At 60.0% G+C, this 54,954-nt stretch carries 54 protein-coding genes and 1 tRNA gene (1 of these 55 only partly in view); 26 read left to right on the forward strand and 29 right to left on the reverse strand.

What is annotated here, in order from left to right; all coding sequences use genetic code 11:
* The 4 genes from EV130_RS28485 to argH all read right to left on the reverse strand — a co-directional run.
* Positions 1 to 909, reverse strand: partial view of a TIGR02302 family protein gene (locus tag EV130_RS28485; RefSeq protein ID WP_132662390.1) — the start only. It extends 1,755 nt beyond the left edge of the window; only the first 909 of its 2,664 coding nucleotides appear in the window; its start codon is at positions 907 to 909; its stop codon lies off the left edge, out of view.
* 148 nt (positions 910 to 1,057) lie between these two features.
* Positions 1,058 to 2,326 (reverse strand): diaminopimelate decarboxylase, encoded by a 1,269-nt coding sequence (gene lysA / locus EV130_RS28490; protein WP_132662370.1) that lies wholly within the window; start codon positions 2,324 to 2,326, stop codon positions 1,058 to 1,060.
* Positions 2,327 to 2,338: 12 nt separating this feature from the next.
* Positions 2,339 to 2,533 (reverse strand): LPS translocon maturation chaperone LptM, encoded by a 195-nt coding sequence (gene lptM / locus EV130_RS28495; RefSeq protein WP_074063355.1) that lies wholly within the window; start codon positions 2,531 to 2,533, stop codon positions 2,339 to 2,341.
* 76 nt (positions 2,534 to 2,609) lie between these two features.
* Positions 2,610 to 4,013, reverse strand: a complete 1,404-nt coding sequence (gene argH, locus EV130_RS28500; protein WP_074062686.1) for an argininosuccinate lyase — start codon at positions 4,011 to 4,013, stop codon at positions 2,610 to 2,612.
* 43 nt (positions 4,014 to 4,056) lie between these two features.
* On the opposite strand from argH, the gene tlpA reads away from it, so the two are divergent.
* Positions 4,057 to 4,719 carry a thiol:disulfide interchange protein TlpA gene (tlpA, locus tag EV130_RS28505; RefSeq protein WP_132662372.1) on the forward strand — a complete coding sequence of 221 codons (663 nt, stop codon included), beginning with the start codon at positions 4,057 to 4,059 and terminating at the stop codon, positions 4,717 to 4,719.
* 2 nt (positions 4,720 to 4,721) lie between these two features.
* On the opposite strand, the gene EV130_RS28510 is transcribed toward tlpA, so the two are convergent.
* The 7 genes from EV130_RS28510 to EV130_RS28545 all read right to left on the reverse strand — a co-directional run bounded on the left by EV130_RS28510 (position 4,722) and on the right by EV130_RS28545 (position 10,096).
* Positions 4,722 to 5,603 (reverse strand): 3-hydroxybutyryl-CoA dehydrogenase, encoded by an 882-nt coding sequence (locus EV130_RS28510; protein ID WP_022718092.1) that lies wholly within the window; start codon positions 5,601 to 5,603, stop codon positions 4,722 to 4,724.
* 148 nt (positions 5,604 to 5,751) lie between these two features.
* Positions 5,752 to 6,681, reverse strand: coding sequence for an electron transfer flavoprotein subunit alpha/FixB family protein (locus tag EV130_RS28515; RefSeq protein WP_074062684.1), 930 nt, complete (start codon positions 6,679 to 6,681; stop codon positions 5,752 to 5,754).
* Between the two features lie 23 nt (positions 6,682 to 6,704).
* Positions 6,705 to 7,454, reverse strand: a complete 750-nt coding sequence (locus EV130_RS28520; protein ID WP_074062683.1) for an electron transfer flavoprotein subunit beta/FixA family protein — start codon at positions 7,452 to 7,454, stop codon at positions 6,705 to 6,707.
* A gap of 186 nt (positions 7,455 to 7,640) precedes the next feature.
* Positions 7,641 to 8,408 carry a rhomboid family intramembrane serine protease gene (locus tag EV130_RS28530; RefSeq protein ID WP_074062681.1) on the reverse strand — a complete coding sequence of 256 codons (768 nt, stop codon included), beginning with the start codon at positions 8,406 to 8,408 and terminating at the stop codon, positions 7,641 to 7,643.
* Between the two features lie 31 nt (positions 8,409 to 8,439).
* Positions 8,440 to 9,018 (reverse strand): cob(I)yrinic acid a,c-diamide adenosyltransferase, encoded by a 579-nt coding sequence (locus EV130_RS28535; protein WP_074062680.1) that lies wholly within the window; start codon positions 9,016 to 9,018, stop codon positions 8,440 to 8,442.
* Between the two features lie 22 nt (positions 9,019 to 9,040).
* Positions 9,041 to 9,244: a twin transmembrane helix small protein gene (locus tag EV130_RS28540; protein ID WP_074062679.1), complete on the reverse strand. Its 204-nt coding sequence runs from the start codon at positions 9,242 to 9,244 to the stop codon at positions 9,041 to 9,043.
* A gap of 18 nt (positions 9,245 to 9,262) precedes the next feature.
* Positions 9,263 to 10,096, reverse strand: coding sequence for an SDR family oxidoreductase (locus EV130_RS28545; protein WP_074062678.1), 834 nt, complete (start codon positions 10,094 to 10,096; stop codon positions 9,263 to 9,265).
* 76 nt (positions 10,097 to 10,172) lie between these two features.
* Here EV130_RS28545 and EV130_RS28550 point away from each other — a divergent pair, with 76 nt between their 5' ends.
* Complete coding sequence (locus EV130_RS28550; protein WP_074062677.1) at positions 10,173 to 11,090, forward strand: YihY/virulence factor BrkB family protein; 918 nt, start codon at positions 10,173 to 10,175, stop codon at positions 11,088 to 11,090.
* Here EV130_RS28550 and gluQRS read toward each other — a convergent pair.
* A complete protein-coding gene (gluQRS, locus tag EV130_RS28555) occupies positions 11,052 to 11,933 on the reverse strand; it encodes a tRNA glutamyl-Q(34) synthetase GluQRS (RefSeq protein ID WP_074062676.1) in 882 nt (293 codons plus the stop codon). The two genes, EV130_RS28550 and gluQRS, sit on opposite strands and share 39 nt — an antisense overlap.
* Here gluQRS and EV130_RS28560 point away from each other — a divergent pair.
* Together EV130_RS28560 and EV130_RS28565 are read left to right on the forward strand one after the other, a co-directional pair.
* Entirely contained in the window at positions 11,932 to 12,618 is a 687-nt protein-coding gene (locus EV130_RS28560) for a DNA-3-methyladenine glycosylase family protein (protein ID WP_074062675.1), read from the forward strand. The two genes, gluQRS and EV130_RS28560, sit on opposite strands and share 2 nt — an antisense overlap.
* A 112-nt stretch (positions 12,619 to 12,730) precedes the next feature.
* Complete coding sequence (locus tag EV130_RS28565; RefSeq protein WP_074062674.1) at positions 12,731 to 13,288, forward strand: HNH endonuclease; 558 nt, start codon at positions 12,731 to 12,733, stop codon at positions 13,286 to 13,288.
* Between the two features lie 13 nt (positions 13,289 to 13,301).
* Here EV130_RS28565 and EV130_RS28570 read toward each other — a convergent pair whose 3' ends face one another.
* Positions 13,302 to 13,817 (reverse strand): disulfide bond formation protein B, encoded by a 516-nt coding sequence (locus tag EV130_RS28570; protein WP_132553910.1) that lies wholly within the window; start codon positions 13,815 to 13,817, stop codon positions 13,302 to 13,304.
* 22 nt (positions 13,818 to 13,839) lie between these two features.
* Positions 13,840 to 14,430 carry a YqaA family protein gene (locus EV130_RS28575; RefSeq protein ID WP_074062672.1) on the reverse strand — a complete coding sequence of 197 codons (591 nt, stop codon included), beginning with the start codon at positions 14,428 to 14,430 and terminating at the stop codon, positions 13,840 to 13,842.
* Positions 14,431 to 14,628: 198 nt separating this feature from the next.
* Here EV130_RS28575 and EV130_RS28580 point away from each other — a divergent pair, with 198 nt between their 5' ends.
* Complete coding sequence (locus EV130_RS28580) at positions 14,629 to 14,928, forward strand: hypothetical protein (RefSeq protein ID WP_074063354.1); 300 nt, start codon at positions 14,629 to 14,631, stop codon at positions 14,926 to 14,928.
* On the opposite strand, the gene EV130_RS28585 is transcribed toward EV130_RS28580, so the two are convergent.
* Complete coding sequence (locus EV130_RS28585; RefSeq protein WP_074063353.1) at positions 14,898 to 16,664, reverse strand: cation:proton antiporter domain-containing protein; 1,767 nt, start codon at positions 16,662 to 16,664, stop codon at positions 14,898 to 14,900. The two genes, EV130_RS28580 and EV130_RS28585, sit on opposite strands and share 31 nt — an antisense overlap.
* 207 nt (positions 16,665 to 16,871) lie before the next feature.
* On the opposite strand from EV130_RS28585, the gene EV130_RS28590 reads away from it, so the two are divergent.
* Positions 16,872 to 17,078 (forward strand): hypothetical protein, encoded by a 207-nt coding sequence (locus EV130_RS28590; RefSeq protein WP_074062671.1) that lies wholly within the window; start codon positions 16,872 to 16,874, stop codon positions 17,076 to 17,078.
* Positions 17,079 to 17,134: 56 nt separating this feature from the next.
* Here the strand turns inward: EV130_RS28590 and EV130_RS28595 are convergent, their stop codons facing one another.
* Both EV130_RS28595 and EV130_RS28600 read right to left on the reverse strand, forming a co-directional pair.
* Entirely contained in the window at positions 17,135 to 17,650 is a 516-nt protein-coding gene (locus EV130_RS28595) for a hypothetical protein (protein ID WP_081377124.1), read from the reverse strand.
* Between the two features lie 113 nt (positions 17,651 to 17,763).
* Positions 17,764 to 18,006 carry a hypothetical protein gene (locus EV130_RS28600; RefSeq protein WP_132662376.1) on the reverse strand — a complete coding sequence of 81 codons (243 nt, stop codon included), beginning with the start codon at positions 18,004 to 18,006 and terminating at the stop codon, positions 17,764 to 17,766.
* A 35-nt stretch (positions 18,007 to 18,041) separates the two neighbouring features.
* Between EV130_RS28600 and EV130_RS28605 the strand changes: the two genes are divergently transcribed.
* Positions 18,042 to 18,665 (forward strand): DUF1643 domain-containing protein, encoded by a 624-nt coding sequence (locus tag EV130_RS28605; protein ID WP_132553906.1) that lies wholly within the window; start codon positions 18,042 to 18,044, stop codon positions 18,663 to 18,665.
* A gap of 404 nt (positions 18,666 to 19,069) precedes the next feature.
* On the opposite strand, the gene EV130_RS28610 is transcribed toward EV130_RS28605, so the two are convergent.
* Positions 19,070 to 19,154: transfer RNA gene (locus EV130_RS28610), tRNA-Leu, on the reverse strand.
* 123 nt (positions 19,155 to 19,277) lie between these two features.
* Complete coding sequence (locus tag EV130_RS28615; RefSeq protein ID WP_132662378.1) at positions 19,278 to 20,573, reverse strand: MFS transporter; 1,296 nt, start codon at positions 20,571 to 20,573, stop codon at positions 19,278 to 19,280.
* Positions 20,574 to 20,695: 122 nt separating this feature from the next.
* On the opposite strand from EV130_RS28615, the gene EV130_RS28620 reads away from it, so the two are divergent.
* Entirely contained in the window at positions 20,696 to 21,280 is a 585-nt protein-coding gene (locus tag EV130_RS28620) for a TetR/AcrR family transcriptional regulator (protein WP_132662380.1), read from the forward strand.
* Positions 21,281 to 21,305: 25 nt separating this feature from the next.
* Here EV130_RS28620 and EV130_RS28625 read toward each other — a convergent pair whose 3' ends face one another.
* The gene (locus tag EV130_RS28625) at positions 21,306 to 22,283 is read right to left on the reverse strand and encodes an aldo/keto reductase (protein ID WP_132662382.1); all 978 of its coding nucleotides are present in this window, start codon (positions 22,281 to 22,283) and stop codon (positions 21,306 to 21,308) included.
* Positions 22,284 to 22,492: 209 nt separating this feature from the next.
* Here EV130_RS28625 and EV130_RS28630 point away from each other — a divergent pair, with 209 nt between their 5' ends.
* Positions 22,493 to 24,148, forward strand: a complete 1,656-nt coding sequence (locus tag EV130_RS28630; RefSeq protein ID WP_132662384.1) for an AMP-binding protein — start codon at positions 22,493 to 22,495, stop codon at positions 24,146 to 24,148.
* Here EV130_RS28630 and EV130_RS28635 read toward each other — a convergent pair.
* From EV130_RS28635 to secA, 3 genes are all read right to left on the reverse strand, one after another.
* Positions 24,123 to 25,400, reverse strand: coding sequence for a GNAT family N-acetyltransferase (locus EV130_RS28635; protein WP_074062664.1), 1,278 nt, complete (start codon positions 25,398 to 25,400; stop codon positions 24,123 to 24,125). The two genes, EV130_RS28630 and EV130_RS28635, sit on opposite strands and share 26 nt — an antisense overlap.
* Before the next feature lie 2 nt (positions 25,401 to 25,402).
* Positions 25,403 to 26,812 carry a lipopolysaccharide biosynthesis protein gene (locus tag EV130_RS28640; RefSeq protein WP_074062663.1) on the reverse strand — a complete coding sequence of 470 codons (1,410 nt, stop codon included), beginning with the start codon at positions 26,810 to 26,812 and terminating at the stop codon, positions 25,403 to 25,405.
* Between the two features lie 164 nt (positions 26,813 to 26,976).
* Positions 26,977 to 29,691: a preprotein translocase subunit SecA gene (gene secA / locus EV130_RS28645; RefSeq protein WP_074062662.1), complete on the reverse strand. Its 2,715-nt coding sequence runs from the start codon at positions 29,689 to 29,691 to the stop codon at positions 26,977 to 26,979.
* Between the two features lie 247 nt (positions 29,692 to 29,938).
* On the opposite strand from secA, the gene EV130_RS28650 reads away from it, so the two are divergent.
* From EV130_RS28650 to EV130_RS28675, 6 genes are all read left to right on the forward strand, one after another.
* Positions 29,939 to 30,814: a peptidylprolyl isomerase gene (locus EV130_RS28650; protein ID WP_074062661.1), complete on the forward strand. Its 876-nt coding sequence runs from the start codon at positions 29,939 to 29,941 to the stop codon at positions 30,812 to 30,814.
* Positions 30,815 to 30,926: 112 nt separating this feature from the next.
* Positions 30,927 to 32,168 carry a bifunctional glutamate N-acetyltransferase/amino-acid acetyltransferase ArgJ gene (gene argJ, locus EV130_RS28655; protein WP_132662392.1) on the forward strand — a complete coding sequence of 414 codons (1,242 nt, stop codon included), beginning with the start codon at positions 30,927 to 30,929 and terminating at the stop codon, positions 32,166 to 32,168.
* Positions 32,137 to 32,958 (forward strand): GNAT family N-acetyltransferase, encoded by an 822-nt coding sequence (locus tag EV130_RS28660; protein WP_074062659.1) that lies wholly within the window; start codon positions 32,137 to 32,139, stop codon positions 32,956 to 32,958. The genes argJ and EV130_RS28660 overlap by 32 nt, the downstream gene beginning before the upstream one ends.
* Positions 32,955 to 33,368: an 8-oxo-dGTP diphosphatase MutT gene (gene mutT, locus EV130_RS28665; protein ID WP_132553901.1), complete on the forward strand. Its 414-nt coding sequence runs from the start codon at positions 32,955 to 32,957 to the stop codon at positions 33,366 to 33,368. The genes EV130_RS28660 and mutT overlap by 4 nt, the downstream gene beginning before the upstream one ends.
* 124 nt (positions 33,369 to 33,492) lie before the next feature.
* Positions 33,493 to 33,810: a hypothetical protein gene (locus tag EV130_RS28670; protein WP_092588440.1), complete on the forward strand. Its 318-nt coding sequence runs from the start codon at positions 33,493 to 33,495 to the stop codon at positions 33,808 to 33,810.
* Between the two features lie 37 nt (positions 33,811 to 33,847).
* Entirely contained in the window at positions 33,848 to 34,015 is a 168-nt protein-coding gene (locus EV130_RS28675) for a Flp family type IVb pilin (protein WP_074063352.1), read from the forward strand.
* Positions 34,016 to 34,025: 10 nt separating this feature from the next.
* Here the strand turns inward: EV130_RS28675 and EV130_RS28680 are convergent, their stop codons facing one another.
* Complete coding sequence (locus EV130_RS28680; protein WP_074063351.1) at positions 34,026 to 34,910, reverse strand: methyltransferase domain-containing protein; 885 nt, start codon at positions 34,908 to 34,910, stop codon at positions 34,026 to 34,028.
* A gap of 410 nt (positions 34,911 to 35,320) precedes the next feature.
* Between EV130_RS28680 and grxC the strand changes: the two genes are divergently transcribed.
* The 3 genes from grxC to EV130_RS28695 are packed head-to-tail and all read left to right on the forward strand — an operon-like array spanning position 35,321 to position 36,871.
* Complete coding sequence (gene grxC / locus EV130_RS28685) at positions 35,321 to 35,578, forward strand: glutaredoxin 3 (protein ID WP_074062656.1); 258 nt, start codon at positions 35,321 to 35,323, stop codon at positions 35,576 to 35,578.
* 10 nt (positions 35,579 to 35,588) lie between these two features.
* Positions 35,589 to 36,446, forward strand: a complete 858-nt coding sequence (locus EV130_RS28690) for a carbon-nitrogen hydrolase family protein (protein ID WP_074062655.1) — start codon at positions 35,589 to 35,591, stop codon at positions 36,444 to 36,446.
* Positions 36,443 to 36,871 (forward strand): DUF1178 family protein, encoded by a 429-nt coding sequence (locus EV130_RS28695; protein ID WP_074062654.1) that lies wholly within the window; start codon positions 36,443 to 36,445, stop codon positions 36,869 to 36,871. Before EV130_RS28690 ends, EV130_RS28695 begins: the two co-directional genes overlap by 4 nt.
* Before the next feature lie 3 nt (positions 36,872 to 36,874).
* On the opposite strand, the gene ubiG is transcribed toward EV130_RS28695, so the two are convergent.
* Together ubiG and EV130_RS28705 are read right to left on the reverse strand one after the other, a co-directional pair.
* Positions 36,875 to 37,621, reverse strand: a complete 747-nt coding sequence (ubiG, locus tag EV130_RS28700) for a bifunctional 2-polyprenyl-6-hydroxyphenol methylase/3-demethylubiquinol 3-O-methyltransferase UbiG (RefSeq protein ID WP_074062653.1) — start codon at positions 37,619 to 37,621, stop codon at positions 36,875 to 36,877.
* Between the two features lie 53 nt (positions 37,622 to 37,674).
* Positions 37,675 to 39,102 carry an amidase gene (locus EV130_RS28705; protein WP_132553897.1) on the reverse strand — a complete coding sequence of 476 codons (1,428 nt, stop codon included), beginning with the start codon at positions 39,100 to 39,102 and terminating at the stop codon, positions 37,675 to 37,677.
* Between the two features lie 639 nt (positions 39,103 to 39,741).
* Here EV130_RS28705 and EV130_RS28710 point away from each other — a divergent pair.
* The gene (locus EV130_RS28710; protein WP_132553895.1) at positions 39,742 to 40,245 is read left to right on the forward strand and encodes a hypothetical protein; all 504 of its coding nucleotides are present in this window, start codon (positions 39,742 to 39,744) and stop codon (positions 40,243 to 40,245) included.
* A 12-nt stretch (positions 40,246 to 40,257) separates the two neighbouring features.
* Positions 40,258 to 40,701, forward strand: coding sequence for a DUF421 domain-containing protein (locus tag EV130_RS28715; RefSeq protein WP_074062650.1), 444 nt, complete (start codon positions 40,258 to 40,260; stop codon positions 40,699 to 40,701).
* Positions 40,702 to 40,739: 38 nt separating this feature from the next.
* Here EV130_RS28715 and EV130_RS28720 read toward each other — a convergent pair whose 3' ends face one another.
* A complete protein-coding gene (locus EV130_RS28720; RefSeq protein WP_132662386.1) occupies positions 40,740 to 42,149 on the reverse strand; it encodes an adenylate/guanylate cyclase domain-containing protein in 1,410 nt (469 codons plus the stop codon).
* Positions 42,150 to 42,421: 272 nt separating this feature from the next.
* On the opposite strand from EV130_RS28720, the gene EV130_RS28725 reads away from it, so the two are divergent.
* From EV130_RS28725 to EV130_RS28745, 5 genes are all read left to right on the forward strand, one after another.
* On the forward strand, positions 42,422 to 43,696 hold the full coding sequence (locus EV130_RS28725; RefSeq protein ID WP_074062649.1) for an aspartate kinase: 1,275 nt from the start codon (positions 42,422 to 42,424) through the stop codon (positions 43,694 to 43,696).
* A gap of 87 nt (positions 43,697 to 43,783) precedes the next feature.
* Entirely contained in the window at positions 43,784 to 46,051 is a 2,268-nt protein-coding gene (gene ptsP, locus EV130_RS28730; RefSeq protein WP_074062648.1) for a phosphoenolpyruvate--protein phosphotransferase, read from the forward strand.
* Between the two features lie 28 nt (positions 46,052 to 46,079).
* Positions 46,080 to 47,159: a peptide chain release factor 1 gene (gene prfA / locus EV130_RS28735; protein ID WP_074062647.1), complete on the forward strand. Its 1,080-nt coding sequence runs from the start codon at positions 46,080 to 46,082 to the stop codon at positions 47,157 to 47,159.
* Positions 47,156 to 48,049, forward strand: a complete 894-nt coding sequence (gene prmC / locus EV130_RS28740) for a peptide chain release factor N(5)-glutamine methyltransferase (RefSeq protein WP_074062646.1) — start codon at positions 47,156 to 47,158, stop codon at positions 48,047 to 48,049. The genes prfA and prmC overlap by 4 nt, the downstream gene beginning before the upstream one ends.
* Before the next feature lie 320 nt (positions 48,050 to 48,369).
* Positions 48,370 to 49,044, forward strand: coding sequence for a DUF4167 domain-containing protein (locus EV130_RS28745; protein WP_074062645.1), 675 nt, complete (start codon positions 48,370 to 48,372; stop codon positions 49,042 to 49,044).
* Positions 49,045 to 49,058: 14 nt separating this feature from the next.
* On the opposite strand, the gene EV130_RS28750 is transcribed toward EV130_RS28745, so the two are convergent.
* A complete protein-coding gene (locus EV130_RS28750) occupies positions 49,059 to 49,655 on the reverse strand; it encodes a LysE family translocator (protein WP_165918586.1) in 597 nt (198 codons plus the stop codon).
* A gap of 284 nt (positions 49,656 to 49,939) precedes the next feature.
* Between EV130_RS28750 and clpB the strand changes: the two genes are divergently transcribed.
* Positions 49,940 to 52,543 (forward strand): ATP-dependent chaperone ClpB, encoded by a 2,604-nt coding sequence (gene clpB, locus EV130_RS28755; protein WP_074062643.1) that lies wholly within the window; start codon positions 49,940 to 49,942, stop codon positions 52,541 to 52,543.
* 54 nt (positions 52,544 to 52,597) lie between these two features.
* Here clpB and EV130_RS28760 read toward each other — a convergent pair whose 3' ends face one another.
* On the reverse strand, positions 52,598 to 54,529 hold the full coding sequence (locus tag EV130_RS28760; protein WP_074062642.1) for a M23 family metallopeptidase: 1,932 nt from the start codon (positions 54,527 to 54,529) through the stop codon (positions 52,598 to 52,600).
* Positions 54,530 to 54,954: the final 425 nt, after the last annotated feature.

A 54,954-nucleotide genomic window follows, 5' to 3' on the forward strand; every position in this document is an offset into this window, starting at 1 on the left:
CTTCATCAAATGTGTCTGTGCGGCAAGTGCCGGGGTGGCAGGAGTCTGTGGCTTCGCCTGGGGTGCAGCATCGGGCTCTTGATTAGCCTTTGCCTCGGAGGCGATTTCCTGTACCTCGCCGCTCTCCTTCCGGAATACCACCTTTTGGTCCGTCTGCCCGCCGCTGACGCGAACTGTCAGGTTCGAGAACTGCGGAACGTTGATCGCCTGCTCCGTGCCGGTTGCCGTCAGATAGACCGGAGCGCGGCTGGTATAGGAGGGCGGGGTGACCCATGCGTCGATACGCACAGCCGGATTGGTCGCTGCCGGCGCGACGGGCGGCTGCAGCGCGTCGGTAAGTGAGCCGCCGTTGGTCGAAAGCGAGTAACCGAAGGCCGTGACGACAAGCAGGGCCGGGATGGCACGCAGAGCGAAACGGTCGTGGGTTGCGATGTCCGGGCGGGGAAAGCCAGTGTCGAGGGCTGCTATCTTCTTCGCCATCCGCATCTGATGTTCGCGCCAAAGCGCCCTTGCAAAGGGCGTGTCGAAGGCCGGTTCGTCTTCCTGCACAGTCACCGGCTGATGCGGTAGGCCGTTGCGCTCCTCGAGCAGGCGGTCGGCTTCGGCGGTATCGGGCCAGCGAAGTTTGCGAAATGGGACGAGTGCGCCGAGGAAGGCGATGCCGAAGGCAATCAGCAGCCCGACGCGCATGAAGTCAGGAACGGAGCGGAAGAGGCCGAACCAGGACGCTGTCAAATAAAAGGCGATGACGGAAAGAACCGGAACGAGCGGTGGCAGGACCTGCTCGGAAACAAGGACCAGGCGCGCAAAAAATCGCTTTACCGCTACAAGCCTCGCCAGCGAGGGCCGAAGGGCAAATGCACCACGTCTGTGCCTGTGGGGGCTATTCGTCAATCCGGTCTCCGCCATTTGATCTGGAGTGACAGAGCGCGCTTCCGGCGCTTTCTGGGCAACATGCTCGCATGACGAAAGGATAACACTCTTTGTGGCGAAGGCGAGGGCAGGCGGCCGGCGAAGCCGTTTTTTCACCTCTATTCGCCAAAAAGTGATGAGGTCGTCACTCGATCCAGGCGGGTACGGAGTCGAGGCCGATCAGTTCTTCATAGGTGCGGCGGGGCCGAACCACATGGAAATCGGCACCCTTCACCAGAACTTCTGGCACCAGCAGGCGGCTGTTGTAGGTGCCTGCCTGCACCGCGCCATAGGCGCCGCCGGAACTGACTGCAAACAGATCGCCCGGCTTCGGCATCGCCATCTCGCGATCGAGCGCCAGGTAGTCCCCGGTCTCGCATACCGGGCCTACGATATCGGCTTTGATGCGCGGCGCATTTGCCGCCGAGATCACGACTGGCCGGATTTCGTGCCAGGCGTCGTAAAGCGTCGGGCGGATGAGATCGTTCATTGCCGCATCGACAATGACGAAGGTCTTTTCTCCACCGTCCTTTACATAGATGACTTCGGTAACGAGGATGCCGGCGTTACCGACGATCAGGCGGCCCGGTTCAGTCACGATCTTGCAGTTCAGCCCGCGGAGTTGGTTCTTGACGATCGCCGCATAGGCGTCCGGCAGCGGCGGCGGAAGGTTGTCTTCCTTATAAGGAATGCCAAGGCCGCCGCCGATATCGACATGATGGATGTCGTGGCCATCGGCACGTAGCGTGTCGACCAGTTCGCGCAACAGCTTGAAAGCATCGTCGAAGGGCTGCAGCTCGGTGATCTGGCTGCCGATATGCATGTCGATGCCGGTGACTTCGATACCAGGCAGCTTGGCGGCTTGCGCATAGACGGCGCGAGCGCGTTCCCAAGAAATGCCGAACTTGTTTTCCTTCTTGCCGGTCGAGATCTTCGAATGCGTCTTTGCATCGACGTCAGGATTGATGCGGAAGGAGACCGGCGCCTTCTTGCCGGCCCGGATCGCGCGCTGATTGAGAATCTCGAGTTCCGGTTCGGATTCGACGTTGAAGCAGTAGATGCCGGCCTGAAGCGCGAGATCCATCTCCCCGGGCGTCTTGCCCACGCCGGAGAACATGATGCGGCTTGCCGGAATGCCTGCGGCAAGCGCGCGGCGCAATTCACCTTCGGACACGACGTCGATGCCGGCGCCGAGATTGCCGAGAGTCTTCAACACAGCCTGGTTCGAATTCGCCTTCATCGCATAGCAGACCATGGAGTCGATATCGCTGAAGGCTTCTGAAAAGACCCGGTAGTGGCGCTCAAGCGTTGCGGTCGAATAGCAATAGAACGGCGTGCCGACGGCCTTGGCGATCTCCGGAACGGGGACGTTCTCGGCGTAAAGGATGCCGTCGCGATATTCGAAGTGGTTCACGGGAGGCGCCTATCAGAGCAAAGGATCGAGAAGGAATGGTCTGTCGACGGTGCCTGGCTGTTTCGTCGACTTCGATACATCGCCTTCCTTCGTTGCCATCGCGCTCGGCGGGTCGAGATCGCCTTTGCGCCCGCATCCGGCAACGGCAAGGCCGATGACGGCAAGGACGACCGTCAGGCGGATGGGGTGCGGCAAGCTGGTCTGCATGGGATTCCTCTTGGAGCGGCGCTGATGGACATCTTCATAGCGAAGTTTATCCGCCTTGTGCACCCTGATTGTTTTCTCAGTTGCGAGCCCGCCAGAAGGCGATCTGCTTCCTCACTTCGCAGGGTGCAGTGCCGCCGAAGCTCCTGCGGCTTGCAACTGACGCCTCGACAGTCAAGACCTCGTAGACCTTGTTCGTGATTGCCGGATTGATCGCCTGGAGATCGGCAAGCGGCAGCCCCGCGAGGTCGCAGCCCCTGCTTTCGGCAAGCGCCACGGCACGGCCGGTCACATGATGTGCGTCGCGGAACGCAAGTCCTGCCTCACGCACCAGCCAGTCGGCGAGGTCGGTGGCCGTCGAATAGCCGGAACCGGCTGCAGCTTTCATGCGCTCCGTATTGACCGTCATGTCGCGGACCATGCCGGCCATGGCGGCAATTGCAAGTTCCAGGCTCTCGGCTGCGTCGAACACCTGTTCTTTGTCTTCTTGCATGTCCTTGGAATAGGCCAGCGGCAAGCCCTTCATGATCGTCAGCAGCGCAATCAGCGAGCCGTTGATGCGGCCGGTCTTGGCACGCACCAGTTCGGCGGCGTCGGGGTTCTTCTTCTGTGGCATGATCGAGGAGCCGGTCGAAAATGCATCGGAAAGCCGCACGAAACCAAACTGCGGCGTCGACCAGATGACGATCTCTTCGGCCAAGCGTGACAGATGCATGCCGCAGATCGCGGCGATCGACAGGAATTCGATGGCGAAGTCGCGGTCGGAGACTGTATCGATCGAGTTGCGCGTCGGCTCACGAAAGCCAAGCGCCTTTGCCGTCATATGGCGGTCGATCGGATAGCCGGTCCCGGCCAGCGCTGCAGCGCCAATGGGGCTTTCGTCCAGATGCTCGATGGCGTGGCGTACGCGTGAACGGTCGCGGCCGAACATTTCGACATAGGCCATGCAATGGTGGCCGAAGGTGACGGGCTGAGCAGTCTGCAGGTGCGTAAAGCCTGGCATGACGGTTTCGGCATGTTCTTCAGCCCGCTCGAGGAAGGCGGCGATGAGGTCCGTCAGCATCGCTTCAGTCTTCTGCAGCTCTTCCTTCACCCAGAGGCGGAAATCCAGCGCTACCTGGTCGTTTCGTGAACGGGCGGTGTGCAGGCGGCCGGCCGCCTGGCCGATCAGCGCGGCAAGGCGGGCTTCGATATTCATGTGAATATCTTCGAGCTGGCGGGAGAAATTGAAGTTGCCGCTTTCGATTTCTGACATGATCGTGCCTAGTCCGTGAACGATCTTGTCCTTATCGTCCACGGAAATGATGCCCTGATGGGCAAGCATCGTCGCATGGGCGATCGATCCACGGATATCCTGGGCAAAGAGCTTCTTGTCGAAACCGATCGAGGCATTTATCTCCTCCATGATCGCGTCGGGACCGGATGCGAAACGTCCGCCCCACATCTGGTTGGAGGATTTGGTGTCCTTTGTGCCGTCGCCCATGAAAAGATGCCTGCCTTAAGGGTGCATGCCCCTGGAGAATGAAATGACGACAAGAAAGCTGTTCGGGCTGCCATCCTTGAAACTGATCGCGGTAGCCGCCGTCGCAGGCGTAATTGTCGGTGCGGCAGCGGTTTACATTAAGGAGGCCGGGTATGGCAATGCCGGCGGCGAAAAGGCCTCTGCCGAATGCACCGCGGCCAAGGATCTCGTCGAGACGATTACGCCCCTCGCCAAAGGCGCGGTGGCGGCGATGGTCGCTGTGGACGCGCCGCGAAAGCTCACATCCGTCGTCTTTAACGGTCCGGACGGCAAACCGGTGACGCTCGAGAATTTCGCCGGAAAGACCGTGCTTCTCAACCTCTGGGCAACATGGTGCGTGCCCTGCCGCGAGGAAATGCCGGCGCTGAACGCGTTGGAGAAGGAGATGGGCAGTGACAAATTCCAGGTCGTCGCAGTCAATATCGACACCGGAGACGACGAGAAACCAAGGGCGTTCCTAAGCGAAATCGGCGTCGATTCCCTGCAGCTCTATCGCGACAACACGATCGGCGTCTTCAACAGCCTGAAGAAAGAGGGGCTCGCTTTCGGCCTGCCGGTGACGTTGCTCATCGACGACAAGGGGTGCCTGGTTTCGGCGATGAACGGGCCTGCCGCATGGGATAGCAGCGAAGCGAAGGCCCTGATCAAGGGTGCTACCGGGTCCTAACGCTATCGCGTCGGGACAGGCGTGTCGCCGCGATAATCGTAGAAGCCGCGGCCGGACTTGCGGCCGAGCCAGCCGGCTTCGACATACTTTACCAGCAGCGGGCAGGGCCGGTACTTGGAATCGGCTAGGCCGTCGTGCAGCACCTGCATGATCGAGAGGCAGGTGTCGAGGCCGATGAAATCGGCAAGCTGAAGCGGGCCCATCGGGTGATTGGCGCCGAGCTTCATCGCCGTGTCGATGGCATCGACAGTGCCCACGCCTTCGTAGAGCGTGTAGATCGCCTCGTTGATCATCGGCAGCAGGATGCGGTTGACGATGAAGGCCGGGAAGTCCTCAGCCACCGTGACGGTCTTTTCCAGCGAGGCTACGAATTCCTTTGCGGTCGAAAACGTGATTTCGTCCGTTGCGATGCCGCGCACCAGTTCCACCAGTTTCATAACCGGGACGGGGTTCATGAAATGAATGCCCATGAAGTGCTCGGGCCGGTCCGTTGCCGAAGCCAGCCGGGTAATGGAGAGCGAGGACGTATTCGTCGCAAGCAGGGCGCCCGGCTTCAGCACAGGACAGACCTGTGCGTAGATCTTGCGTTTTACAGCTTCCTCCTCTGTCGCCGCCTCGATGACGAGGTCGGAGGGAGCAAGGTCATTGAGGTTGGCGGAGCCGGAGATGCGGGAAAGGGTTGCTTTGCGCTCCTCATCCGTCATCTTGCCGCTCGTTACCTGCCGGGCAAGGTTGCCATTGATGGTCGCGAGGCCGGATTCGATGCGCTCCTGCGTCAGGTCGTAGAGCTGGACCTTATAGCCCGCAGCTGCTGAAACATGGGCGATGCCGCAGCCCATCTGGCCCGCGCCGACAATACCGATCGTTTTCAACACCGCACTCATCTCCAAACCCCCGTGGCAGCCGCCCGCTCCGCCGTATTTTTCTTCTAATGAAACTGCCGGGCAAAATGATCGCCCGGCAGCAGTAGTAGCCCCATAAGAGATAATTTTCCAGTCATTCGCAAGTGCGAAAAGCTGGCATTCTGCCCGTTTAGAGAGCTTTCTGCAGTTCCGGCAGGGCCTCGAAGAGATCGGCGACGAGTCCGTAGTCTGCGACCTGGAAGATCGGGGCCTCCTCGTCCTTGTTGATGGCGACGATGACCTTCGAATCCTTCATGCCGGCAAGGTGCTGGATGGCACCGGAAATGCCGCAGGCGATGTAGAGCTCGGGGGCGACGACCTTGCCGGTCTGGCCGACCTGCCAGTCGTTCGGCGCATAGCCGGCATCGACGGCCGCACGGCTTGCACCGACGGCGGCTCCCAGCTTGTCGGCGAGTGGCAAAATGACTTGCCTGAAATTCTCGGCCGACCCCAACGCACGGCCGCCGGAGATGATGATCTTCGCCGAGGTCAGCTCCGGGCGGTCGGAGGAGGACAGCGCGTCCTTGACGAAGCTCGAAAGCCCCGGGTCGGATACGGCCGGAATCGCCTCGACTGGGGCGGAGCCGCCTTCACCGGCGGCGGCGAAGGAGGCGGTGCGCACCGTGATCACCTTCTTGGCGTCGGTTGCCTGCACCGTCTGGATGGCGTTGCCGGCATAGATCGGACGCTTGTAGGTATCGGGCGCCACGACCTCGATAATTTCCGAGACCTGCGCCACATCGAGGAGGGCGGCAACGCGCGGCGCGACGTTCTTGCCGGTCGAGGTCGCAGCCGCAATGATCGTGTCGTAGCTGGCGGCGAGCGAAACGATCAGGTCGGCCAGCGGCTCGGCCAGATTGTTGGCAAGCGTGTCGCTTTCGGCCAGCAGCACCTTGGAGACGCCGGAAAGCTTGGCTGCGGCATCGGCGGCAGCCCTGGCGCCCTTGCCGGCAACCAGCACGGTGACATCGCCGCCGATCTGGCTGGCAGCGGTCAGCGCCTTGGCGGTCTGGTCGGAAAGGCTTGCATTGTCGTGATCAGCCAGAAGCAGAATGGCCATGGTGGAATTTCCTTTCTCGAACCTTAGAGGACGCCGGCTTCGACTTTAAGCTTCTCGACGAGCTCGGCGACCGACTTGACCTTGACGCCTGCCTTGCGGCCACTCGGCTCTTCGGTCTTCAGCACCTTGAGCCGCGGGGCGGTGGAAACGCCGAAGTCGGAAGGGCTCTTCTTGTCGAGCGGCTTCTTCTTTGCCTTCATGATGTTCGGCAGCGAAGCATAGCGCGGCTCGTTCAAGCGCAGGTCGGTGGTGACGACGGCCGGCAGCTTGATGTCGATCGTCTGCAGGCCGCCATCGACTTCGCGGGTGACGGTCGCCTTGCCGTCGGCAATCTCGATCTTCGAGGCGAAGGTTGCCTGGGCAGAGCCCAAGAGGGCAGCGAGCATCTGGCCGGTCTGGTTCGAATCGTCGTCGATCGCCTGCTTGCCGACGATGATCAGGCCCGGCTGTTCGGCGTCTGCCACGCCCTTGAGTATCTTGGCAACGGCAAGCGGCTCGACCTGATCGTCGGTCTCGACCAGGATCGCCCGGTCAGCACCCATGGCGAGCGCCGTCCTCAGCGTTTCCTCGGCCTTGGCCGGACCGATCGAGACGACGACCACTTCCTCAGCCTTGCCGGCTTCCTTCAGCCGCAGCGCCTCTTCCACCGAGATCTCGTCGAACGGGTTCATCGACATCTTGACGTTGGCAAGCTCGACGCCCGTGCCATCCGGCTTGACGCGGATCTTCACATTGTAATCAACCACCCGCTTCACGGGGACCAGAATTTTCATGGGGTCCTTCCTTCAACTCTTTCGCCAAGAAAATGCGCGCTTCGGCGCCGCTCCGATTGTCGAATGGCGACATGGATACGCGTTTTTCCTCCAAATACAACGCTTGCCGGTCGCAGACAGACAAATTGCGTCTGCAAATATATGACGTTTACGTTCACGTCAACATCGTGATGCGGCCCAATTTTTTCAGTGTCCCGGCGTTCCGTCGTCGGCGGCGACCACCACCCGCCTCACAGCCGGCGTGCTTGAGACGGCGCGTGGCGTGACGATCTCGCGGTCGAACAGCGGCACACCCTTGCGGCGCATGAAAATGACTAGAACGGCGCCGGCGACGATGCCACCGGCATGCGCGCCCCAGGAAACATTGCCGTCCGGATCGACAAGCAGCATGAAGAACTGCTGGCCGATCCAAAGCAGCAGCGGCACGAAGGCAGGAAGCGGCAACGGAACGCGGAAGAAGACCAGCACCCAGATCTTCACGCGCGGGTGAAGGATGACATAGGCGGCAACCACCCCTGATATCGCACCAGAGGCGCCGATCAGCGGCGCCTGCGATTCCGACACCAGCAGGCCATGGCAAAACGCCCCGAAGGCGGCGCAAACGAGATAAAAGATCAAGAAGCGGAGATGCCCCATGGCATCCTCGACATTATCGCCGAAGACCCAGAGGAAAACCATATTGGAAACGAGATGCCAGAAGCCGGCATGCACAAAGGCATGGGTGATATAGGTCAGCGGTTCCGGAACGATCGCAAGGCCGGGCGCCAGTGTTGCATAGTCGAAGGCGACCGCCGGTATGTAGCCCAGGCCGATCGCTGTCGCCTGAGCCGTCTGTTGCGGCGCGAAGAAGCCGGTGAAAAGCCACACGGCGATATTCATGCCGATCAAGCCCAGCGTCACCCACTGGACCTTGATGTGCTTCAGCGTATTGGCGTCGTGCAGCGGTATGAACATTAAGCCCCCGGCTATCGTGACCGAGGAGAGCCTATCTGTTTTTTCCTGGAACCCAAAGCACATCGGCATTGCCGCGGTCGTTGGCGTGGCGTGCGGCAACGAAGAGGAAGTCCGAAAGCCGGTTGACGTATTTCAAGGAAGCTGGGCTGACGATCTCACCCTCCGTGCGGGCAAGTTCGACCATCAGCCTTTCTGCGCGGCGCGCGATCGTGCGAGCTAAATGAAGATAGGCGGCGGCCGAATGACCGCCGGGCAGAACGAAGGATTTCAATGGTTGCAGATCGGCGTTCAGTTCATCGATCTCGCTCTCGATCCGCGCCACCTGGGTGTCGATGATGCGCAACGGCTCGTGCGCCGGCGGCTTGCCGTCGTCGGGTGTCGCAAGATCCGCGCCGAGGTCGAAGAGGTCGTTCTGGATCAACGTCAACATTTTTTCGAGAACCGGCATGCCCTGCATATGCAGTCGTGCGACGCCGATTGCGGAATTGACCTCGTCGATCGTGCCATAGGCTTCCACGCGCAGGTCGTATTTGAGACGGCGCGGTCCGCAAACGAGCGCAGTCGTGCCGTCGTCGCCGGTCTTCGTGTAGATCTTGTTGAGTGTTACCATGCCTATCCCTCGCTTCGCGGCGTTAACTAGGGCGGCCGCCACCGGTCAGCCAGAGTGTCAGCATGATCAGGATTACAGCGACGGCCTGCAGCAGGACGCGCAGCTGCATCAGCTTGTTGGAAGTGTTCGCGTCGCCGCCCTTCATCATGTTGAAGAGGCCGCGGACCAGCACGAGCGCGACGAGGCCCATGATGATGATCGCGAGAATATAAGTGGCCGTGGACATGGCAGCAGGCTTCCTTGATTAATCGGTCCAGCGCATCAGGCGATAAAAAAGGTCCGCCGGAATTAGCCTCTTCAGGAACATGCCCTGTTTTGCCGGTGTCGTTACAGGATAATGTGGCTTCGGACTGTTCGAGTTCAATGCGTGTTTCAACGCAGCATAGACGGCGTCGGGTTCTAGCTTATGTCGATTCTTCGGGCCAGTCCCGTCAAGGCGCGCGAGCTGTCGGCGGTAATCTGCCGCATGCACCGAATTGCGCAGGTCGATATGCTCCTTGAACTTCGCGAGCGCGTTGGCGGTAAAGCGCGAGGCAATCGGACCAGGTTCGATCAGGCATACGTGGATGCCGCTGCCTTGAAGTTCCATGCGCAGCGTAATGCTCAGCCCTTCGAGCGCAAACTTCGAAGCGGTGTATGCGCCGCGAAAACGATAGGGCACGACGCCGAGAATAGACGAGCATTGTACGATGCGGCCAGAGCCGCGCCTTCGCATCAGCGGCAGTATTTGCCGTGTCAATTCATGCCAGCCGAAGAAATTCGTTTCAAATTGCGCACGCAGCACGTCGGTCGTTAAATCCTCGACCGCGCCGGGCTGTCCGTAGGCGCCGTTGTTGAAGACCGCATCGATGCGTCCGCCGCTTGCCACAGTTACATCGCGAACGAAATCAGCGATCGTATCCGAGCGCGTATAATCCATCACGAAGGCTTCGATCCCCTCCTCCTGGAGCGGTCCGAGGTCGGCGTGTTTTCTGACCGCTGCAAAGACGCGCCAGCCATCGGTCTTCAGGGCTCGCGCGCAATAGGCACCGATGCCGGATGAGCATCCGGTCACGATGATGGTGCGCTGCTCCGCCATGGAATGATTCCTGTACAAATTGGGACTCATTTCCCATATTCGAAGCGACGATACAATGACGAAGCCCGGGGGTGGAATGCCGAAGATTGTGCGTACGCTCTATGATGTGGCATACGACGCGATCTGCCACATGATCGAGGATGACGGTTTCGCGATGGCGAGCCACGTCGCATTATCGATCCTGCTGGCGGTTTTCCCTTTCTTGATCTTCGGCACGACGCTCGCAAACTTCCTCGGCGCCGATCAGTTCTCCTCCACGGCCGTGCATCTCATTTTCGATACCTGGCCGGAAGCGATCGCCAAACCCGTGGCCGACCAGGTGCTGCAGGTGTTGACGATTCCGCGCGGCGGACTGTTGACGGTCTCGGTGCTGGCAGCCGCCTACTTCGCCTCGAACGGTGTCGAGGCGCTGCGCATATCTCTCAACCGTGCCTATCGCGTACCGGAGACGAGACCCTGGTATCTCACGCGCCTGGCCAGCCTCGGATACGTTTTGATCGCGGTGATCATCTTTGCCGCCATCAGCATCCTGCTCGTCGCCGTGCCCTTCGCTCTCGACTACGCGCGGCAATGGTTTCCGCTTTTTGCCGATACGCTCGAAATCGTCTTCAGCTGGCGAATCTACGGAACGCTCTTCGTGCTGACGGTCGGTCTGCTCGTCGTTCATCTCTGGCTGCCTGCCGGCCGCAGGCGGGTTTACGACGTTATCCCCGGGGTCTTGCTGACACTGCTTCTCTGGCTCGCCGGCGCGCTGATTTTCGCCTTTTATCTCGCCACCTTCGCGAATTACACAGCAACTTACGCGGGCCTGGCATCGGTGATGGTGGTACTGATCTTCCTCTATATGGTCGGCGTGATCTTCATCATCGGCGCGGAAATCAATGCGGCACTGATGAAATTTCGGGTGCGCGCCATCTTCGCCCGTAATTTTCTGAGCGGGCAGGGCAGCAAGCTTTCAAAGACCGACAAGATTCCGGATATCGGCCGACGATAGCCCCTTGTTGCGCAAATCCGCAAGCCCGGTATCGCCATCGCTTTTCGAGAGCTTGCGTCCCTTTGCATCCGTCACCAGGCGATGATGGTGGTAGACCGGCTGAGGCAGGTCGAGCAGCACCTGCAGCAGCCGGTGGATTGATGTTGCATGAAAGAGGTCGAGCCCGCGCACAATATGAGTGACGGCCTGCAGCCCATCATCGACAACCACCGAAAGGTGATAGCTTGAAGGGGCATCCGAGCGCGAAAGAACGAAGTCCCCCCACACCGACGGATCGGCGGCAATCAACCCGGTCTCGCCGTCGCCGGTCTCCCTCCAGTATAGGACACGACCGACAGCCTGCAGTGCCCGCCCCATGTCCAGGCGCCAAGCGTGTTTCAGGCCTGAGTCGAGCATCTTGCGCCGCTCGCCTTCACTCCGGTCGCGATCGTCGGAGGGATAGTGCGGCGAACCGTCCGGGTCGCGTGGCCAGGCATTGCCGCCGGCTTCGGAAGCGGTCACCCTGGCCCTCACCTGACCGCGTGTCAGAAACGAAGGATAGACTAATCCGCGCTCGATCAGACCATGCAATGCTGTCTGATATTGTGCGAAATGATCGGATTGTCGTCGCACGGGCTTCTCCCAGTCGATTCCCAGCCATTCGAGATCGGCATAGATGCCTCGTTCGAATTCGGGTGTACAACGTGCCTGGTCGATGTCCTCGATGCGCAGCAGTAGCCGTCCGTCCATTGCGGCGGCCATATCCTGGTTAAGGAAGGCCGAAAGCGCATGGCCGAGATGCAGAGGGCCGTTGGGACTGGGCGCAAAACGGAAAATGGTCTTTTGACGCTGAAACGTGGTCATGCTTTCTTCTGCCACGAATTCGAAACCATCGCGAGGCAACGTGCAGATCATTCGAAGCGAAGCGGATATCCACGAGGGACTGAAGCAGTTGTTTCGCCTCGACCCGCGGCTTGCCGATATTGCCAAGGAGGCGGGTCCGATCCCGCTGCGCCTTCAAGAGCCGGGGTTTGCCGGTCTTGCCCACATCATCGTTTCGCAGATGGTTTCGCGCGCAAGCGCCGATGCCATCTGGCGGCGCATGGCGCTTGCTGGAGGAGTGCTGACGGCCGAGAGCTATGTCGCCCTGCCGGCGGATGCGTGGCGAAGTTTCGGCCTGTCGCGTGCCAAGGCGACGACACTGTCGGGTATCGCCGAAGCCGTCGTATCCGGGCGCCTCGATCTCGCACTTCTTTCCTCGATGCCGCCGGCGGAGGCGCTTGCCGAGTTGACGGCATTGAAGGGTGTTGGTCCGTGGACGGCGGAAGTCTATCTGATGTTTTGCGGCGGACACGCCGATGTCTTCCCGTCAGGAGACGTCGCATTGCAGAACGCCGTCGCTGCAGCCTTTGACCTCGCACAGCGTCCGCACGCGAAAGTGCTCGCCTCGCTTGCCATGGTCTGGTCTCCCTGGAGATCGGTCGCAGCAAGGCTTTTCTGGGCTTATTATGCCAAGAAGCTAGGGCGCGGACTCCTTCCGGTCAGCTGAGGGACAACGGCTCATCGAATTGCCGTTATTGACTGAATTTATTGGGCTTCACAAGGCTGTCACAACCGGCCTAATATAAGGATGCAGATGCCGAATCGCTCAGGAGAGTACCTTGACGATTGCAGTCTCCCCCCAGGCCCTGCCGGCGCTCGTCCTGAACGCTGACTACCGGCCTTTGAGTTATTATCCCTTGTCGCTCTGGTCCTGGCAGGACGCGATCAAGGCGGTCTTCCTTGACCGCGTGAATATCATCGCGGAATACGAACATTCGGTTTCCTCGCCGAGCTTCTCGATGCGGCTTCCAAGCGTCGTCTGCCTGAAGACCTACGTTCAGCCTTCCAGAAACCCGGCCTTTACCCGGTTCAATGTCTTTCTGCGCGACAAGTTCGAATGTCAGTATTGCGGCGAGCATGACGATCTGACCTTCGACCATGTCATTCCGCGCGCCCATGGCGGCGAGACGACCTGGCAAAATGTGGTGGCCGCCTGCTCTCCCTGCAATCTCAAAAAGGGCAGCAAGCTGCCGAAGCAGGCAGGCATGTTCCCCTCGCAGAAGCCGTATCAGCCCACCGTGCAGGACCTGCACAACAACGGCCGGCTCTTTCCGCCGAACTATCTGCACGACAGCTGGCTCGACTATCTCTACTGGGATACCGAACTGCAGCCTTGATCGCCGCTGTCGCTTATGCCGATTTGCGGACGCCGACGAACGCGAAGGCCGCAAGGATCAGGCTCGCGATCACGTTCCAGCCCGCAAAGGAAAGACCAAGAACGCGCAGCGCCGCATCCGTGCAGGACGGGCCGGTCACAGTGTTGAGTTCCGAAAGCAGGTCGCCGGCATTCTGCGTCATGCCGCCCGCACTGGTCGAGCAGGTCGCTGGCCCTGCCCAGAAATGCCATTCGACGCCTGCGTGATAGACACCCATGCCGGCACCGACCACCATCAGGATACCCGCCGCCAGAAGCAGGGCACGAGCGACCCAGTTCGGCAGACCGAAGAACGATGCGAGCGCACCGAGGATCGCGATCGGAATGCCGTAGTAATAGGGCTGGCGCTGCAGCAGGCAGAGGGCACAGGGAATATAGCCGCCGATATACTGAAAGCCGAGTGCAGTTCCGACGACGACCGCCATGCCCAGCGCCAGAAGCAGCGAGTAGAGAACGACCGGCCGGGAAAGAGGGGAGGCAATGGCAGTCATGGCGGAACTCCGCAAGGTTGGCTCAGTGGGCAAGGTAGCGGTAGACAATATAAAGCACGATGGCGACCACTGCACCGATGCTGACGATATGCCCCAAGCGCTTTTCAATGAAATGGCGAATGGGCTCGCCGTAGCGGCGAAGCAGCCAGGCCAGGAATAGGAAGCGCGCACCGCGGGCGACGATCGCCGAGAAGACGAACAGCCATATATTGACCTGAATCACCCCCGACAGGATCGTCACGATCTTGATAGGCGGCAGGTGCGCTAGTCCCGACGTCACCAGCAAAAGCAGGATCGTCTCGTAAGTGACGTAAGATTTCATCTGCTCGAAGGCATCGAGCTTTCCGTAGAATTCCAGTACCGGACGCGCCACGGTCTCGTAGGCATAAAAGCCGAGCGCCCAGCCGGCGATGCCGCCGAGAACCGAGGCGACCGTGGCGACGATCGCATATCGATATGAACGCTCGGGCTTGGCGAGTGCCATGGGAAGAAAAAGGACATCGGCCGGGACGAGAAAGACGGAGCTTTCGACGAAGGCGATAACGGCGAGCCAGACTTCGGCCGATCTGCGGGCGGCGAGAGACATGGTCCAGTCGTAAAGTCTGCGGAGCATTCCATTCCTTTCGTGCTGCGGTGCAAAAGCTTTAGGGGGGCAGTCTGGCGCTGTAAATGCCTAGTGTGGCAATGATGCCAGCGTGCCACGAAAATTTTTGTGATGCATGGAGCGGCTGTGCTCCCCGATCTTCGCGAGATTGCGAATCGGCAAATCTTCTGCAAGCTGGCTTCCGATCGGTTTTGCAGGTGGCTAAGAATGAAATTGAGGGTGATTGAGGGCGGGCTCGGCGAAACGGCCGATGGGCGCGAAACAGTAGCTTCAGGTCGAAGGCCGAGCCGCGAGGATGTGCGGCGCGAAGCCCTCAGGCGGCTTCGGGAAAGCGGCTATCATTCGTCTTGTGTGAGAGAGGCTGCAACGGGCGTTCCTGCGCCCGAAGCGCTCAGATATCTGAAGCTGCAGCTCGATTTTGCGGCCGAGACGCTGTCGCGGCTCGATCCGATCCCCCATGACTTCTCCGCCGATGCCTATTGGCCTTCCGCCGACACTTCGCGTTGATCCGGCTGTTCCTTGCGCTTTGCGTTCAGGGCGTTCATGTGCGAGCGCTCTCGTGCCATTTCGCTGACGGCGGCCCTTAGCGCCGGGTGGCGGGCGGTGAACATGTTGAAGTCGCGGCGTTCCAGCACCAGGAATTGGCAGAAATCGATGGCTATGACATCGGCAGTCCGTCGCCCGCCGCTCAGCAGAGCCATTTCTCCGAAAAACGCACCCGGCTCGAGGCGGACGGCGCCGCTTGGCAGACGGACTTCCACGGCTCCGGACGAAAGAAAATACATGCCGTCTCCGCGGTCACCCTTACGCATCACGCGTTCGCCCGGAAGCGCCGATTTGGGGCGGAAGAGAAGAAGCAGTTCTTCCTGCGAGTGCTCATCGACCTTGGCGAAAAGCGGGAAAGTCTCGATCAGTTGCTGCATCTCCAACTGATGCTGGCGCTCCCGCGCTTCGGAAAGTGCCCTGATCTTTTCAAGCTCGCGTGCGAGCGCCTCATGCCGGCGGCGGCCATAATGATTGCTGAGCACCGGCCATCGGGCGTGCACATAGGTGTGCAGCGCCTCAGCGCCGACGCAGACGAGCGGATTGAGCGTGATCGAAATGATCGCGGACGCAAGGATGATATCCTGCCCGTCATTCGGCAGCAATCCGAGGGAAACGCCGAGACCGGCAAGAATGAAGGAAAACTCGCCGATCTGCGCCAACCCGCCCGCGACGGTCAACGCCATTCCGACCGGATAGCGAAGCAGGATGACGATCAGAAAGGAGATGATCGCCTTTCCGACGATGATCAACATCAGTGCGCTGATGACGGCCATCGGCTGGCGGACCAGGATCGACGGATCGAACAGCATGCCGACCGACACGAAGAACAGGACTGAAAAGGCGTTCTGAAGCGGCAAAGAATCGGCAGCGGCCCGGTGGCTGAGATTGGACTCGCTCATCACGACGCCCGCGAAGAAAGCGCCGAGTGCGAAGGAAACGCCGAAGATCTCGGCGGAGCCGAAAGCGATGCCGAGCGCAATGGCAAGGACCGTCAATGTGAAGAGTTCGCGCGAGCCGGTCCGGGCGACGAGCGTCAGGAGCCAGGGAACAATCTTCGGGCCGACAAAGATCGCCATGCCCGCAAAGGCGCCGACCTTCAGCAGAGTGAGCGCAATCGCCAGAGAAAGCGGCAGCCCAGTGCCCTGTGCAGCATCGCTGGCGGCGTGGCCGCCGAGCAATTCCGCAAGCGCAGGCAGCAAGACCAGCGCCAGAACCATCGCCAGGTCTTCGACGATCAGCCAGCCGACCGCGACGCGGCCGCTGGCCGAATTCAGCAGGTTTCGTTCCTCCAGGACCTTCAGCAGCACGACGGTGCTTGCCACCGACAGGCTGAGGCCGAAGACGATCCCGGCGCCGAGCCCCCAGCCCCACCATTTCGCAAGGCCAATGCCGAGCAGCGTGGCGATGATGATCCGGATGATCGCGCCCGGCACGGCGATACCGCGCACGGCAAGCAGGTCAAGGGCTGAAAAATGCAGCCCGACGCCGAACATCAGCAGGATGACGCCCATTTCCGCCAACTGTCCGGCAAGCCCTGTATCGGCGACGAAGCCAGGCGTGAACGGTCCCATCAGTATGCCTGCCACGAGATAGCCAACCAGCGGCGGCAGCCGCAGCCTGTCGGCGATATATCCGAGCACCGCTGCAAAGACGAAGCTGACGGCGACTGTCGCAATAAGCGTTACTTCCTGATGCACATCCGTCCCTTGATATTCGTTGGCGACCGTCACTTTGACCGAAGTGTGAGTGAAATTAAATACTTGATTTGAGTTTCCAAATCACCGGCAAATGCTGAGCTCCAGCGAGATTGGGGCATTCTCGCCGCGACACCAGTTTGGCGTCAGTTTCGGAGATCAATATAAGCGCACACTAAAACAGGAAACGCTGTCTCATTGGAGATATCCATGCGAGAAATAGAAGCTGTTGATGTCGCGTCCGATCGGTCTTTCGGAGCCGTCGAATTCGGATATGTCCGGGAGGTATTTCTGGAGGACGAAGCCTGCTGGGGTCTGTTCGATTCCGAAGGCGATGTGATCTTCGTCGGCGACGACCTGGACGAATGCCGCTCCTTCGCTGCTAAGGAGGAGATCAGAATTCAGCTGATCCAGTAGGGTAGCGCGTCTTGCAGGTCTTTTCGCAACCGCAACCTCTGCCGCATCGACTTCAGTCAGCGCGATAAGGACTGGATATAATCGTGACTGACGATGGATTCCTCGCTTGTGCCCTCGCCGTAGATCTTGGCGAGGGTCGCATGCAGGTCAGGGGAGTAAAGAGCGCTCGACAGCTCAACCCGCTCGCCGCCTCTTTTGGTTTCCTCCCTGATCCTGAAAACCTCGTATTTGCACCGGCCGACTGCAACTGTCTCGCGTTTGGTTACCGACAGCTCCAGCGTCCACTTGTCGCTGGATTGTTGAGGATCGAGGGGGACGAAGGGGATCACGTGATGTCCTTCCTTCTTGATGGGCAGAAGCTTGCCCAAGCCATCTTGTGGAAAGATGGCGTAACGCTCATCGCTGCTGGAGCGAGACAGATCGAAAAGCCCTGATGCGAATAGACCGTCTGCTTCGAACTTCCGAACGAATTGCTTTTTGCGACCACAGGTCCTTGTGCCGGCCGGAATTCGCTTATCGCGTCCGAATTCCTCAATAAGAAACCGTTTTTTGCACTCTTGGCTGAAGGGCAATCGGCTGCATAAGAAGCAACCGGAAGGACAAGAAGCAGGAGAAAGCTGAAGGGGCGCCTTTTGATCATAGACTTTTGATGCCAGCGGATTAGGTATTCCCAAACGCTAGATCATCAGAATGAAAAGGTCGACAAGAACAATCTCATTGGTTGAGTTGCTCGCAGCTCCGACCGCTTGAGGAGTGCACCGGCCAACTCAGCCAGGGATATAATGGATGATTCGTTTTCGCCGCTCTTGAGCATCTGATTGTCGACGAAGTGGAGATCATTGTCGGCGAAGGCCGCATCTTTGACCTCATTGGCCTGGTCGGCGAAGTCAAGTCGGCAATGATGGTCGACGCCGTCGGCATGGCGCAACGTCTTCCATCGACTTCTCGGAAGGATTGGGCGGCATGTCGCAGCTCGGACTCGAGGGCAGCATCTGTCAAATCGAAAAGGCCGCCGTCATTTCCGATTGCGGCCGATTTCGCTACGAGCTGACGCGTGTGTGGGACAAGGGCGGGCCGCTGCTCGTCACCTGCATGCTGAACCCTTCGACGGCCGATGCCGACAACGATGATCCAACGATCCGCGCGCTGATCGATTTTGGTAGGGTGTGGAGCTATGGCGGCCTGCTGGTCGTCAACCTCTTCGCCTTCCGCTCGTCGAGCCCGATCGTGATGATGTCGTGGCACGATCCGCGCGGCCCGAAGAACGCCCAGTTCATCGATGCCGCCTTGACGCTCGCCCGCTCGCAGAACACGCCGGTTCTTGCCGCATGGGGCGCCAATGGCGCGCACCACACAAATGTGAACGATTGGGAAGATGGACAGGACTGGTTCTGCGCCCGCGCCCGCCACCAGTGCGTCGACCTTATCTGTCTCGGGCTGACGAAGGACGGATTTCCGAAACACCCGATGGCACGTGGCCTCCATCGCATCGCTCGGAACCAGCAGCCGGTCATGTTCCGGCCCGCAAGGAAGGCTGCGTCACAGCATTGGTGCACGAATCGGGGATTTTTCGGACGTAGTCTTTGATGCTATCGTCTATGCGGTGGGTGTCATGCGATGGACGGAATTCGGGCGCACATGCCAACATGCGATTGAGGAGGGCGCAGCCGACCGCGACCTCGTGCGCGCTCCAGCCCGCATCGCCGCCGAGATCGAGCCCCTTGATCGAGAAATTGCAGATCGCTGATCCCGGAGGACGGAGAGCGGGAAACTGAGATGAAGCAGGTCGTTGCGGATTCGCCAATCCTCCCGGTTCTTCAGGAAGACGATCCACGCAGACGACATCGGCAACATGACGCTGTGCTCAAACGATCTCGGCAACGGACTGGTGACTGGTGCGCCCAGGCCAAACTTCAAGACTGGCGCCGTTGACTGAGACGACAACCGCCAGACGACGGCCTATACGAATGATGAGGGTCGTTTTGCGTCGGTGGTGCCCCATGCCGGGGTCGAACCAGCACTTCTTTCGAAACTCGATTTTGAGTCGAGCGCGTCTACCAATTCCGCCAATGGGGCAACCGATACCAACGAGCCGGGTGTCTACCATGCGACCTGCGACCGCGCAAGACGGCGGGCGGGCTTATCAGGCTGATTTGATACGGCTTCCGGCTCGATGTTCCGTCGTAAACCCCTTTGCAATCAGTGTGCGGTAGCCGGTGCCGATTCTCTCAAGCCGGACTTCTTCAACGTGATCGCGAGGATCGAGGCGAGCAGGCAGAAGGCGCCGGCAACGAAGAAGGCCGGCAGGTAGCTCGACAGTTCGGTCCGTGAAAGGCCGGCGCCATAAGCAGCGGTTGCCGCGCCCAGCTGATGGCCGGCAAAGACCCAGCCGAAGACCAGACCGGCCTTTTCCCGGCCGAAGCGGTCGGCAGCGATCTTGACGGTCGGAGGAACGGTGGCGATCCAGTCGAGGCCGTAGAAGATCGCGAAGATCGAAAGACCGTAGAAGCTGAAATCGCTGAAGGGCAGGAAAAGCAAGGAGAGCCCGCGAAGACCGTAATACCAGAAGAGCAGCCATCGGTTGTCGAAGCGGTCCGACAACCAGCCGGAGCCGATCGTGCCGAAGAAATCGAAGATACCCATTACGGCTAGAACGCTGGCCGCCGCGACAGGCAGGATGCCAAAGTCGCCGCAAAGTGTCACGAAGTGAGTCTGGATCAGGCCGTTGGTGCTGAGGCCGCAGATAAAGAAGGTGGCGAACAAGATCCAGAAGGTCGAAGTTCCGGAGATCTCTTTCAGGATCGTCACCGGCGTCTTCAGCGCGCCGACAAGCGTTCCGCGTGCCGGCGGCGGCGTGACGTGAGCTTCGCCGAGCGAGGGCAAGTTTAAGTCCGAGGGCCGATCGCGCATGAAGGCAAGCACGGCGAGGGCTGCAACCATGATCATCGCGCAGACGAAGAAGACCGTGGAGCGCCAGCCGTAGCGTTCCGTTAGTTCCGCCATTAGCGGCAGGAAAACGAGCTGACCGGTGGCCGAGCTTGCCGAAAGCATCCCGACGACGAGGCCACGGTGCTTCGTGAACCAGCGCGCAGATATGGTCGCTGCAAGAACCATGGCCGTCAAGCCAGTGCCGAAACCGACGACGATGCCCCAGAGCATCAGAAGCTGCCAAAGCGATGTCATGAAAAGCGAGCCGACGAAGCCTACGCCGATCAGCGCAAGCGCAAAGACAATGACCTTGCGCACACCGAAATAGTTCATGAAGGCCGCTGCGAAGGGACCCATCAGGCCGAAGAGAACAAGGCGGATCGCAAGTGCGGAGGAGATCTGCGACGTTTCCCAGCCGAACTCGTCCTGCAGCGGCTTGATGAGCACGCCCGGCGCGCCCATGGCGCCGGCGGTGACCAGCATGGTCAGGAAAGTCGCGGCGACAACGATCCACCCGTAATGGATGTTGCGGCGTGCAAGGGTCGAGGCAAGCACAGTGGAAACCATGGGCAAGTTCCATTCGTGGGAATGATGGATGCATCACCGATTTAGATGATGATCATCATGTTTCTTGCGTATTGATGATGGGCGTCATATAATTTGTCAAGGGACTATTTTCGGAGCCGGTCATGCGCGTCAGTCGCGAAAAATTTGCAGAACACCGCCAGAAGATTCTGGAAGTCGCGGGCGTGATGTTCCGCGAAAACGGGTTTGACGGGGTGGGGGTCGCCGATATCATGAAAGCCTGCGGACTGACGCATGGAGGCTTCTATGGGCACTTCCAGTCAAAGGAAGAGCTGCAGCTGGAGGTCAGCCGGGCGCTGATTGCCAAGGTGGAAGTGCGGTGGAAGGCACTTATCGCCGACGCACCGGATCGCCCCCTGGATGCGCTTCTCGACCACTATGTTTCCTGGTTGTCCGTCGACAATCCGGGCTCGAGCTGTGTCTTCGTGGCGCTGATGGAAGAGGTGAGCCGCAGCAGCGGTGCGGTGCGGGAAACCTTTAACGACGGGCTATCCACGCTTGTCGATATCCTGGCGGAGATCGCTCCAGGAGAGACGCCCGAGGAGCGCCGCAAGAATGGCTTTACGACGCTCTCTTCAATGATGGGGGCCGTCAGTCTGGCGCGCGCGGTCGAAAATCGCGAATTGGCCGGTCAGTTCCTCTCGACGATGCGGGAAAAGCTGTCACCGGCCAATTTTGTCAGCGCCTGAGTGCGCCCGCAGGTACGTATCTGGCCTATTTGAAGCCTTCCACGTGATGCGGAACATAAGGCTCTTCGAGAGCGGCGACGTCATCGGCGGTGAGCTTGACAGCCAGTGCCCCGACCGCGTCCGAAAGATGATGCGGCTTTGAGGCGCCAATGATCGGTGCGGTCACCGCGCTCTTCTGCAAGATCCAAGCCGTGGCGATCTGGGCCCTGGAGACCTCATGTGTCTTCGCCAACCGGCCGACCGTATCGATGATTTTGCGGTCGGCATCCTGGGCCTGCCTGTAGAGTGTCTTGCCGAATTCGTCGGTTTCAGTGCGGGCGGTCTTTTCGTCCCAGTCGCGCGCCAGGCGGCCGCGCGCAAGCGGGCTCCATGGAATGACGGCGATCTTCTGGTCCTCGCAGAAAGGCAGCATCTCGCGCTCCTCCTCGCGATAGAGAAGATTGACATGGTCCTGCATGCTCACGAATTGAGTCCAGCCGTTCAGCCGCGAGGTGTAGAGCATCTTTGCGAATTGCCAAGCGTACATGGATGAGGCGCCGATATAGCGCGCCTTGCCGGCCTTCACGACGTCGTGCAGCGCCTCCAAGGTTTCCTCGATCGGCGTCGTGTAGTCGAAGCGATGGATCTGGAAGAGGTCGACGTAATCGGTGCCGAGCCGGCGCAGGCTGTTGTCGATCTCGTCGAAGATCGCTTTGCGGGAAAGACCAGCGCCGTTCGGACCGGGTCGCATGCGGTTGAAGACCTTGGTCGCAAGTACGATATCCTCGCGCTTCAATTCCTTGATCGCCCGTCCGACCATTTCCTCCGACGAGCCGTCGGAATAGGTATTCGCGGTGTCCAGGAAATTGATGCCAAGATCGATCGCCTGCCTGATGATCGCCAGGCTTTCCTTCTCGCCGAGCGTCCAGGCGTGATTGCCACGGCCCGGATCGCCAAAGCTCATGCAGCCGAGGCAGATCCTCGAAACTTCGAGGCCAGTGCCTCCGAATTTGACATAGTCCATGATTGACTCCGTAAATGAATCTCGACCCCCCGAGGCACCTTCGGCTGATGTAGGGCGCAATCGGTGGGATTGTCAGCAATCCCGGCCAAAGAAAAATTCCAGAGGCATCCGTGGGATCATGAGGTGGAGCTTGGAAACATGGGGTCGAGCAAACTTGCACTCCACCGCCACAAGGTGTTAGCTGGTGCAGCATTCACTGGATTTTAAGTATGAAACTTCCCGCCCGCGATCGCTATGATGGTCTTTATCGCGATTTTTCGTGGGAGATTCCGGAAGATTTCAACATCGGCCGGGCCGTCAGCGACGAATGGGCGGCGCAGGCGCCCGAACGCATCTGCCTCGAACATTTCAGTCCGGACGGCCGTCATTCGTCGATGACCTACGGTGCGCTGGCGGAGCGTTCTTCATCGTTTGCCAATGCATTGACGGCACTTGGCGTTCGTCGCGGCGATCGCGTCGCGTTGCTTCTGCCTCAGTGTTTCGAGACGGCGATCGCCCATGTGGCGATCTACAAGATCGGTGCAATTGCGCTGCCGCTCGCGCTGCTCTTTGGTGTCGAGGCGCTGGAATACCGGCTGAAAACGTCAGGCGCGGCTGCGATCGTCACCAACACGTTCGGGCTAGAGCGGGTAAACAAGATCCGCGAAAACCTGCCCGAACTCAGGACGGTCGTCAGCACCGATGGCGGCCAAGCGCTTGCTTTCGGAGCGCTCGTCGAGGCGCATCCGCCGCTTTTCGACGTTGCTGCGACAAGGCCGGAAGATCCGGCGTTGATGATCTTCACATCAGGCACGACGGGGCCTCCGAAGGGCGCCTTGCACGGCCATCGCGTTCTAGCGGGCCACATACCCGGTATGCAATTTGCGCATGAAAGTTTTGCCCAGCCAGGAGACAAGGTCTGGACGCCGTCCGACTGGGCCTGGGCGGGCGGGCTTTTGAATGCGCTGCTGCCAAGCCTCCTGCTTGGCGTTCCTGTCGTTTCCTCTCCGGCCCAGAAATTCGATGCCGACATGGCCTATCGCATCATGGCCGAGATGAAGGTGCGCAATGCCTTCATTCCGCCGACAGCGCTCCGCCTGCTGAAATCGATCAGTGATCCCCGCGCGAAATACGATCTCAATCTGCGTACTATCGGCTCCGCCGGTGAAGCGCTTGGTCGAGAAACCTATGAATGGGCGCGCCAGGCGTTCGGCATCACCGTCAATGAGTTTTATGGCCAGACTGAGTGCAATTTCGTACTCTCCTCCAGTGCAGGCTATGGTGTCACGAAGGCCGGTGCGATCGGCCGCGCGGTGCCCGGTCACCGGGTTGCCATCATCGACGAGAGCGGCGATGAAGTGTCGCCCGGCAAGACAGGCCAGATCGCAATCAAGGCGCCCGATCCGGTTATGTTCCTCGGCTATTGGAACGACGGCGAGGCAACCAGGAAGAAGTTCATCAAAGGCTGGCTGCTGACCGGCGATCTCGGTCGTCAGGATGAAGAGGGCTATGTCACATTCGAAGGCCGGGATGATGATGTCATAACCTCGTCAGGCTATCGCATCGGCCCTGCCGAAATCGAGGACTGCCTGTGCGGTCACCCGGCCGTGCAGCTCGCTGCCGTCGTCGGCAAGCCGGATCCGGTGCGCACCGAGATCGTCAAGGCCTATATCGTGCTTTCACCCGGCCGCACGCCCAGCGATGCGCTCGGCGCGGAAATCCGCGATTGGGTGAAGATGCGGCTTTCGATGCACGAATATCCGCGCGAGGTAGAATTCGTGGACGCGCTGCCGCTGACGACGACCGGCAAGGTCATCCGCAGACTTCTGCGTGAAAGGGCGGCCGGCGAGGGGCCGGGGCCTAGCCCCGCCGCGCGAGCGATATGATCTTCTCGCGCAGCATCTTCGCCATATTGCGGGTGCTGCGATACATATGCAACTGAGCGGCGGCCTGCCGGACATCGCGGTCGCCGTTCTGTGCAAGGCCGATCACCAGCGTTCCCATTTCCTCGCGCTCCTGCCAAAAGCGGCTCATGATGGGATGGTCCGGGACCGCGCAGGAATCTGAACGCACGATATTAGCATCGTCGAGATGCCACTCCGTCAGTTCGGCCATCAGCAGCTTGCCCGGAGAATAGCGGGCATAGGCCTCGTCGTAGGCCGTCTTCCAAGTATAGGCCTCGCCGCCCATCATCAGCACGACTGTTGCCGCAATTGCCTTGCCGTTCAGGTCGATCGTGTGAATGCGCACAGCGTCGATCGCCGCAAGGTTCGAGACGGCTTCGCGGGCGAAGGCCGTATGGTATCGGTCGGTTGCCAGCGCGCTACGTTTCTTGCCCTTCCAGCCGCCGGCTTCCATTGCCAGGAACTCCTCGAACCGTGCATGTATATCGCGGGGCTGGCGCGCGACGACATAGACAGCTGTACCGAGCTCTTCGAGCTGCCGCCATTGGCGGCGCATTTCCCGTTTGTGCGAAGAAGAGATGATACGGCCAAGATAGGCCATGGCGTCGTCATCGCTTTGCAGCATCGGCCGCTTTGATGGATTGGTGACCATGACCGGCAGGTTTCGGCCCAGCGCGACCGCCTTTGCCATCCGGGCAAAGATGCCGTTCAGGCGAATATCCGGCAACACCAGCGTTGCGGGAAGGTTCAGATCGCGCGCCGTCAAGCCTTCAAAGAGATTGTCCAGCGTCTCGGCCGCATCTTCGGCATCCACCAGGGGTGTGCCGAGCGGCGCGAAGCTGTTCGACCATGCACGGATGATCGAGGGGCCGACGGCAAAGCCGGGTCTTTCGATAGAAAAAGGCATCAGCAAACGCAAGCGGCTGCGCCGGCCGTTCTCATCGCGGATCAATGCGAAATTCACTTTCCGGTCTTCAAGCCGCGGCATGGCGGGCGCGAGGAAGCGGCCGGTGAAGAAAACATTCGGCTCCATTGCACGGTTCGAAAGGAAATCCAGTTCGTCCTGCAATTCATAGCCGAGCCTGCCCGGATAGAGGCAGAGCTCCCGGCCCGGACGTCCGATCTCCACGCGCGCTTCGGCCTGCGGCAGGTCGAAGTTTATCGAGGCGAGCTCGTGAACCATGCGATTGGCATTGGTATCGGTGCTTTCGGTGACGGGTGGGACACGCACCATAATCAGGCTCTCGTTTCTGTCGTTGCCGGCGGGCGGCTGAATGCAAAAAGGACAATGCCGAGCGCCCGGCGCACGGCGATGTGCAGCAGAATCGCTTCCACAACCATTGCCGATGCCGTCGCGATCGCAGTGCCGACGGTGCCAAGGTGCGGGATCAGGGCGATATTCAAGGAGACGTTTGCCGTGAGCGCCGCCGCATAGAGGGCAACGCAGAGGTTCTGCTTTCCGGCCATCATCAGCAGCGTTTCGGCCGGACCGACGAGGGCCTTGGCGAGGATGCCCGCAAGCAGGATCGCCATCAGAACATAACCTGCCGTAAAGGCTCCGCCGAAGAGCGACAGCAGCAACTGACCGGCTGCTACGACTGCGAGTCCGAGGGTCAGTGCGGGCCAGAATGTCCAGCGCGCAGCGTCGATTGCTGCTGCGGCAAGCTGCTCGCGGGTGCCTTCTGCGATGAGGCTGGAAAAGCGTGGGCCAGATGCAGCCTTTACCGAGAACATGATGAAATGCACCAGCGCCATCGTCTTTGCGGCGGCAAAATAGATCGCGACGTCATGCGGCTCGAGGAAGATGCCGACAACAACCACATCTGAATTGGTCAAGAGGAAGCTCACGCCTTCTACGAGGAAAATCGGGAAGGCGATGTTCAGCCAGTTGAGGAAATCGATCCTGCGCGGTCCCTCGCTGTAGTGGCGGCGCAGGCGAAGGAGTGTCGCAATGTACTGGCCGACGGCGGTGACATAGGTTGCTACAAGCGCGGCTTTCATGGCGGTGACGGCAGAATGCTCCGCACCCGCTCCCATCGCTGCCAGCATAAAGAGGATGATGAGGACAGGCCGGATGATGTAGACCGGGCTCAGCGCCATGACCGGCCAGTGATTGGCACGCGAGGTACCTTCCAGAATGTCGCCGAGCGCGATCATCGGCATGGCGAGAAGGCCAAGGAAGACAGGTATGAGATAGTAGGACTCGATCCTGTCGCCCAGGAAATGGAGTCCCGCCATACCGGCAGCCATCACCAGTGTTCCCGAAAGCATGGCGAAGGTGCGGGCCGTTCCCGTCAGGCCGCGAATTTCCTCGAAGGCGCCTGCAGCCTTGTACTGCGGCAGGAAACGAACGATCGCCGTGTGAAAGCCCAGGCAGGACAGATCGCCGAAAAGGACGATCAGGACCCAGACAAACACGAAGATCCCGTATTCATATTCGCCCATAAGGCGCGCGAGGATGATTTGTGAAATGAAGGCGAGGGCGGCACTCATTATGCGGATCGAAAAGGCGGTAAGGGCCATCCGCTGTGCGGTTGCCTTGTCGCCGTGACCGCTCAGAATCGCGGCAAGCAGGCGCAGCAGGCGGCTTCCCGCTGGACGCAGGCCTGCAGGCAGCAGTCTTTCCGCTGTTTCAATGACCGCCATTACGAACACGCAACACTCTGAACTCAGGCAAATCGTGTCGGAAGTCTTGTCAGATCAGGATTAAGAAACGGTTGTGGCGAGCACGTTATCCTTAACCGCCAGCCCGATTTCGCGCAAAAAGAAATGCCGCCCGAAGGCGGCATTCTTGAACTGGCTGCCCTCGCTCAGGCTTCGGCAAACGCACCGTGGCAGTGCTTGAATTTCTTGCCAGAACCGCATGGGCAGGGCTCGTTGCGGCCGACCTTGCCCCAGGTGGACGGGTTGTTCGGATCCCGGTTTTCCGGCGAGACGATCACTTCGGATGCCTGGTAGACCGGCGCGAAATCATTCTCGCCCGTATCGGGGTCCAGGTGCTGGGCTTGCATGACCGGCAATTCCGGCTCGGCAGGTGCCTGTTGCACCAGCTCGACGCGCATCAACTGCGCGGTCACGGCCTCGCGCAGGCTGTTCAGCAGGGTCTGGAAGAGCTCGAAGGCTTCGGATTTGTATTCCTGCAGCGGATCGCGCTGGGCATAGCCGCGGAAGCCGATGACGGAGCGCAGATGATCGAGGTTGACGATGTGCTCGCGCCAGAGATGGTCCAATGTCTGCATCACGATCGAACGCTCGACATAGTGCATGATATCCGGGCCGAAGCGCTCCGCTTTTTCGGTGAAGGCAGCATTGGCAGCTTCCGTCAGGCGTTCGCGGATGTCGTCTTCGCCAATGCCTTCTTCCTTCACCCAGTCCTCGATCGGCAGATCGAGGTTGAGAAGTGCTGCAACCTGCTCCTTCAGTCCGGCAGCATTCCACTGCTCGGCATAGGCGCGCTCGGGAATATGCTTTTCGACGAGGTCCTCGATGACTTCGCGACGCATGTCCGAAACAGTCTCGGAGATGTTTGAAGCTTCCATCAGTTCGAGGCGTTGTTCGAAGATCACCTTGCGTTGGTCATTCAACACGTCGTCGTATTTCAGCAGGTTCTTGCGGATGTCGAAGTTGCGGGCTTCGACCTTCTTCTGGGCGCGCTCCAGAGCCTTGTTGATCCAGGGATGGACGATTGCCTCGCCTTCCTTGAGACCAAGCTTTTGGAGCATGCCGTCCATTCGATCGGAGCCGAAGATGCGCATCAGGTCGTCCTGAAGCGACAGATAGAACTTGGAGCGGCCCGGGTCGCCCTGACGGCCGGAACGGCCACGGAGCTGATTGTCGATGCGACGGCTTTCATGGCGTTCCGTCGCGATGACGTAGAGTCCGCCGGCGGCGATCGCCTGCTCCTTGAGTTTCTGGATTTCCTCGGCGATCGTTGCAATCTTGGCGTCGCGTTGCGGGCCAGGCTCGACCTCGCCAAGCTCGCGCTCGATGCGCATGTCGAGGTTGCCGCCGAGCTGGATGTCGGTACCACGGCCCGCCATGTTAGTCGCGATCGTGACTGCGCCCGGCACGCCTGCTTGTGCAACGATATAGGCTTCCTGCTCGTGATAGCGGGCGTTCAGGACCTGGAAGTCCTTGAAGCCCTGCTTGCGCATCAGCTCAGCCAGAAGTTCGGATTTCTCGATGGAGGTCGTGCCGACGAGCACCGGCTGGCCGCGTTTCTGGGCGTCTGCGATCTCGGCGATGATCGCCTTGTACTTCTCCTCGAAGGTCCGGTAGACCTCGTCGTCTTCGTCGATACGCTGGATCGGCAGGTTGGTCGGCACTTCGATGACATCGAGGCCGTAGATGTTGCCGAATTCTTCCGCTTCCGTCTGCGCCGTACCGGTCATGCCGGCGAGCTTTTCGTACATGCGGAAATAATTCTGGAAGGTGATCTGCGCCAGCGTCTGGTTTTCCGGCTGGATCTGCACCTTTTCCTTGGCTTCCAGCGCTTGGTGCTGGCCCTCCGAATAGCGGCGGCCCGGCATCATGCGGCCGGTGAACTCGTCGATAATGACGATTTCACCATTTCGCACGATGTAGTCCTTGTCGCGCTGGAAGAGTTTGTGGGCCTTCAGCGCATTGTTGACGTGATGGACGATCGCGACGTTTTCTATGTCGTAGAGCGCGCTGCCTTTCAGGAGGCCGGCCTGCTTTAGGAGCCCTTCGAGCTTTTCAGTACCAACTTCAGAAAAATTCGCCGAACGTTGCTTCTCGTCGATTTCGTAATCTTCTCCCGACAAGAGCGGAATGAAAGCGTCGATCGTGTTATAGAGATCGGAGCGGTCGTCAAGCGGACCGGAGATGATCAGCGGCGTGCGTGCTTCATCAACCAGGATCGAGTCCACTTCGTCGACGATCGCGAAGTTGTGGCCGCGCTGGACCATCTGGCTCTTCTCGTACTTCATATTGTCGCGAAGATAATCGAAGCCGAGTTCGTTGTTCGTGGCGTAGGTGATGTCGCAATTGTAAGCGGCAGCGCGCTCTTCATCCGACAGTCCATGGACGATGACGCCCGTTGTGAGCCCGAGGAAATTGTAGATGCGGCCCATGTTGGCGGCGTCGCGGCGGGCGAGATAGTCGTTGACGGTAACGACATGAACACCCCTGCCGGAGAGCGCATTGAGGTAGACGGGAAGCGTCGCAACCAGCGTCTTACCTTCACCGGTCTTCATTTCGGCGATGGCGTTGGAATGCAGGATCATGCCGCCCACAAGCTGGACGTCAAAAGGACGCAGGCCGAGTACGCGGCGCGAGGCTTCGCGCACGACGGCGAACGCCGGAACGAGGATGTCGTCGAGCGTCTTTCCATTCGCCAGCATCTTGCGGAATTCGACCGTCTGGGCGGCGAGCTGTTCGTCGCTCAGCGCCCTCGTCTTCTCTTCGATCGAGTTTATGGCGGCGACTTTCGGCTGGAAGGACCGCACGCGGCGATCATTGGCAGAGCCAAATATTTTGCGGGCGAGACCGCCGAAGCTGACCATATGACTGGTCCTTTCTCAATATTCTTCCCCGGCTTTTCTTATACGCACACCCGGCCGAAAATCAGGCACACGTCTCGAAACGCCAGGAAACTTTTCTGGACGCGAGGTTGCGTGACAGATAAGAGGGGGGTCGAATGATGTCAACGGATTTGGCTGATATAGAAAGGCCACATTCCAGTGTTGATGGCTGTTTTTGGCTGGACTCACGAATGCTGAAGCCGGTGATGTAACTCTGAAAGGTTATTGGATGTTGAGCTACAACAAACTCGCCATGATGGCGCTTGCAACTTTTGTTGCGCTTCAGGCGCCGGTCTATGCGGAAGACAAGCCGGATGCAGTCGTTGCCAAGGTCGGCGACCTTGAGATCCATCAGTCGGAACTCGACCTGGCCGTCGCCAACCTCGACCCGCAGCTCGCGCAGCTCCCGGACGATCAGAAGAAGGTCGCGGCACTTTCGGCCGCGATCGACGTCAAGCTGCTGGCCGGCGATGCCGCTGCCGAGAAGCTCGATCAGACCAGTGAATTCAAGAAGCGCATGCAGTATCTCTCGGATCGCGAACTGCATAATGCCTATTTCAAGAAGCATGTCGTCGATACGGTTACCGACGATGAAGTGAAGGCGCGCTACGACAAGGAAGTCGCAGCCCTTCCCAAGCAGGAAGAAGTTCATGCTCGCCACATCCTCGTGAAGACCGAGGAGGAGGCCAAGGACGTCATCAAGCAGCTGGATGGCGGCAAGGACTTTGCAGAGCTTGCCAAGGAAAAGTCAACCGACCCGAACAAGGCGGACGGCGGCGATCTCGGCTACTTTACGAAGGGTCGCATGGTCAAGGAATTCGAGGATGCGGCCTTCTCTCTCGAAAAGGGCACCTATTCCAAGACGCCCGTGAAGACCGATTTCGGCTTCCACGTCATCAAGGTCGAAGACAAGCGCGACGCTCCGCCGCCCCCGCTTGACCAGGTCAAGGACCAGGTTCGTCAGCTTGTCATGCGCGACAAGTACCTTGCACTCCTTGCCAAGGCGAAGGAAACCTCCAAGGTCGATATCATGGACGAAACGCTCCGCAAGGGTTACGACGACGCGAACAAGCAGCAGGCGCCAGCACCGCAGCCGCAGCAGTAATTTCCACTAAGGGCCCGGTTCTTCCGGGCCCTTCACTATCCTCTGTTGTCGCATTCGACGGCGAACCGATTTTCAAGGTCGCCTGAAAATGCCTATAGCCAGGTCGATCCTCATGTCCGGTTCCGTTTCTCCGCTCGCTCCGAAAACCTTTGCCACGATGCCGGCGCTGCGCGGTGTGCGCATGGCGACCGCTTCTGCAGGCATCAAGTATAAGAACCGGACGGACGTGCTGATGATGGTCTTCGACAAGCCGGCCGCCGTAGCGGGGGTTTTCACGCGATCGAAGTGCCCGTCGGCGCCCGTCGACTTCTGCCGAGGCAATCTGCCGCATGGCGTGGCGCGCGCCGTCGTTGTCAACTCTGGCAACGCCAATGCCTTCACCGGCCTGAAGGGGCGCCAGGCGACGGCCTTGACGGCAAAGTCGGCTGCCGCTGCCGTCGGCTGCGCCGAGAATGAAGTCTATCTGGCGTCGACCGGCGTGATCGGCGAGCCGCTGGATGCGACGAAATTCGCAGGTGTTCTCGACAGGATGAATGCCGAGGCGACTGGTGATTTCTGGTTCGAAGCCGCCAAGGCGATCATGACCACGGATACCTATCCGAAGGTTTCGACGCGCAGTGCCGAAATCGGCGGCGTGAAGGTGACGATCAACGGCATTGCCAAGGGCGCCGGCATGATCGCACCCGACATGGCGACCATGCTCTCCTTCGTCGTCACGGATGCCGATATCGCGCCGGCCGCCCTGCAGGGACTGCTTTCGGACGGCGTCGGCCCGACCTTCAATTCGATGACGGTCGATAGCGATACGTCTACCTCCGATACGCTGATGCTGTTTGCGACGGCCGCCGCCGCCGAGGACGGCCAGGTCCGCATCGAACGTGCCGACGATCAGCGCCTGGCCGCCTTCCGCACGGCGCTCAATGAAGTACTCAAGGACTTGTCGCTGCAAGTTTGCCGTGATGGCGAAGGCGCCACCAAGATGCTCGAAATCAGCGTGACCGGCGCCGAGAGCGATGCGGCCGCCAAGCGCATTGCGTTTTCGATCGCGAATTCGCCCCTGGTGAAGACGGCTGCCGCCGGCGAAGACGCCAATTGGGGCCGCATCGTGATGGCCGTCGGCAAGGCCGGCGAGATGGCCGATCGCGATCGACTTGCCATCTGGTTCGGCGATGTCCGTGTCGCGGTTAACGGAGAACGCGACCCCGATTACTCCGAGGAGGCGGCCTCGAATGTGATGAGGAAGCAGGAAATTCCGGTAAAAGTCGATATCGGGCTCGGCACGGGTGCGGCTACAGTCTGGACCTGCGACCTCACAAAGGAGTATGTGGCGATCAACGGCGATTACCGGAGCTGATCGTTCATTGACTGAAACATTGTCCCAAAAGGCAAATTTGCCGCTTGTACGCAGGCTGGAAGCTGTCGGTTTCCGGGCGTGGCCGGCCTCTTCCGTGCAATACGACGGCAGTTGGCAGGTCAGGCTGACGGCGGGCCATCCGTCGAACCGGCTGAATTCCATCGTGCCGCTCGACCCTTCCGATCATCGCGACGTCGAAGTCCGGCTGGAGAAGGCCAGCCGCAAATTCGACGCTTATGGCCGCCCGGCCGTTCTTCGCCAGACACCGCTTGCGTCGCCGGTCCTGATCGATCTCGTCAAAGAGCAGCAATGGACCCATTTCGATGAGACGATCGTCATGACCTGCGACCTGGCCCATGCCGAACTGCCCGATACTCTCGATCACCTTCCGACGCATGACATCGGCCGCTTCGTCGATGCCAATCTCGCGACGGATCAAGTCTCCCCGAAGCTGAAGCCGGCGCTTGCGGAAATCATTAACGCGATCGGACCGCCGTGCGGTCTCTTCATGATCGAGGACCTGAAAACCGGGCCGCTTGCAACCGTGCTTTGCGTTCAGGACAACGATCTTGCCGGCATCATGTCGCTTTCGGTGGCCAAGAAGCGGCGGCGAGAGGGGCTCGGCCTCGAAATCCTGACCTCTGCCCTTCGCTGGGCGCGCATGCGCAGTGCCCGCTCGGCCTGGCTGCAGGTCAAGGCTGCTAACCTGCCGGCTTTGGCGCTCTATGACCGTCTCGGTTTCCGTGAAGCTTACCGATACAGCTACTGGCGCCGGGAACAGCCGCAATGAGCGAAGCCGGCAAGAATATTTTGCTGGTTGCCGCCTGTGCGCTGATCGATTCCGACGGCCGCATCCTTCTGGCACAGCGTCCGGAGGGCAAGTCGCTCGCCGGCCTGTGGGAGTTTCCCGGCGGCAAGGTCGAACCTGGCGAGACGCCGGAGGTAACCTTGGTGCGCGAGCTCGAGGAGGAGCTTGGCGTCAAGACCAAGGTCGCCTGCCTCGCGCCGCTGACATTTGCCAGCCACAGCTACGACACATTTCACCTCCTGATGCCACTTTATGTCTGCCGCCGCTATGAGGGTATTGCCCACGGCAGGGAGGGTCAGGCTTTGAAATGGGTAAAACCCATGGCTCTCAGGGATTATCCAATGCCGCCGGCCGACGAGCCGTTGATCCCCATGCTTCAGGATCTACTTTAGCGAATAATTGCTTCTTTGCGGCAAAGTACCGGTTTCGGCCGGAGTTATTAATCGATCGTTTATCACCTTCTGCCAAAGATCGGCCTCACTCAAGCAACTGGCGTGTGAGTAAAAGGCTTGACGCATGGACGACGATTTCTGGAAAGCTGTCCGGGAGAAAGAACAAAGCTCGAATGCTTCGCGCAGGACAGGCGCGCTCAATCTCGCTTTGCTTTTCGGCACCGCGGTCGTTGCCCTGACGCTCATCCTCACGCCGATGCTCGCCGACAAATCCAAGTCGAGCGTTTTCGCCAGCGTTCCGGCCGAGTTCGATACGATCACGACCGGATCGATCCCGAGAACCGAAAACGGCAAGCGCTACACGATCCGACGTAGCGTCCTGCAGGAGACACCCGGCTCGGTCTGCGTTGTCCAAGGATATGGTTCAGGAGCCGGCTGCTGAGGAAATCGGATATCCGCCTTGGCGGGAAAGGTTGGGCATGCGCATTCTGAAAGCTTTCCTTGCAGATGTTCGCGGCGCGACTGCCGTCGAGTATGGCCTGATGGCCGCCCTGATTTCAGCCGCCGTTGTCGGGGGGCTGACGACCTTCGGAAACAGCCTGCAAAACACCTTCAATACGGTGTCCAACAATCTCGACAGTCACTAGGCGCGCACCTTCACTGCTTCAGCTTGTGCTCTTCCACACGCAGAGCATCGGCAAGGCGCGCTTTCGCCGAGCCCGGCTGCAACGGCTTCTGCTGGCTTTCATGCGGTGCCCATCCTGAAACATAAATGATCGAGAACGTGGCCCTGATACGCCCGTCCGGATCGGAATAGCGCTCGGCATAGATTTCTGCTGCGCGCAGAAAGAATGCGCGGCTGGGCGGCTTGCGGCTGCGGGCGGTGAGAGGATTGGTCATGCCCATGGCGCGCAGGTCCTTCATCAGCGGGAAGACGGAATCGTAGCGGACGGTATAGGTCTCGGCGTCGATTACCGGCAGCGCGAAGCCGGCGCGCTGGAGGAGGCCGCCGACATCGCGAACGTCGGCGAACGGAATCACGCGTGGGCTCGCGCCGCCGGTCATCTCCGCTTCCGTTGCAAGCAGAACATCCCTGAGTTCCTGGAGAGTGCCTGCTCCGGGGATCGCTGCAAGAAACAGGCCGTCTGGCTTGAGAGCGCGGCGAATCTGGATGAAGACGCCGGGGGTATCATTGGTGAGATGCAGACAGAGTGGCGCAAGAACGAGGTTGGCCGACTGCGGCTCGATCGGCACGTCCTCAAGCGGCGCCAGGGCCAGAACTTCATTCGGCGCGGCAAATCCCCGTTCCGCCTCGACCCGGATCATCGTACCGATCTTGCCTGTCGCGACTGCCGTTCGCGCCGCTGCTCCTGTCATCCCGTGCAGTTCCACGGCGGTCTCGAAATGGCGTTCGACGACAGCCAGACGATCGGCAAGTTCTGTGGCGGCGATATCCAGAAGAAAGGCAGCTTTCGGATCGTCGTTTTTCAGTGCGCGACGGCGGTTTGCAGCGATCGCGGTCCGGTCGAAGATGATATCCATGCGCATGTCCATAATCCTGCGCGCCAAGGGCGGCAAGCTAGTTCTCGCCCGATCTCGGCGCAGGTAAGCGCCGAGGCGATCTGAAATCCTCTTCCTTCGACCGGCTCCGCTCGCCCTCCGCTCACGATCATGCCGTCGGCGATCTCGTCTGCCCCCCACAGATATCGCGACCGCACCGATGCCGGCGTGGATAATTCGCGCCAGGAACGGCATGGTCGGGGCCGAGATCTGCTGGTTCCGGTTCGCCGTCACCGCTCCTCGTATGCTGTCCCGTCAGACGGCGGAGCTTGCCTGCAACCCCGCGTTCTTCGGTGTGCGGACGCCGTGAACATCATGGTTTTTGGCCTTTGCAAGGGCTTTCTCCGAACCTATATGACAGAAAGATACCGACATCCGTCTGGAGATAAAGTATGGCACCAGTCACCATCTATACGCGGCAATACTGCGGCTATTGCGCGCGCGCAAAATCTCTTCTCGAAGACAAGGGGATAGATTATGTCGAATACGACGCGACCTTTTCGCCGGACCTCCGTCAGGAGATGATTGGCAGGTCAAATGGCAGGACGACATTCCCGCAGATATTCGTAGGCGGGCAGCATGTTGGCGGATGCGATGATCTTTATGCTTTGGACCGGGCCGGCCGGCTCGATGCGATGCTGGTAGCTTGAGGGAAGTCCGATGACGTTCAAGGCCGCTGCCGTTCAGATGTGTTCCGGAGTCGATCCCGCGAAGAACGCGGCCTCGATGATGCACTTGGTGCGTGAGGCAGCAGCCCAGGGTGCGATCTATGTGCAGACGCCGGAAATGACCGGCATGCTCCAGCGCGACAGGGTTGCCGCGAAAGTGGTGTTGCGCGACGAGACGGACGACATCATCGTCAGAACGGCATCCGCACTAGCTGCCGAACTCGGCATCTACCTGCATGTCGGCTCGACGGCCATCGCACTCGACGACGGTAAAATCGCCAATCGCGGCTTTCTTTTCGGCCCGGAAGGCAAGATCCTCAATCGCTACGATAAGATTCATATGTTCGACGTCGATCTCGATAACGGCGAAAGCTGGCGGGAGAGTGCCGCATATCGTCCGGGCTCGGAAGCGCGCGTCCTGTCGCTGCCGTTCGCGGAAATGGGCTTTACGATTTGCTACGATGTTCGCTTTCCAGCGCTTTTCCGCGCCCAGGCGATTGCCGGGGCGGAAGTCATGACGGTGCCTGCCGCATTCACGAGGCAGACGGGCGAAGCGCATTGGGAAATCCTGCTTCGCGCCCGCGCCATCGAAAACGGGGTTTTCGTCATTGCTGCGGCGCAGGGCGGGCTTCATGAAGATGGCCGCGAGACATACGGGCATTCAATGATCATCGATCCCTGGGGCAAGGTTCTAGCCTCGACCGGGGGTACCGGCGAGGCGGTGATCGTCGCGGACATCGATCGAACTGCGGTCAAGGCCGCGCGTGACAAGATTCCGAATCTGAAGAACGGCCGTGAATTCTCGATCGAAAAAATTACAGGGGCCGTCGTGGGAGGCGTCGCCACTTGATCCGTTATTCCCTCAGCTGCGAGAATGCCCACGAATTCGAAGTATGGTTTTCCGAAAGTGCCGATTTCGACCGGCAGATCGCGTCCGGTTACCTCACCTGTCCGGTCTGCAATTCCACATCCATCTCCAAGGCGCTGATGGCGCCATCCGTCTCGACTGCCCGCAAGAAGGACGAGATGAAGACACTGGCGATGGATGCCGCGCGCCGCGACGCCTTTGAGAAGCTGAAGGCAGCCGTCGCTCACATCAAGGCAACCGCCGAGGATGTCGGCGCGCAGTTTCCCGAAGAGGCTCGCAAGATTCACTACGGCGAGGCGGACGCCCGCGGCATCATCGGACAGGCGACGATCGACGAGGCCCAGGCGCTGCTCGAAGAAGGTATCGAAATTGCAGCGCTTCCGGTCCTGCCGGAAGACGTGAATTGATCGCTATTCGGGCCGCTTCGCCAGCAGCATGTAGTTCACGTCCATATCCTTGGACAGGTTCCACTGGTTCGACAGCGGATTGAAGAAGACGCCGGTGCGCTCGATGATCGTCATGCCGCTCGCCGCAAGCGGCTTTTCCAGCTCTTCAGGGCGAACCAGCTTTTCATATTGATGCGTGCCGCGCGGCAGCCAGCGCAGGATATTCTCGGCGGCAAAGATCGCGAGTGCGGCGGCCTTCATCGTGCGGTTGATGGTGGCGACGAACATCAGCCCGCCAGGGCGCACCATCCTGGCGCAGGTGGTCATGAAGAAATCGACGTCGGCGACATGTTCGACGACTTCCATGTTCAGCACGATATCGAAAGTCTCGCCTGTTTGCGCAAGCTGTTCGGCAGTGACTGCGCGGTAATCGACCGTGACGCCAGACGCTTGTGCGTGTGTCGAGGCTATGCCGATGTTCTTTTCCGAGGGATCGGCACCGACAACACTTGCCCCCATGCGGGCCACAGGTTCCGAAAGCAGGCCGCCGCCGCAGCCGATGTCAAGTACGCGCAGACCTTCCAGCGGACGCGGGCTCTTCTGGTCGCGGCCGAAGTTTTCGGCTGCCTTGTCGCGGATATAAGTGAGACGTACCGGATTGAACTTGTGCAACGGCCTGAACTTGCCGGTCGGGCTCCACCACTCCGCCGCCATTGCGGAAAAGCGGTCCACCTCGCTCTGGTCGATCGTGCTTTTTGCCGCGTCGCTCATGACCCTGCTCCTCGCGTTCGTCGTGAGTGAAGTCGGACGTTCAGCAGCATAAGTCAAGAGCCGGGAAAACGGGGAACGGCAAGACGCGCCTCCAGTGCGGCGCCTATCGCCAGGACGTGTTCGTCGGCAAAGCGACGTCCGACGATCTGCAGCCCGACCGGCATGCCGTTCGCTGCGGGACCGACCGGCAGTGAAAGCGCGGGCAGTTGCGGCAGCATGTTGAAAGGACAGGTCATGTCGAGCCCGGCGAAACGGCCGTCCGGACAGGTCGCGACATAGTCGTCGTCAGTTCCGTTGGCGGGCGGAGCGGTGATGGCGCAGGTGGGGCACAGCAGGGCGTCGTAGCTCTCGAAGAGCTTTGCCATATTGCGCCACATTGCGCTGCGCAGCAGTTCCACGCGCTTGTAGGCGGTGGCGTTCATTGAATAACCGCGCTCGATCATCGCTACCACGGCGGGGTCCATTTTCTCCCGGTATTCGACGATTGTCTCGCCGAAGAAGCCAGACATGAAGACGCACCAGAGATCGAACCATCCATCGTTAACCGCGCGCGTCCAATGCATCGGGACTTCATCGACGGTGGCGCCGGCCCGGCGCAGCTCCTCCACAGCATCGCGTATCGCCTGCTCGACCTCGGGCTGGATACGATAATAGCCGAGGTCCATTGACAGTGCGAAGCGCTTGCCTTCCAACCGGCCGTCTCGTGCCGCATGTGACATGAAGCCGATCGGCAGCGAGGAAATGTCCTCGTCGCTTGGACCGCAGGCCGCTTCCATGAAGGCGATTGCGTCTTCCACCGTGCGCGCCAGCGGTCCGAAATGCGAAATGTTGTCGAAAACGCTGGGCAGAATGGTCATCGGAATTCGTCCGAGGCTCGGTTTCAGACCGACCGTGCCGCAGAATGCGGACGGAATACGCACGGATCCGCCCATATCCGTGCCCTCCGCAAAGGGCACGACGCCGGTCGCGACCGCAACGGCCGACCCACCGGAGGAGCCGCCCGAGGTGCGCTCCGGATCCCACGGGTTGCGGGTCACGCCCCAGCGCGGGCTTTCGGTAAAGCTCGCAAAGGCGAATTCCGGCGTTGTCGTTTTTCCCATCAAAATGGCACCCGCCGCTTGGAGACGGCGGATGCAGAGCGCTGTTTCGGTGGGCACCCAGTCGCCCTTTGTCCATGAGCCAAGCGTCGTCAGATCGCCTGCGGTCGGCGTGAGGTCCTTGGCGGCGAACGGTACACCGTGTAGTGCGCCAGTTGCTTCGCCGCGGGCGGCCGCGCGATCCGCCTCGCGGGCCGCTTCGAGCGCCTGCTCCTCACGAAGGACAGTGAACGGATTCAGCGTTTCACGCACCGCCTTGGCGCGGCGCAGAGATTCCGCCACAACGTTTTCGGAGGTGAACCGACCCTGGCAGATGCCGCTTGCGATTTCCAATGCAGGAAGGTCGAGCGGATGTGGCGTGGCAGTTTCCAGTGGCTTGCTCATCGTGGCTTCTGCCGGCGTGAAGGAGTGCGTGCTTTTTTGCGGCTCTTGGCTTCACCGGATATAGTGACGCATCTTCGATCAACCACGTGCTTGCTGCAAAAAGTCTGCTGCAGAGCGCATTTTCGACAGGGATGATGCGGTAGCCGAGCAATTCCTAGAGGGTCGCCATCACGCACGCTTCAGTTTTGCCGCCTGTAATTCCCAGTGTTTCGAGCGGTTGCGCCTGACACACTGTAGGAGCCTGCCGTCAAGCCATGAAGAGGTTGGCGGCACAAGCTCTTGCAATGGAGGCACGAGTTCCAGCATCTCTTCCAGCAACTGTCCGCCGGTCATCGTCACCGCTTATCGCAATAGTTCCGCCACGAGCCTTCGCGGTACCCTTTGGTTGCCTGGATCGTGTGAAGGTCATGCGACTGGTCTCTTATCCAGGCAATCACGGTCAACGGAGAGGATACTCTCATGCACTCCCCATGCCAGGGCGCATCGGGGCTGCCTGTCGACACAGATATGTCGCTCATTCCGAACCGCCCTTTGTCAACGGCGCCTCCGACCTCTAACCCGGCATACGTTGGTTCCTTGAATTATTGAAACTCGTTGCGGCCCAAGGCGTTATCCCGCAAGCGGATTAAGGCGGCTCAGATGACGAACAAAGGCACCGGCAGCGACGATTTGCCCGACGGCGTCACTGATCATCGCGGCTTTCAACGGCGGGTCTGGATCGTTCAGCGCGTTGCCTGGTTCGTCTTCGGCCTTATCCTTGCGGGCTGCCTCTTCGGCGCGTTGGGGAAGGGCGGATATCTTTCACGCGCCTTGGTGGAAACGCCCCAAGGAACGGTCGACTATCCAGCCATCTCGCGATGGAACGCGCCGGACGAGATTCATGTTCGGTTCGGACCTGGCGGTGCGGACTGCGTCTTCACGGTCGATGCAGCGTTTCTGAAAGGCTTCTTCGTCGAGGGCATCGATCCGCCACCAAAGGCGGTGACGACCAAAGCCGGGTCGATCCATTATCAGTTTACCGGCGATCCAGGCATGCCGATCGATGTCAGGTTCCGCCTGCACACCCAGTCGCCGGGCTTTCATCGCATCCGTCTCGGCATCGGCGATCACGTTTCGGCGCCGCTGGTCTTGATCCTTCCGTGAGGAGAACTCGATATGGAAAGCGTTATTCGCGGCCTTTCGATCTATTTTGCCCTCCTTGTCATCATACGCCTGTCTGGACGCCGGACGCTCGCGCAGATGACGCCGTTCGATCTCGTGATCCTGTTGGTGGTCTCCGAGACGACGCAGCAGGCGATGCTCGGCGATGATTTTTCGATAACCAACGCGATCGCGCTGATCTTGACCCTGTTTCTTGCGGATATCCTGCTCTCCTATCTCAAGAGCTGGTCACCGCTGGCGGGCAAGGTCATCGACGGCGTTCCGACCATACTGATTGCAAACGGGGTTGCGGATCAGGAGGCCTTGCGCGGCTGCAGGCTGCAGATGGAAGACGTGCTCGAGGCGGCTCGCAATCAACAGGGTGTCGACAGCGTCAAGGACATCCGCTTCGCCATCCTCGAGGTGAGTGGCGCCATCAGCATCATCAAAAATCAATGAGCGCTGAGCCGCGTTTCGAAGGCCAGGAAGAAGACGGCTTACGGAATCGCAAAGATGCTGATTTCGTGAGTGATGCCGCGAAGCGTGACTTTTTGCGACATGGGATTGAGGCCGCGATCCGTCAGGAGGCTGAAGGCGCGCGGGTCGCCTAACACCGAGCCGGTCGCGAAGATTTCGCGCGATGTGGCCAGATGTTGGACCCGCGAGGCGATGTTCACCGTCTGCCCGAAGTAATCCTGCCGTTCGTTCAGGTTCACGGCGATGCATGGTCCCTCGTGGATGCCGATCTTCAGAAGCAGATCTTCGCTGCCACGTTCCTGGTTGAGCTTGCGCATCGCCTCGCGCATTCGCATGGCCGCGATGACTGCGCGGTCGGGGGTCGGGAAAGTGGCCATCACCGCGTCGCCGATTGTTTTGACGACAGCACCCGCTTCCGCGCCAACGATGTCGTTGAGAATGCCGAAATGCGTTTTCACGAGGTCGAATGCAGCGAGGTCGCCTACTCTTTCGTAAAGCTCGGTCGAACCGCGCAGATCGGTAAAGAGAAAGGTCAGGCTGGTGATCTTCAACCGCTGATCCACTTCTATCGTGTCGGTGCGATAGATGTCGCGGAAGGTCTGGTTAGAGAGCAGGCGCTTGGCAGTCAGGAACGGGCGGCGGCGGCCGAGCAAACCATGAAGGGCCTCGTTTGCAACGCAAACCGATGGCAAGGTGCGGACTTCGGTGTGGTTCTCCACCGAAATGCGTACCGGACCTGGCCTCAGCTCAAGGGGCTCGCTGTGCCGGTGTGCGCGATCGAATACAAGCGAGAGGCTCTGTCGCTCCTTGGTTGGCGCGCCTTTGATATCCAGGAACTGCGCTGCATGGGTGACAGGTTCGAAGATGATGACGAAATCCGAAGGCAGCTGCAAGGAGATGACGGCTTTCTCTCCCGGCGGCAGTTCGAGGCATTCAAGCACGAATTCGTCGACCTTCGCCTCAAAATCCTCCTCCGGCAGGTCGACACCTGAACTCCAGTAGATCTGGCGGAAATATTCCAAGGGCGGCAATTCGTGCGGATTGTGAGCGGCAATGCGGCGCACGCGCGGGCTGACAGTGAAGGTGACTTCGACCATCTCGTCCAGCGTCGGCTCGTAGCCCGCAGCACACAGTGCGCAGTTATACTCGTCGCTCTGGACGGTCCTCAGCGAGGTATTGGCATCGAGCACCCCACCACAGCCGGGACACAGCACGTTCCATGACAGATCGAATATGCCGAGGCGGGACGCATGCAGAAATGCGTTGACCACCGGCTCCTCGCCGAGGTCCTCGCTGGCTGCGAAGGCAAGCGCATTGATACGGCAAAGCATGCGGTCGGGTCCGTCACGGACGAGCCGCTCCATAGCGTTTACGATTTCCGGCTGCGCCGACTGGCGCAGTTGTGCGAATAATGACCGAGCCTCACTCATGACAAACATCCTACACCGAATCCGATACGCGATCAGCGGATTTCCTCAAGGTGGCTGAGATTGTCCCGCGGGACCTTCCGTTTCAATCGACGGCCACCTTGCCACCCCGTTTCAAACTCGCTAAGAGACGCCGCAACTTGGGCCCCCGGGTGCAAGGCCTTAGAAGGGTTCCAAAGACTCCTTGTCCGGTCCTTCGGCCATGCTGTTTTGAGGGCTCCGTCATGCCGGGTCTGGCTTTTCGTCTCTCCCGGCGTTTGCTGTGGTAGAGGCTTATGGCACGCATCGTAATGAAATTCGGCGGAACGTCCGTCGCTGATCTGGACCGCATCAAGAACGTTGCCCGCCATGTGAAACGTGAAGTCGATGCCGGCCACGAGGTTGCGGTGGTGGTGTCGGCGATGTCCGGCAAGACTAACGAGCTGGTTGGCTGGGTGCAGGGGACGCCGAAGGTCGTCGGTGCCAATTCACCTTTCTACGATGCGCGCGAATATGACGCGGTCGTCGCTTCGGGTGAGCAGGTGACATGCGGGTTGCTGGCGATCGCGCTGCAGGCCATGGACATCAATGCGCGCTCCTGGCAGGGCTGGCAGATCCCGATCCGCACGGACAATGCGCATGGCGCTGCCCGCATCCTTGAAATCGACGGTGCCGACATCATCAAGCGCATGGGCGAAGGTCAGGTCGCCGTCGTCGCCGGTTTCCAGGGTCTGGGGCCGGACAATCGGATAGCGACGCTTGGCCGCGGCGGTTCGGATACGTCGGCGGTGGCGATCGCGGCTGCTGTCAAAGCCGATCGCTGCGATATCTATACCGATGTCGACGGCGTCTATACGACCGATCCACGCATCGTGCCGCAGGCGCGTCGACTGAAGAAGGTCGCCTTCGAGGAAATGCTCGAAATGGCCTCGCTCGGCGCCAAGGTGCTGCAGGTCCGCTCGGTCGAGCTTGCCATGGTGCACAAGGTCCGTACCTTCGTGCGCTCCTCTTTCGAAGATCCCGATGCTCCGGGCATGGGTGATTTGTTGAATCCGCCCGGAACGCTGATTTGTGACGAGGATGAAATCGTGGAACAGGAAGTAGTCACCGGCATCGCCTATGCCAAGGATGAGGCTCAGATCTCGCTTCGCCGTCTTGCTGACCGGCCCGGCGTTTCCGCCGCGATCTTCGGCCCCCTCGCCGAAAGCCATATCAACGTCGACATGATCGTCCAGAACATTTCAGAGGACGGTTCCAAGACGGACATGACCTTCACTGTGCCTTCGGGCGACGTTGAGAAGGCAATCAAGGTGCTCGGCGAGAACAAGGAGAAGATCGGCTACGACGTCGTGCAGAACGAATCGGGCTTGGTCAAAGTTTCGGTCATCGGCATCGGAATGCGTTCACATGCAGGTGTTGCCGCCACCGCCTTCAAGGCTCTTGCCGAGAAGGGGATCAACATCAAAGCGATCACGACTTCGGAAATCAAGATTTCCATCCTGATCGACGGTCCTTATGCGGAACTCGCTGTCAGGACTTTGCATTCCTGCTACGGTCTGGATAAGAATTGATTCCCAGCAGGAATGCCGCATTTAAGTTGTGAAGTCACGCGGCGTCTGCCGGGTTACTTTGCTTTTGTTTTTGGAGCTTGAGACGCCATGAGAGACCTATCCGGCGGTCCGCGCGTGCTGCTCAAGCGGCTGCGCGAGTTGATGGCGGAGCCGCTGGAGCCGCAGGAGCGTCTCGACCGGATCGTTCGGCAGATTGCCAGCAACATGGTGGCGGAGGTTTGCTCCGTCTACGTGCTGCGCTCTGACGGCGTTCTCGAACTTTATGCGACTGAGGGCCTTAAAAAAGAGGCCGTCCACCTGTCGCAACTGAAGATGGGTCAGGGCCTCGTCGGTACGATCGCCGCGTCGGCGCAGCCGCTCAATCTCTCCGACGCACAGTCGCATCCCGCTTTCCGTTATCTGCCGGAAACCGGCGAAGAAATCTACCATTCCTTCCTCGGCGTGCCGATCCTGCGCACCGGCCGATCGCTCGGCGTTCTCGTCGTGCAGAACAAGGCGAGCCGCACCTACCGCGAGGAGGAGCTAGAAGCGCTCGAGACCACGGCGATGGTGCTGGCCGAGATGATCGCCACCGGCGAGCTCAAGAAGATCACGAAGCCCGGCCTCGAACTCGACCTGACGCGCTCCGTCACGATCAACGGCGATACCTATAACGAAGGCATCGGGCTCGGTTATGTCGTGCTGCACGAGCCGCGCGTCGTCGTCACCAATCTTCTCAACGAAGATTCGGAGAAGGAAATCCGCAGGCTTGCGGAGGCGATGGGCTCGCTTCGGATTTCGATCGACGACTTGCTTTCGAGTCGCGACGTGTCGATGGAGGGCGAGCATCGCGAGGTTCTGGAAACCTACCGCATGTTCGCACATGACCAGGGCTGGGTGCGGAAGCTCGAAGAGGCAATCCGCAACGGCCTGACGGCGGAAGCAGCGGTCGAAAAAGTCCAGAGCGACACCAAGGCGCGAATGATCCGTCTGACGGATCCTTATCTCCGCGAGCGCATGCATGACTTCGAAGACTTGGCAAACCGCCTTTTGCGGCAACTGACTGGCTACACTGGCCACACTTCGGGGGATGGTTTCCCCGGTGACGCGATCATCCTCGCGCGCGCCATGGGCGCTGCCGAACTGCTCGACTACCCGCGGGCCAATGTACGCGGCCTGGTCCTCGAGGAAGGTGCCGTCACCAGCCACGTCGTCATCGTCGCCCGTGCCATGGGCATTCCGGTGATCGGCCAGGCGGCCGGCGTCGTCGCACTTGCCGAAAACGGCGATGCCGTGATCATCGATGGCGACGGCGGCCATGTGCATCTAAGGCCGTTGCCGGAGCATCAGAGGTCCTACGAGGAAAAAGTCCGGTTTCGCGCGCGCCGCCAGGAGCAATTCCGCGCGCTGCGCTCCGTCGAGCCGCTGACGAGGGACGGGCAGCGGATTTCGCTGCTGATGAATGCCGGGCTTCTGGTCGATCTGCCGCAGCTTGCGGAATCGGGCGCCGAAGGTATCGGCCTGTTCCGCACCGAACTGCAGTTCATGATCGCCTCCACGATGCCGAAGGCCGATGAGCAGGAAATCTTCTATCGCAACGTGCTGAAGCAGGCGGCCGGCCGCGTCGTTACCTTCCGCACGCTCGATATCGGTGGCGATAAGGTCGTGCCCTATTTCCGCGGCCACGAAGAGGAGAATCCCGCACTCGGCTGGCGTGCCATTCGCTTGTCGCTCGACCGTCCAGGGCTGTTGCGCACGCAGCTTCGCGCCATGCTGAAGGCGGCGGCCGGCGCTGAGCTGAAACTCATGGTGCCGATGGTGACCGAGGTTTCCGAGATCGCTACCGTTCGCGAGCTTTTGCAGAAGGAGGTGCAGCACCTTTCGCGCTTTGGTCACGGCCTGCCGCGCAAGCTGCAGTTCGGTGCGATGCTGGAGGTGCCGGCGCTACTTTGGCAGCTCGACGAATTAATGGCGGCTGTCGATTTCGTCTCGGTCGGCTCCAATGACCTCTTCCAGTTCGCTATGGCGGTGGATCGTGGCAATGCGCGCGTTTCCGACCGCTTCGATACGCTGGGCAAGCCGTTCTTAAGGCTCTTGCGCGACATCGTGCGAGCCGGTGAGCGCAACAATACGCCGGTGACATTGTGCGGCGAGCTTGCAGGCAAGCCGATATCGGCGATGGCGCTGCTCGGCCTCGGATTTCGCTCAGTGTCGATGTCGCCGGCCTCGATCGGGCCGGTAAAGGCAATGCTGCTCGGACTTGATGCCGCGGCCCTGGCAAAGGTCATGAACGAGGCGTTGGACGATATTCATGCAACGACTCCGATGCGCGAGGTGCTTGCCCACTTCGCCGAGAGCCACAATATTCCCCTTTAGCAGATTACAAGAAGAATCGGAGTGAAGGGTGGCGAAGCTTCCCGTTGAAAAGATGCGCGAGCTGGAACGCCGCTTCGGCGAAATCGAAGCGCGGATGTCGGCCGGCCCGTCGGCGGACGTCTACGTGAAGCTCGCCTCCGAATATTCCGAGCTGCAACCGGTCGTCACCAAGATCCGCGCCTATGAAAAGGCTGAAGCGGAAATTTCCGATCTCGAAGCTTTGCTCGAAGACAGGTCCGTCGACCGTGAGATGCGTGATCTCGCGGAGCAGGAATTGCCGGATGTGAAGGAGCGCATCGAGGCGCTGGAGCAGGAAATCCAGATCCTGCTGCTGCCGAAGGATGCCGCAGACGAAAAAAGCGCGATCCTTGAAATCCGCGCGGGTACGGGAGGCTCGGAAGCTGCACTCTTCGCAGGCGACCTTTTTCGCATGTATGAGCGTTTTGCCGCAGCGAATGGCTGGAAGGTCGAAATTCTTTCCGCAAGCGAGGGCGAAGCTGGCGGCTACAAGGAAATTATCGCCACGATCACCGGCAAAGGCGTCTTCGCCAAGCTGAAGTTCGAGTCCGGCGTGCATCGTGTGCAGCGCGTGCCCGAAACAGAAGCAGGTGGGCGAATTCATACCTCGGCAGCAACGGTCGCCGTACTGCCGGAAGCGGAAGAAATCGACATTGAAATCCGACCGGAAGACATCCGTATCGATACGATGCGATCGTCCGGGGCGGGCGGCCAGCACGTCAACACTACGGATTCAGCGGTGCGTATCACGCATCTGCCGACGGGCATCGTCGTCACCAGTTCGGAAAAGTCACAGCACCAGAACCGCGCCAAGGCGATGCAGGTACTGCGTTCGAGGCTCTATGATGCCGAACGGCAAAGAGCCGATAACGAACGTTCCGCCGATCGCAAGAGCCAGGTGGGCTCCGGCGACCGCTCGGAGCGGATACGCACCTACAATTACCCTCAGGGCCGCATTACCGATCACCGCATCAATCTGACGCTCTACAAGCTGGACCGGATGATGGAAGGCGAGATCAACGAGGTGGTGGATGCCCTGCTTGCCGATTATCAGGCAAGTCAACTGGCTCTGCTTGGCGAGCAGCAATGACCGGAACGCGGCCGACGGTTTCCAAAGTTCTCGCCGAAGTCCGCCGCCGCTTCACCGAAGCCGGCATAGCCGATCCGGCAACGGATGCAAGGCTACTCGTTGCCGGATTGCTGAAGTTTTCCTCGACCGAAATTCTATCACGCGGCAATGAACCCGTCGCTGGCGACAAAGAGGCCTTGATCCTTGCAGCTGTCGAAAGGCGGCTAGCGCATGAGCCGGTCCACCGTATTCTCGGCGAGCGGGAGTTCTACGGCCTGCCGCTTTGGCTTTCCGCCGAGACGCTGGAGCCGCGGCCGGACACGGAAATCCTCGTCGATACGATGCTTCCTTATTTAAGAACCCTTGCAAAAACGGAGGAACATCTCCATATCCTTGATCTGGGAACCGGAACCGGGGCAATATGCCTTGCGCTTTTGAGCGAATGTCCGGAAGCATCGGGTATCGGAAGCGATGTATCCGCAGGTGCCCTCAGAACGGCCGAATCAAACGCTGCGAGAAACGGATTGAAGGAACGGTTTGAGACTGTGCAATCCAGTTGGTTTCAAAACATTCACGGTATGTTTCACGCAATCGTCTCAAATCCGCCCTATATTGCTTCCAGTATCCTTGACAGTCTCGCTCCTGAAGTAACGAAATTTGATCCGGCGACAGCTCTGGATGGTGGCCCCGATGGGCTTGACGCATACAAAGCGATAGCCAAGGATGCTGCCGGGTTCATGCAGCCAAACGGCGTCATAGGACTGGAAATCGGTTACGACCAGCGCAATCACGTAACGGCGGTCTTCGAGGCCGCAGGCTTCAAATGCGTCGACTCGGCAAAGGATTATGGCCAGAATGACCGGGTGCTCGTGTTCGCACCCATCGCTTCGAGCGACAAATTGCAGCATTGAACAGGACATTACTGCTATTGCGAAGAAAAGGCTTGGATTTCCCGGGGAAGCGATATAGGTTGCCCTCACGCGTTGGGCAGTCAAGAAGGAACGTCGATTCGTTCGCTACTTGGTCGGCCTCGGGGGTCCACTCTTTTAAACGAGAGTTTCAAAGGTTGAACACGACCCAATGCGTGAATCAGTCAATATGACTTGAGAACAAGCGGCAGGTCGGCGCGAAGGCGCATTATGCTTGCGGCACGAAGGCCCTGAGCCGGTTTACCGGCCACGGCGGTTGGTGCCATAACTCCACACAAACAGAGAATTCAGGTGAACGATCTATGAGGCCAGGACAGCAGAACAAGCGCGGTCGAGGGCGTGGCAGTAACAATAACGGCGGCGGAAATAACAACAATAATTTCAACCGCAAGGGTGGCAATCCGCTGACGCGGACCTACGACAGCTCCGGCCCCGATGTGAAGATTCGCGGTACCGCTCAGCATATCGCTGAAAAATATTCGCAGCTTGCCCGCGATGCCCAGAGCTCTGGTGACCGCGTCATAGCCGAGAACTACCTCCAGCACGCAGAGCACTATTATCGCATCATCGCGGCCGCCCAGACGCAGATGCAGGAACGTTTCCAGCGCGACGACCGTAACGAATATACCGACCGCGAAGGCGGTGAGCGCGATGGCGACGAACTGGATACGGCAGACAGCGATGATGCCGTCGTCGTTCAGCCGCCGCGCGAGCAACCTCGTCGCGAACAACGCGCAGAAACTGCTGCTTCTGTCGCCGCCCCGGCTCAGGAAACCAACGACGGAACTGGCCCTCAGCCGGAAATCGAAGGCATTCCGGCCGAAGTCTCCATGGAGGAAGAAGGCGGCCAGCAGCGCGAACGCCAGCCGCGCCGCCGTAACGCCAGCAACCGACCGCGCCGCCCGCGCCGTGCCGAAGGCGAGGGCGAGACCGCTTCCGCCGAAGCACCGGCTCTGGCCGAAGCGGCTACGGAATAGGCTTCGTTCCCGGCTCACAGGAAAATCGTCGTGACAGAGCCGGCAAGCACGACTGCCATCACGATCTTGAAGGCGCGCGCAATGCGCGCGTCTCGAAGCAGTTTCTGCATCAATGCGCCTGCCATCAACCAGGCTAGACCGCTCGGGAAGCCTGCCACAAAGAACAGGCCTGCGAAGGTTGCCGCCGAGCCGAAAGCGCTTTCTGGAGATGCGCCGCAGTAGGCAGCAATCCCACTTACGGCAACCAGCCAGCCCTTCGGATTCATCCACTGAAACACCGCCGCTTGCACAAAGCCCACGGCTTTCGTGCCGCCTTTGGCCTGCGCCACGTCCGTGGTCGCGATCTTGAAGGCTAGCCAAAACAAAAAGGCAGCGCCGATCAGATTCATGATCGTCAGCGCAAGCGGATAAAGCAGAAACAGCTGCGCAAGTCCGAGGCCCGCACAAAAGAACAGCGACGACATTCCCAAGGCCGCACCGAGCACGCAGGGCAGGCCGCGTGTCAAACCCACGAGCGAGCCGGTCGCCATGATCATGACGTTGCTAGGGCCGGGTGTGATGGCGCCCACGACCGAAAAGGCCAAAAATGCAGCCGTTTGCTCGAAGGTCATCAAGAACCTGCCGTTTAGGAAGCTCCTAGGCATACCAAAAGCGCCACGATAGGGTCTTGAACGTTCGTGCCGTCAGGCCGCGCCGCGTGCTCCCGAAGGGATTCTTCAGCCCGGGTTTCATGGTTCCGGGCTCTTTAAACTCGCAAAAATCCATCCCATATTCTTGCTCGAATGCTTCGTCCCAATTCCAAAAAGGATAAAGCGACGGCTCGCCTTTTGAGGGAGCTCAATCTCAATCATCGGCCTGTGCCTTATAAGGGCAGGGCGATCCATGGAGGTAGAATATGAATATCGAAAAGTATTCCGAGCGGGTGCGCGGTTTCGTTCAGTCCGCCCAGACCTATGCCTTGGCGCAGGGTCACCAGCAATTCACGCCGGAACATGTCCTCAAGGTCTTGCTTGACGACGATCAAGGCATGGCCGCTTCGCTGATCGAGCGCGCCGGCGGCGATGCCAAGGCGGCGCGGCTTGCAAACGATGCTGCGCTTGCAAAGTTGCCGAAGGTTTCCGGCGGCAACGGCAACATCTATCTCGCCCAGCCGCTCGCTAGAGTTTTTTCCACGGCCGAAGAGGCCGCCAAGAAAGCCGGCGACAGCTTCGTCACGGTCGAGCGGTTGCTGCAGGCCTTGGCGATCGAGACGTCCGCTTCGACGTCAGCGACGCTGAAACATGCCGGCGTAACGGCGCAGGGCCTCAATCAGGTTATCAACGATATTCGAAAAGGGCGCACGGCCGACTCCGCCAATGCAGAACAAGGCTTCGATTCCCTGAAGAAATACGCCCGCGACCTGACAGGCGAGGCCCGCGAGGGCAAGCTCGATCCGGTGATCGGCCGCGATGACGAAATCCGCCGCACGATCCAGGTCCTCTCCCGCCGCACCAAGAACAACCCGGTGCTGATCGGCGAGCCCGGCGTCGGCAAGACGGCGATCGTCGAAGGACTGGCACTGCGCATCGTCAACGGCGACGTACCGGAATCTCTCAAGGACAAGAAACTGATGGCGCTCGACATGGGCGCGCTGATTGCCGGTGCAAAGTATCGCGGCGAATTCGAAGAACGGCTGAAGGCCGTGCTCAACGAAGTGCAGTCGGAAAGCGGCGAGATCATCCTTTTCATCGACGAAATGCACACGCTGGTCGGCGCCGGCAAGGCGGATGGAGCGATGGATGCTTCCAACCTGCTGAAGCCAGCGCTTGCGCGCGGCGAATTGCACTGCGTCGGTGCCACCACGCTCGACGAGTATCGCAAGCATGTCGAGAAGGACGCAGCACTCGCCCGCCGGTTCCAGCCCGTCATGGTCGATGAACCGACGGTCGAGGACACGATCTCGATCCTTCGGGGCCTCAAGGAAAAATACGAGCAGCACCACAAGGTTCGCATTTCGGACTCGTCGCTGGTGGCGGCTGCGACGCTGTCGAATCGCTACATCACCGATCGCTTCCTGCCCGACAAGGCGATTGACCTGATGGACGAGGCGGCCGCGCGTTTGCGTATGCAGGTGGATTCGAAGCCCGAAGAGCTAGACGAGCTGGATCGCCGTATCATGCAGCTGAAAATCGAGCGAGAAGCGCTAAAGAAGGAAACGGATGCGGCTTCCGCCGACCGACTGACGCGGCTCGATGCCGAATTAACGGATCTGGAGGAGAAGGCCAACGCGCTGACGGCCCGCTGGCAATCGGAAAAGCAGAAGCTCGGTCTTGCCGCCGATCTCAAGAAGAAGCTTGACGACGCCCGCAACGAACTGGCAATCGCTCAGCGCAAGGGTGAATTCCAGCGCGCCGGCGAATTGACCTATGGCGTCATTCCGGAGCTGGAAAAGCAACTCGCCGATGCGGAAAGCCAGGATAGCGACCGCAGTGCCATGGTGCAGGAGGTCGTGACTCCGGACAACATAGCCCATGTCGTTTCCCGCTGGACCGGCATTCCGGTCGACAAGATGCTGGAAGGCGAGCGCGAGAAGCTGCTCAGGATGGAAGACGAGCTGGCGACGTCGGTCATCGGCCAGGGCGATGCGGTGCAGGCGGTATCGCGTGCCGTTCGCCGCGCGCGCGCCGGGCTGCAGGACCCGAATCGGCCGATCGGCTCATTCATCTTCTTGGGCCCGACCGGCGTCGGCAAGACGGAGCTTACAAAGGCGCTCGCCCGCTTCCTCTTCGACGACGAGACGGCAATGGTGCGCATGGACATGTCGGAATACATGGAAAAACACTCCGTGGCCCGGCTGATCGGCGCCCCTCCCGGCTATGTCGGCTACGAGGAAGGCGGCGCATTGACGGAGGCCGTCCGCCGCCGGCCCTATCAGGTCGTGCTCTTCGACGAGATCGAGAAGGCGCATCACGATGTCTTCAATATCCTGCTGCAGGTGCTGGATGACGGGCGCCTGACGGACGGTCAGGGCCGCACGGTCGACTTCCGCAATACGATGATCATCATGACCTCGAACCTCGGTGCCGAATACCTCACCCAACTGGGCGAGGGCCAGGACAGCGACACGGTTCGCGAGCAGGTGATGGATGTCGTGCGCGGCAATTTCCGGCCGGAATTCCTGAACCGCATCGACGAGATCATCCTCTTCCATCGCCTGAAGCGCGACGAGATGGGCGCGATTGTCGATATCCAGCTGAAACGGCTGGTGGCGTTGCTGGCCGAGCGCAAGATCACGATCGAGCTCGACGAGGATGCCCGCAGCTGGCTTGCCAACAAAGGCTACGATCCGGTCTATGGCGCGCGGCCCCTGAAGCGGGTGATCCAGAAGTATGTACAGGATCCGCTCGCCGAGCAGATTCTTTCCGGCCAGGTGCCGGACGGGTCTACGGTGAAGGTCACCAACGGCTCTGACCGCCTGTTGTTCCGCCCGCGCAATTCCGCCGTCGGCGAAGCAGCGTAAAGAGCGAGCATCCGGAAAAACAAATGGCGGCTGCGGCCGTCATTTTTGTCTGGCCTATTTGCTGGCGACCTGATCGACCGGCTGGTTGTTCAGGAGCGTATCGATGCGCTTGCGCTCGTCCTGGAATTTAGCCAGTGCTTCGCCAGCCAAAGACTTGCCGCCCGGCAGGCGGATGCGGAGCGGATCGACCTTGGTGCCGTTGACGATCATTTCGTAGTGCAGATGCGGTCCCGTGGACTCACCGGTAGTGCCGACCCAGCCGATCACCTGGCCCTGGCGAACTTTGGCTCCGGGCACGATACCTTTGGCAATGGCGCTCTGGTGGTTGTAGGAGGACTCGTATCCGTTGGCATGACGAACGATCGTCTGATTGCCATAGCCGCCGGAATCCCAGCCGGCCTTCTCGACCGTGCCATTGCCGGTCGCGATGATAGGCGTACCGCGGGGAGCAGCCCAGTCGACGCCGGTATGCATGCGGGCAAAACCCAGGATCGGGTGGCGTCGCATGCCGAAACCGGACTTGAAAATGCCGTTCGGCACCGGGTTGCGCAGCAGGAACTGACGGATGCTTTTGCCGTCCTGATCGAAGTAATCGACGTTGCCGTCTGCGTCCTGGAAGCGGTAGAAGCGTGTCACCGTATCGCCAAAACGGGCATTGACGTAAAGCAGCTCGGAATTCGGCGTCGCGCGGCCGCTCGAATCGGTGACGGAGAAAAAGGCCTCGAGGAAATCTGTCGGTCTCAATTGCGCCTGGAAGTCAACATTGGCCGCAAGCAGCTTGATGATCAGCGCCGTCATATCCTTGGTCATGCCGTAGGAAAGAGCGGCGCGATAAATGCCGTCATAAATGCGCGGCAGGTTCTGGCCAGCGGGAACCGAGAGCGAATTGTCGTCGAAGGCAGTCGCGATCGCATCAAGCATGGGCGGTTCGCTTGCCTCGACGAAGCGGCTGTTGTCATCGAGTGCGATCGTGACGAGATGACGCGTGCCACGATAGACGCTGGCGCGGATGAGTTTGGCCTGTTCGCCCTTCTGGATGATGCCGACACGCAGGACGTCGCCCTTGGCAAGATCATCGCTGCCGAGTGGCGGGGCAAGGTTGGCAGAGAGCATCTTCGCCTGCGGCTCGGGATAGCCCGAATCCATCAGTGCCTTGACGATCGTGACGTCCTGGCGGGCCGGCACGATGTCGTCGGCAAATTCCTCAGTCTGCGGCGTGATCGATTCCGGCGCGGACACCGTCATGTTCTGCTCAAGAACGCGGGCCGAAAGGCCCGATGTCAGATCCACATCGTTGTCCTCGTTCGAAAAACGCTGAGGGTCGACATAATAGAGCGCAGCCACCTGAGTGGCGCCGTCGGTCAGCGCCGAACCATTCGAGCGGACATTCTCCTCGACTTCATCCAGGGTCATGCCGGGCGCTGCCTGAAAGTCGCTCTTTCCGGTCGGGAAGGGAACGGTCTTGAGGCTGACCTCGGATTCAACGTCCGAGCCGTAAATCGCGCCGGTGCGCGCGGCCGGAGCGGGCTGTGCCTCATCGGCCGCGAAAATGGCGAGCGCGTCAAAATCGGGATAGTCCTCGGTCGCCACGTGATTGGCGGCGAGCCGCATCTTTACATGCGAGAATGGCTGGCGGCGGACAATTTCCTTGTCACCGTCATGGACGACCGTCGAGACTTCCATGATCGCCCGGTCCGAAGGCCTGGCGGCGATCGCCGGGGCGATCAGCCGTCCACCGCGGGTAACGGCACTATCTTCGTGGGTATTGACGCTGGCGAAGGCCTCGGCGGGGATCGCCAGCTGCTGCCGGCCATCAAGGGCGGCAAAGAGCGCGACACCCATCAACACGCTCGATGTAATGCCAGTGAGGAACGTGCCCGAAAGCCAGCGGAGAGAAACCTCACGCTTGTCGGGTGCGCGCCTGCCATCGGCGAGAAGCGGAGGCTCGTTACCCAACGAGCGGATCATCATCTTCTCCGTCATCATGGCAGTTTTATCTGCGTCCTTTCATGGGCGTCTTCGGACCTCTCCGGCTGGGCCGAAAGATGTGCATATTTCGGGCATGGAAGTCAAATCACGCCCAAAACGCAATTTAGACGCCCATGCCTGCGTGAACCATGCGTCCTTTTGAGACCATCCGATTGTGATCTTGTGAGGGCGGAACCATGGCTGAAGTCAATTTTTACCGGCGGTCGATCGGAATGGCCTTTTGCGGGGAGCAAACAGGACCGTCGAAGGCACAGTGAACGGACCTAAGGCGAATCTCGATTTAAAAACAATGGAATGAGAGAAATTTCATTTTTTTCTAGAAAGGCCTGTTGACTATGTCTGAGGGTTAGCCGTATAAGCCGCGTCACTGAACGAGGGCGGCGGCGCTGCTGGCGACGATGTCCTTCGCTCTTGGGTTTCCG

Origin of the sequence: Rhizobium azibense (assembly GCF_004342325.1) — a bacterium.
In the GTDB taxonomy this organism is placed as follows: domain Bacteria; phylum Pseudomonadota; class Alphaproteobacteria; order Rhizobiales; family Rhizobiaceae; genus Rhizobium; species Rhizobium etli_B.

Coding starts and splice junctions, on each gene's coding strand:
- argH (WP_074062686.1), bottom strand. CDS start 4,013: ATGGGCGACGGCACAAAGGACACCAAATCCTCCAACCAGATGTGGGGC.
- tlpA (WP_132662372.1), top strand. CDS start 4,057: ATGACGACAAGAAAGCTGTTCGGGCTGCCATCCTTGAAACTGATCGCG.
- grxC (WP_074062656.1), top strand. CDS start 35,321: ATGGCACCAGTCACCATCTATACGCGGCAATACTGCGGCTATTGCGCG.
- EV130_RS28520 (WP_074062683.1), bottom strand. CDS start 7,454: ATGAAAATTCTGGTCCCCGTGAAGCGGGTGGTTGATTACAATGTGAAG.
- EV130_RS28590 (WP_074062671.1), top strand. CDS start 16,872: ATGCGAGAAATAGAAGCTGTTGATGTCGCGTCCGATCGGTCTTTCGGA.
- prmC (WP_074062646.1), top strand. CDS start 47,156: ATGACCGGAACGCGGCCGACGGTTTCCAAAGTTCTCGCCGAAGTCCGC.
- EV130_RS28540 (WP_074062679.1), bottom strand. CDS start 9,244: ATGTCCACGGCCACTTATATTCTCGCGATCATCATCATGGGCCTCGTC.
- EV130_RS28575 (WP_074062672.1), bottom strand. CDS start 14,430: ATGCTCCGCAGACTTTACGACTGGACCATGTCTCTCGCCGCCCGCAGA.
- EV130_RS28670 (WP_092588440.1), top strand. CDS start 33,493: ATGGACGACGATTTCTGGAAAGCTGTCCGGGAGAAAGAACAAAGCTCG.
- argJ (WP_132662392.1), top strand. CDS start 30,927: ATGTCCGGTTCCGTTTCTCCGCTCGCTCCGAAAACCTTTGCCACGATG.
- ptsP (WP_074062648.1), top strand. CDS start 43,784: ATGAGAGACCTATCCGGCGGTCCGCGCGTGCTGCTCAAGCGGCTGCGC.
- EV130_RS28630 (WP_132662384.1), top strand. CDS start 22,493: ATGAAACTTCCCGCCCGCGATCGCTATGATGGTCTTTATCGCGATTTT.
- EV130_RS28680 (WP_074063351.1), bottom strand. CDS start 34,910: ATGGATATCATCTTCGACCGGACCGCGATCGCTGCAAACCGCCGTCGC.
- EV130_RS28725 (WP_074062649.1), top strand. CDS start 42,422: ATGGCACGCATCGTAATGAAATTCGGCGGAACGTCCGTCGCTGATCTG.
- EV130_RS28550 (WP_074062677.1), top strand. CDS start 10,173: ATGCCGAAGATTGTGCGTACGCTCTATGATGTGGCATACGACGCGATC.
- EV130_RS28605 (WP_132553906.1), top strand. CDS start 18,042: ATGTCGCAGCTCGGACTCGAGGGCAGCATCTGTCAAATCGAAAAGGCC.
- EV130_RS28710 (WP_132553895.1), top strand. CDS start 39,742: ATGACGAACAAAGGCACCGGCAGCGACGATTTGCCCGACGGCGTCACT.
- EV130_RS28660 (WP_074062659.1), top strand. CDS start 32,137: ATGTGGCGATCAACGGCGATTACCGGAGCTGATCGTTCATTGACTGAA.
- EV130_RS28635 (WP_074062664.1), bottom strand. CDS start 25,400: ATGGTGCGTGTCCCACCCGTCACCGAAAGCACCGATACCAATGCCAAT.
- clpB (WP_074062643.1), top strand. CDS start 49,940: ATGAATATCGAAAAGTATTCCGAGCGGGTGCGCGGTTTCGTTCAGTCC.
- EV130_RS28620 (WP_132662380.1), top strand. CDS start 20,696: ATGCGCGTCAGTCGCGAAAAATTTGCAGAACACCGCCAGAAGATTCTG.
- EV130_RS28625 (WP_132662382.1), bottom strand. CDS start 22,283: ATGGACTATGTCAAATTCGGAGGCACTGGCCTCGAAGTTTCGAGGATC.
- EV130_RS28705 (WP_132553897.1), bottom strand. CDS start 39,102: ATGAGCAAGCCACTGGAAACTGCCACGCCACATCCGCTCGACCTTCCT.
- EV130_RS28580 (WP_074063354.1), top strand. CDS start 14,629: ATGAAATTGAGGGTGATTGAGGGCGGGCTCGGCGAAACGGCCGATGGG.
- EV130_RS28510 (WP_022718092.1), bottom strand. CDS start 5,603: ATGAGTGCGGTGTTGAAAACGATCGGTATTGTCGGCGCGGGCCAGATG.
- EV130_RS28750 (WP_165918586.1), bottom strand. CDS start 49,655: ATGACCTTCGAGCAAACGGCTGCATTTTTGGCCTTTTCGGTCGTGGGC.
- EV130_RS28720 (WP_132662386.1), bottom strand. CDS start 42,149: ATGAGTGAGGCTCGGTCATTATTCGCACAACTGCGCCAGTCGGCGCAG.
- EV130_RS28760 (WP_074062642.1), bottom strand. CDS start 54,529: ATGATGACGGAGAAGATGATGATCCGCTCGTTGGGTAACGAGCCTCCG.
- EV130_RS28570 (WP_132553910.1), bottom strand. CDS start 13,817: ATGACTGCCATTGCCTCCCCTCTTTCCCGGCCGGTCGTTCTCTACTCG.
- EV130_RS28560 (WP_074062675.1), top strand. CDS start 11,932: ATGCTTTCTTCTGCCACGAATTCGAAACCATCGCGAGGCAACGTGCAG.
- ubiG (WP_074062653.1), bottom strand. CDS start 37,621: ATGAGCGACGCGGCAAAAAGCACGATCGACCAGAGCGAGGTGGACCGC.
- EV130_RS28745 (WP_074062645.1), top strand. CDS start 48,370: ATGAGGCCAGGACAGCAGAACAAGCGCGGTCGAGGGCGTGGCAGTAAC.
- EV130_RS28650 (WP_074062661.1), top strand. CDS start 29,939: ATGTTGAGCTACAACAAACTCGCCATGATGGCGCTTGCAACTTTTGTT.
- EV130_RS28545 (WP_074062678.1), bottom strand. CDS start 10,096: ATGGCGGAGCAGCGCACCATCATCGTGACCGGATGCTCATCCGGCATC.
- secA (WP_074062662.1), bottom strand. CDS start 29,691: ATGGTCAGCTTCGGCGGTCTCGCCCGCAAAATATTTGGCTCTGCCAAT.
- EV130_RS28535 (WP_074062680.1), bottom strand. CDS start 9,018: ATGGTAACACTCAACAAGATCTACACGAAGACCGGCGACGACGGCACG.
- EV130_RS28615 (WP_132662378.1), bottom strand. CDS start 20,573: ATGGTTTCCACTGTGCTTGCCTCGACCCTTGCACGCCGCAACATCCAT.
- gluQRS (WP_074062676.1), bottom strand. CDS start 11,933: ATGACCACGTTTCAGCGTCAAAAGACCATTTTCCGTTTTGCGCCCAGT.
- EV130_RS28640 (WP_074062663.1), bottom strand. CDS start 26,812: ATGGCGGTCATTGAAACAGCGGAAAGACTGCTGCCTGCAGGCCTGCGT.
- EV130_RS28530 (WP_074062681.1), bottom strand. CDS start 8,408: ATGTTCATACCGCTGCACGACGCCAATACGCTGAAGCACATCAAGGTC.
- EV130_RS28715 (WP_074062650.1), top strand. CDS start 40,258: ATGGAAAGCGTTATTCGCGGCCTTTCGATCTATTTTGCCCTCCTTGTC.
- lptM (WP_074063355.1), bottom strand. CDS start 2,533: ATGCAGACCAGCTTGCCGCACCCCATCCGCCTGACGGTCGTCCTTGCC.
- EV130_RS28675 (WP_074063352.1), top strand. CDS start 33,848: ATGCGCATTCTGAAAGCTTTCCTTGCAGATGTTCGCGGCGCGACTGCC.
- EV130_RS28690 (WP_074062655.1), top strand. CDS start 35,589: ATGACGTTCAAGGCCGCTGCCGTTCAGATGTGTTCCGGAGTCGATCCC.
- mutT (WP_132553901.1), top strand. CDS start 32,955: ATGAGCGAAGCCGGCAAGAATATTTTGCTGGTTGCCGCCTGTGCGCTG.
- EV130_RS28515 (WP_074062684.1), bottom strand. CDS start 6,681: ATGGCCATTCTGCTTCTGGCTGATCACGACAATGCAAGCCTTTCCGAC.